At 54.6% G+C, this 57,671-nt stretch carries 53 protein-coding genes (2 of these 53 only partly in view); 23 read left to right on the top strand and 30 right to left on the bottom strand.

What is annotated here, in order from left to right:
- A protein-coding gene (gene serC / locus LQK91_RS09245; protein ID WP_003849345.1) for a 3-phosphoserine/phosphohydroxythreonine transaminase crosses the window boundary here: on the bottom strand, positions 1-521 show its 5' portion. The gene continues 565 nt to the left of window position 1, outside the view; only the first 521 of its 1,086 coding nucleotides appear in the window; the start codon lies at positions 519-521; the stop codon falls past the left edge of the window.
- Positions 522-834: 313 nt separating this feature from the next.
- Here serC and ycaO point away from each other — a divergent pair, with 313 nt between their 5' ends.
- The 4 genes from ycaO to pflA all read left to right on the top strand — a co-directional run bounded on the left by ycaO (position 835) and on the right by pflA (position 7,087).
- A complete protein-coding gene (ycaO, locus tag LQK91_RS09240; protein ID WP_105099346.1) occupies positions 835-2,598 on the top strand; it encodes a 30S ribosomal protein S12 methylthiotransferase accessory factor YcaO in 1,764 nt (587 codons plus the stop codon).
- Positions 2,599-2,967: 369 nt separating this feature from the next.
- Complete coding sequence (gene focA / locus LQK91_RS09235; RefSeq protein WP_003849342.1) at positions 2,968-3,828, top strand: formate transporter FocA; 861 nt, start codon at positions 2,968-2,970, stop codon at positions 3,826-3,828.
- Positions 3,829-3,898: 70 nt separating this feature from the next.
- On the top strand, positions 3,899-6,181 hold the full coding sequence (pflB, locus tag LQK91_RS09230) for a formate C-acetyltransferase (RefSeq protein WP_105099347.1): 2,283 nt from the start codon (positions 3,899-3,901) through the stop codon (positions 6,179-6,181).
- A gap of 165 nt (positions 6,182-6,346) precedes the next feature.
- Positions 6,347-7,087 (top strand): pyruvate formate lyase 1-activating protein, encoded by a 741-nt coding sequence (gene pflA / locus LQK91_RS09225; RefSeq protein WP_008925842.1) that lies wholly within the window; start codon positions 6,347-6,349, stop codon positions 7,085-7,087.
- Between the two features lie 51 nt (positions 7,088-7,138).
- Here the strand turns inward: pflA and LQK91_RS09220 are convergent, their stop codons facing one another.
- From LQK91_RS09220 to lrp, 6 genes are all read right to left on the bottom strand, one after another.
- Positions 7,139-8,290, bottom strand: coding sequence for an MFS transporter (locus LQK91_RS09220; protein ID WP_003849339.1), 1,152 nt, complete (start codon positions 8,288-8,290; stop codon positions 7,139-7,141).
- A gap of 318 nt (positions 8,291-8,608) precedes the next feature.
- On the bottom strand, positions 8,609-9,901 hold the full coding sequence (gene serS, locus LQK91_RS09215) for a serine--tRNA ligase (RefSeq protein ID WP_008925841.1): 1,293 nt from the start codon (positions 9,899-9,901) through the stop codon (positions 8,609-8,611).
- Positions 9,902-9,993: 92 nt separating this feature from the next.
- Positions 9,994-11,337: a replication-associated recombination protein A gene (locus LQK91_RS09210; protein ID WP_105099348.1), complete on the bottom strand. Its 1,344-nt coding sequence runs from the start codon at positions 11,335-11,337 to the stop codon at positions 9,994-9,996.
- A 7-nt stretch (positions 11,338-11,344) separates the two neighbouring features.
- Positions 11,345-11,956: an outer membrane lipoprotein chaperone LolA gene (lolA, locus tag LQK91_RS09205; RefSeq protein ID WP_003849334.1), complete on the bottom strand. Its 612-nt coding sequence runs from the start codon at positions 11,954-11,956 to the stop codon at positions 11,345-11,347.
- 178 nt (positions 11,957-12,134) lie between these two features.
- Positions 12,135-15,674: a DNA translocase FtsK 4TM domain-containing protein gene (locus tag LQK91_RS09200; protein ID WP_105099349.1), complete on the bottom strand. Its 3,540-nt coding sequence runs from the start codon at positions 15,672-15,674 to the stop codon at positions 12,135-12,137.
- A 118-nt stretch (positions 15,675-15,792) separates the two neighbouring features.
- Positions 15,793-16,287 carry a leucine-responsive transcriptional regulator Lrp gene (lrp, locus tag LQK91_RS09195; RefSeq protein WP_006118610.1) on the bottom strand — a complete coding sequence of 165 codons (495 nt, stop codon included), beginning with the start codon at positions 16,285-16,287 and terminating at the stop codon, positions 15,793-15,795.
- Between the two features lie 520 nt (positions 16,288-16,807).
- Between lrp and trxB the strand changes: the two genes are divergently transcribed.
- The 5 genes from trxB (at position 16,808) to infA (ending at position 22,709) form a co-directional block, all read left to right on the top strand.
- The gene (gene trxB, locus LQK91_RS09190; protein ID WP_003849329.1) at positions 16,808-17,776 is read left to right on the top strand and encodes a thioredoxin-disulfide reductase; all 969 of its coding nucleotides are present in this window, start codon (positions 16,808-16,810) and stop codon (positions 17,774-17,776) included.
- Between the two features lie 143 nt (positions 17,777-17,919).
- Positions 17,920-19,689, top strand: a complete 1,770-nt coding sequence (cydD, locus tag LQK91_RS09185) for a heme ABC transporter permease/ATP-binding protein CydD (RefSeq protein WP_105099350.1) — start codon at positions 17,920-17,922, stop codon at positions 19,687-19,689.
- Positions 19,689-21,419 (top strand): heme ABC transporter ATP-binding protein/permease CydC, encoded by a 1,731-nt coding sequence (gene cydC / locus LQK91_RS09180; protein WP_078804220.1) that lies wholly within the window; start codon positions 19,689-19,691, stop codon positions 21,417-21,419. Before cydD ends, cydC begins: the two co-directional genes overlap by 1 nt.
- A 33-nt stretch (positions 21,420-21,452) precedes the next feature.
- Positions 21,453-22,145 (top strand): leucyl/phenylalanyl-tRNA--protein transferase, encoded by a 693-nt coding sequence (gene aat, locus LQK91_RS09175; protein WP_003849322.1) that lies wholly within the window; start codon positions 21,453-21,455, stop codon positions 22,143-22,145.
- A 345-nt stretch (positions 22,146-22,490) separates the two neighbouring features.
- Positions 22,491-22,709 (top strand): translation initiation factor IF-1, encoded by a 219-nt coding sequence (infA, locus tag LQK91_RS09170; RefSeq protein WP_002211347.1) that lies wholly within the window; start codon positions 22,491-22,493, stop codon positions 22,707-22,709.
- 88 nt (positions 22,710-22,797) lie between these two features.
- Here infA and clpA read toward each other — a convergent pair whose 3' ends face one another.
- Together clpA and clpS are read right to left on the bottom strand one after the other, a co-directional pair.
- Entirely contained in the window at positions 22,798-25,074 is a 2,277-nt protein-coding gene (clpA, locus tag LQK91_RS09165; protein ID WP_003849320.1) for an ATP-dependent Clp protease ATP-binding subunit ClpA, read from the bottom strand.
- A 52-nt stretch (positions 25,075-25,126) separates the two neighbouring features.
- Positions 25,127-25,447, bottom strand: coding sequence for an ATP-dependent Clp protease adapter ClpS (gene clpS / locus LQK91_RS09160; protein ID WP_105099351.1), 321 nt, complete (start codon positions 25,445-25,447; stop codon positions 25,127-25,129).
- 316 nt (positions 25,448-25,763) lie between these two features.
- On the opposite strand from clpS, the gene cspD reads away from it, so the two are divergent.
- A complete protein-coding gene (gene cspD / locus LQK91_RS09155) occupies positions 25,764-25,988 on the top strand; it encodes a cold shock-like protein CspD (protein WP_003849316.1) in 225 nt (74 codons plus the stop codon).
- A gap of 87 nt (positions 25,989-26,075) precedes the next feature.
- Here the strand turns inward: cspD and LQK91_RS09150 are convergent, their stop codons facing one another.
- Positions 26,076-27,713 (bottom strand): ATP-dependent nuclease, encoded by a 1,638-nt coding sequence (locus tag LQK91_RS09150; protein WP_105099352.1) that lies wholly within the window; start codon positions 27,711-27,713, stop codon positions 26,076-26,078.
- A 128-nt stretch (positions 27,714-27,841) separates the two neighbouring features.
- Between LQK91_RS09150 and LQK91_RS09145 the strand changes: the two genes are divergently transcribed.
- From LQK91_RS09145 to ltaE, 3 genes are all read left to right on the top strand, one after another.
- Positions 27,842-28,741 (top strand): lysine exporter LysO family protein, encoded by a 900-nt coding sequence (locus LQK91_RS09145; protein WP_003849311.1) that lies wholly within the window; start codon positions 27,842-27,844, stop codon positions 28,739-28,741.
- A 130-nt stretch (positions 28,742-28,871) separates the two neighbouring features.
- Positions 28,872-30,593, top strand: a complete 1,722-nt coding sequence (gene poxB / locus LQK91_RS09140) for a ubiquinone-dependent pyruvate dehydrogenase (RefSeq protein ID WP_003849309.1) — start codon at positions 28,872-28,874, stop codon at positions 30,591-30,593.
- 71 nt (positions 30,594-30,664) lie between these two features.
- The gene (ltaE, locus tag LQK91_RS09135) at positions 30,665-31,666 is read left to right on the top strand and encodes a low-specificity L-threonine aldolase (protein ID WP_105099353.1); all 1,002 of its coding nucleotides are present in this window, start codon (positions 30,665-30,667) and stop codon (positions 31,664-31,666) included.
- Positions 31,667-31,669: 3 nt separating this feature from the next.
- On the opposite strand, the gene LQK91_RS09130 is transcribed toward ltaE, so the two are convergent.
- Together LQK91_RS09130 and LQK91_RS09125 are read right to left on the bottom strand one after the other, a co-directional pair.
- Positions 31,670-32,494, bottom strand: a complete 825-nt coding sequence (locus tag LQK91_RS09130) for an N-acetylmuramoyl-L-alanine amidase (RefSeq protein WP_105099354.1) — start codon at positions 32,492-32,494, stop codon at positions 31,670-31,672.
- Positions 32,491-32,811, bottom strand: a complete 321-nt coding sequence (locus LQK91_RS09125) for a heavy metal-binding domain-containing protein (protein ID WP_003849304.1) — start codon at positions 32,809-32,811, stop codon at positions 32,491-32,493. The genes LQK91_RS09130 and LQK91_RS09125 overlap by 4 nt, the downstream gene beginning before the upstream one ends.
- A 105-nt stretch (positions 32,812-32,916) precedes the next feature.
- Here LQK91_RS09125 and LQK91_RS09120 point away from each other — a divergent pair, with 105 nt between their 5' ends.
- From LQK91_RS09120 to artJ (LQK91_RS09095), 6 genes are all read left to right on the top strand, one after another.
- Positions 32,917-33,456, top strand: a complete 540-nt coding sequence (locus LQK91_RS09120; protein WP_003849298.1) for a lipoprotein — start codon at positions 32,917-32,919, stop codon at positions 33,454-33,456.
- Between the two features lie 223 nt (positions 33,457-33,679).
- Complete coding sequence (artP, locus tag LQK91_RS09115) at positions 33,680-34,408, top strand: arginine ABC transporter ATP-binding protein ArtP (protein WP_008925830.1); 729 nt, start codon at positions 33,680-33,682, stop codon at positions 34,406-34,408.
- Between the two features lie 15 nt (positions 34,409-34,423).
- Positions 34,424-35,155: an arginine ABC transporter substrate-binding protein gene (artJ, locus tag LQK91_RS09110; RefSeq protein ID WP_003849295.1), complete on the top strand. Its 732-nt coding sequence runs from the start codon at positions 34,424-34,426 to the stop codon at positions 35,153-35,155.
- Positions 35,156-35,161: 6 nt separating this feature from the next.
- The gene (artQ, locus tag LQK91_RS09105; protein WP_003849293.1) at positions 35,162-35,878 is read left to right on the top strand and encodes an arginine ABC transporter permease ArtQ; all 717 of its coding nucleotides are present in this window, start codon (positions 35,162-35,164) and stop codon (positions 35,876-35,878) included.
- Positions 35,878-36,546, top strand: a complete 669-nt coding sequence (gene artM / locus LQK91_RS09100) for an arginine ABC transporter permease ArtM (protein WP_003849291.1) — start codon at positions 35,878-35,880, stop codon at positions 36,544-36,546. Before artQ ends, artM begins: the two co-directional genes overlap by 1 nt.
- 115 nt (positions 36,547-36,661) lie before the next feature.
- Positions 36,662-37,393 (top strand): arginine ABC transporter substrate-binding protein, encoded by a 732-nt coding sequence (gene artJ, locus LQK91_RS09095; protein WP_105099355.1) that lies wholly within the window; start codon positions 36,662-36,664, stop codon positions 37,391-37,393.
- 20 nt (positions 37,394-37,413) lie between these two features.
- Here the strand turns inward: artJ (LQK91_RS09095) and rlmC are convergent, their stop codons facing one another.
- The 10 genes from rlmC to LQK91_RS09045 form a co-directional block, all read right to left on the bottom strand.
- A complete protein-coding gene (rlmC, locus tag LQK91_RS09090; RefSeq protein ID WP_105099356.1) occupies positions 37,414-38,544 on the bottom strand; it encodes a 23S rRNA (uracil(747)-C(5))-methyltransferase RlmC in 1,131 nt (376 codons plus the stop codon).
- Positions 38,545-38,585: 41 nt separating this feature from the next.
- Positions 38,586-39,053 carry a YbjO family protein gene (locus LQK91_RS09085; protein ID WP_039660870.1) on the bottom strand — a complete coding sequence of 156 codons (468 nt, stop codon included), beginning with the start codon at positions 39,051-39,053 and terminating at the stop codon, positions 38,586-38,588.
- Between the two features lie 75 nt (positions 39,054-39,128).
- The gene (gene potI, locus LQK91_RS09080) at positions 39,129-39,974 is read right to left on the bottom strand and encodes a putrescine ABC transporter permease PotI (RefSeq protein WP_078804216.1); all 846 of its coding nucleotides are present in this window, start codon (positions 39,972-39,974) and stop codon (positions 39,129-39,131) included.
- Entirely contained in the window at positions 39,971-40,933 is a 963-nt protein-coding gene (gene potH / locus LQK91_RS09075; RefSeq protein ID WP_003849283.1) for a putrescine ABC transporter permease PotH, read from the bottom strand. The genes potI and potH overlap by 4 nt, the downstream gene beginning before the upstream one ends.
- A gap of 9 nt (positions 40,934-40,942) precedes the next feature.
- On the bottom strand, positions 40,943-42,076 hold the full coding sequence (potG, locus tag LQK91_RS09070; RefSeq protein ID WP_003849280.1) for a putrescine ABC transporter ATP-binding subunit PotG: 1,134 nt from the start codon (positions 42,074-42,076) through the stop codon (positions 40,943-40,945).
- 123 nt (positions 42,077-42,199) lie between these two features.
- On the bottom strand, positions 42,200-43,309 hold the full coding sequence (gene potF / locus LQK91_RS09065; protein WP_008925826.1) for a spermidine/putrescine ABC transporter substrate-binding protein PotF: 1,110 nt from the start codon (positions 43,307-43,309) through the stop codon (positions 42,200-42,202).
- A 384-nt stretch (positions 43,310-43,693) separates the two neighbouring features.
- On the bottom strand, positions 43,694-44,173 hold the full coding sequence (locus tag LQK91_RS09060; protein WP_003849273.1) for a YbjN domain-containing protein: 480 nt from the start codon (positions 44,171-44,173) through the stop codon (positions 43,694-43,696).
- Positions 44,174-44,260: 87 nt separating this feature from the next.
- Entirely contained in the window at positions 44,261-45,163 is a 903-nt protein-coding gene (rimK, locus tag LQK91_RS09055) for a 30S ribosomal protein S6--L-glutamate ligase (RefSeq protein ID WP_003849271.1), read from the bottom strand.
- 20 nt (positions 45,164-45,183) lie between these two features.
- Positions 45,184-45,906 (bottom strand): oxygen-insensitive NADPH nitroreductase, encoded by a 723-nt coding sequence (nfsA, locus tag LQK91_RS09050; protein WP_003849269.1) that lies wholly within the window; start codon positions 45,904-45,906, stop codon positions 45,184-45,186.
- 16 nt (positions 45,907-45,922) lie between these two features.
- Positions 45,923-46,174, bottom strand: coding sequence for a DUF1418 family protein (locus tag LQK91_RS09045; protein WP_003849267.1), 252 nt, complete (start codon positions 46,172-46,174; stop codon positions 45,923-45,925).
- A 255-nt stretch (positions 46,175-46,429) separates the two neighbouring features.
- Here LQK91_RS09045 and LQK91_RS09040 point away from each other — a divergent pair, with 255 nt between their 5' ends.
- Positions 46,430-46,693, top strand: a complete 264-nt coding sequence (locus LQK91_RS09040; protein WP_003849263.1) for a GrxA family glutaredoxin — start codon at positions 46,430-46,432, stop codon at positions 46,691-46,693.
- Between the two features lie 88 nt (positions 46,694-46,781).
- Here LQK91_RS09040 and ybjM read toward each other — a convergent pair whose 3' ends face one another.
- Positions 46,782-47,147, bottom strand: coding sequence for an inner membrane protein YbjM (gene ybjM / locus LQK91_RS09035; RefSeq protein WP_003849260.1), 366 nt, complete (start codon positions 47,145-47,147; stop codon positions 46,782-46,784).
- A 258-nt stretch (positions 47,148-47,405) separates the two neighbouring features.
- Here ybjM and LQK91_RS09030 point away from each other — a divergent pair, with 258 nt between their 5' ends.
- Both LQK91_RS09030 and ybjG read left to right on the top strand, forming a co-directional pair.
- The gene (locus LQK91_RS09030) at positions 47,406-49,094 is read left to right on the top strand and encodes an aspartate:alanine antiporter (RefSeq protein ID WP_003849258.1); all 1,689 of its coding nucleotides are present in this window, start codon (positions 47,406-47,408) and stop codon (positions 49,092-49,094) included.
- Between the two features lie 303 nt (positions 49,095-49,397).
- Positions 49,398-50,003, top strand: coding sequence for an undecaprenyl-diphosphate phosphatase (gene ybjG / locus LQK91_RS09025; protein ID WP_003849253.1), 606 nt, complete (start codon positions 49,398-49,400; stop codon positions 50,001-50,003).
- Positions 50,004-50,421: 418 nt separating this feature from the next.
- On the opposite strand, the gene LQK91_RS09020 is transcribed toward ybjG, so the two are convergent.
- The gene (locus LQK91_RS09020; protein ID WP_039659304.1) at positions 50,422-51,624 is read right to left on the bottom strand and encodes a serine hydrolase; all 1,203 of its coding nucleotides are present in this window, start codon (positions 51,622-51,624) and stop codon (positions 50,422-50,424) included.
- Positions 51,625-51,896: 272 nt separating this feature from the next.
- Here LQK91_RS09020 and LQK91_RS09015 point away from each other — a divergent pair, with 272 nt between their 5' ends.
- The gene (locus LQK91_RS09015) at positions 51,897-52,553 is read left to right on the top strand and encodes an HAD family hydrolase (RefSeq protein WP_003852323.1); all 657 of its coding nucleotides are present in this window, start codon (positions 51,897-51,899) and stop codon (positions 52,551-52,553) included.
- A gap of 138 nt (positions 52,554-52,691) precedes the next feature.
- On the opposite strand, the gene LQK91_RS09010 is transcribed toward LQK91_RS09015, so the two are convergent.
- The 6 genes from LQK91_RS09010 to gsiB all read right to left on the bottom strand — a co-directional run.
- Positions 52,692-53,828: a PQQ-dependent sugar dehydrogenase gene (locus LQK91_RS09010; protein ID WP_105099358.1), complete on the bottom strand. Its 1,137-nt coding sequence runs from the start codon at positions 53,826-53,828 to the stop codon at positions 52,692-52,694.
- A gap of 118 nt (positions 53,829-53,946) precedes the next feature.
- Positions 53,947-54,582, bottom strand: coding sequence for a carbonic anhydrase (locus LQK91_RS09005; RefSeq protein WP_003852320.1), 636 nt, complete (start codon positions 54,580-54,582; stop codon positions 53,947-53,949).
- Between the two features lie 395 nt (positions 54,583-54,977).
- Positions 54,978-55,427, bottom strand: coding sequence for a DUF4385 domain-containing protein (locus LQK91_RS09000; protein ID WP_003852318.1), 450 nt, complete (start codon positions 55,425-55,427; stop codon positions 54,978-54,980).
- A complete protein-coding gene (gsiD, locus tag LQK91_RS08995) occupies positions 55,424-56,329 on the bottom strand; it encodes a glutathione ABC transporter permease GsiD (RefSeq protein WP_003852316.1) in 906 nt (301 codons plus the stop codon). The genes LQK91_RS09000 and gsiD overlap by 4 nt, the downstream gene beginning before the upstream one ends.
- Positions 56,326-57,255, bottom strand: coding sequence for a glutathione ABC transporter permease GsiC (gene gsiC / locus LQK91_RS08990; protein WP_003852314.1), 930 nt, complete (start codon positions 57,253-57,255; stop codon positions 56,326-56,328). Before gsiC ends, gsiD begins: the two co-directional genes overlap by 4 nt.
- 47 nt (positions 57,256-57,302) lie before the next feature.
- Positions 57,303-57,671, bottom strand: partial view of a glutathione ABC transporter substrate-binding protein GsiB gene (gsiB, locus tag LQK91_RS08985; RefSeq protein WP_105099359.1) — the end only. It continues 1,167 nt past the right edge of the window; 369 of the gene's 1,536 nt are visible here — the last part of the coding sequence; its start codon lies off the right edge, out of view; its stop codon occupies positions 57,303-57,305.

Here is a 57,671-nt window from a genome sequence, read left to right as displayed (position 1 = left end):
AAATCAGCAACAACGGTTTTACTGCCGAAGTCAGGCTGTTCATCAATGGCGATGCCATCAATGGTTTCATTCGGGCAAAAATGCAGGTAAGCGGATGCCTCACTTACCGCCCATTCGCTCATCGGCAGGATAGCGCGTTTACCGTCGCGGGTTGTTTTGACATCCAGCGTGCGTGGGGAACAATACTTTTCCGCTTCTTTTATTGCGCTATGCGCCCAGTAGCCGCCATCAACATAGTCAGCAGTTGTCGCCTGACCCAGCAGATTACCGGGTACAGCAGCAAACTGCGCGCGTGCGCCGCCATGACAGAATAAAACTTTGTAATTGGCCGGTATTTTTAGCAGATCACGGAAGTCCTGCTCTGCTTCTTCAGCTACCTGAATAAACTCTTTACTGCGGTGACTGATCTCCATTACAGAGGTACCCAGACCGCGCCAGTTCGTCAGTTCCTGTTCTGCACGACGAAGGACTTCAACCGGTAGCATCGCCGGGCCAGAGCTAAAATTATAAACTTGCGTCATTTCCCCTCACCACTGTCATATCGAACGGTTATGAATAACCATTCGGTTTTATCACTGCATACTGATAGCTGCAATCATAAATCAGGGCGCGGTCACATTTTCTGAATATGCCTCGCCGGAGGTTATGTTACCAATGCAAACCAGCGCGGAATTTTGTGAGGCTTCATCCAGCACCATTAATCCACGTTTGGCCTGAGAGCCGATGTGATAAAAACTAAGCCCGTAAAAATGTCCCGCCCTGATAGCGGTCTGTAAGCAAAATCCGTATCATTGCGCGCTTTACGCACCCCATGACAACAGAGAGAGCGGCACTATGACGCAAACATTTATCCCGGGCAAAGATGCCGCACTGGAAGACTCCATTGCGCGTTTCCAGAACAAGCTGCAGGATCTCGGCTTTAACATTGAAGAAGCTTCCTGGCTGAATCCTGTTCCCCATGTCTGGTCAGTGCATATCCGCGACCGCGATTGCCCGCTCTGCTTTACCAACGGCAAGGGCGCCAGTAAAAAAGCTGCGCTGGCCTCTGCACTGGGCGAATATTTTGAGCGTCTCTCAACTAACTACTTTTTTGCTGACTTCTGGCTGGGCAAAAAGATCGCGAACGGCGACTTTGTTCACTATCCCAATGAAAAATGGTTCGCGTTACCTGAGGATGATTCCTTACCTGAAGGCATTCTGGATGCGCGCCTGAACGCGTTTTACGATCCCGACAATGCTCTGACGGCTTCCGGCCTGATTGATCTGCAGTCTGGCAATGCTGAGCGCGGTATCTGCGCCCTGCCGTTTACCCGCCAGTCGGATCAGCAAACTGTTTACATCCCGATGAATATCATCGGCAACCTCTATGTCTCAAATGGCATGTCCGCAGGTAACACCGCGAATGAAGCACGTGTTCAGGGCCTGTCCGAAGTGTTTGAGCGCTACATCAAGAACCGCATCATCGCGGAAGCAATCAGCCTGCCTGCGATTCCTGATGAGGTGATGCAGCGTTATCCGGAGGTGATCGAAGCGATTGCCCGCCTTGAAGCGGAAGGTTTCCCGATTTTCGCTTATGACGCCTCGCTGGGCGGTAAATATCCGGTGATTTGTGTGGTGCTGTTTAACCCGATCAACGGAACCTGTTTTGCCTCCTTTGGTGCCCATCCCGATTTTGGTGTGGCACTGGAACGAACTGTCACGGAGCTGCTGCAGGGCCGAAGCCTGAAAGATCTTGATGTGTTCACGCCACCGACTTTTGATGATGAAGAAGTCGCTGAACATGCCAATCTGGAGACCCATTTCATTGATTCAAGCGGTCTGATCTCATGGGATCTGTTTAAAGAAACAGCGGACTATCCCTTTGTTGACTGGTCATTTGCAGGCAGCACCGAGCAGGAATTCTCCACACTGATGGCCATCTTTGCCTCGGAAGATCAGGAAGTCTATATTGCTGACTACGAGCATCTGGGTGTCTATGCCTGCCGCATCATCGTACCGGGGATGTCTGATATCTACCCTGCCGAAGATCTCTTCCTGGCGAATAACAGCATGGGCGCTGGCATTCGTGAAACCCTGCTGGCCCTGCCTGAAAGCAACTGGAATCCGGAAGAGTATCTGGATCTGATTGGACAGCTTGATGATGAAGGTTTTGACGACTTCACTCGCGTTCGCGAACTGCTGGGTCTGGCAACCGGTAAAGACAACGGCTGGTACACACTGCGTGTTGGCGAATTAAAAGCGATGCTGGCGCTGGCGGGTGGCGATCTGGATCAGGCACTGATATGGACAGAGTGGACAATGGAGTTTAACAGCTCCATCTTTACGCCAGAGCGGGCTAACTACTATCGTTGTCTGCAGACTCTGCTGTTACTGGCAATGGAAGATGAGCGTGATCCGCTGCAGTATCATCACGCCTTCCTGCGTATGTACGGTGAAAGCGCGATGGAAGCAGCCTCAGCCGCCATCAGTGGTGAACATCCATTTAACGGTCTGCAGGCCGTTGATGATGAACTGCAGGCATTCCCGGCTCATCAGTCCCTGCTTGCTGCTTACGAAAAACTGCAGGCGGCTAAGCGTCTCTACTGGAAAAATGCGTAAGTTATAACGCGACTGACCCAAAAAGAGGATTAACATGGCACCGGAGTTTTCTGGTGCCATAATTTTCTGCCTTCCTTGTGGAACATTAGCTGTATTAAAATACATTCAATTACATCAAATCATTTTAATTAACATATCAGCCATTAATTATTCATCAGGCAGGCCCTTCAAAAAGGTAAGTCGTTTTAAATTAAAAAAATTTTGCATTTTTAAAATTTATTTAACCAAATAATTTCAAACAGTTAGAGATTTATTTGGCTTTTCCTCTGCGATTTACAGGCTGCCACGTCGGCAAACATGATCCATATCAATTCCTGACCTATACTCCTTTGTTAGTATTTTTCCAGACAACTTCTGGAGTAAGTTAGTGTGAAAACTGACAACCCTTTTAATCTTTTATTACCAGCCGCAATGGCGAAAGTGGCCGAAGACGCCGGTATCTATAAAGCAACCAAACATCCCTTCACCACCTTCTTTCTGGCGATAAACGCTGGCGTATTTATCTCCATCGCATTCGTTTTTTATATTACAGCGACCACCGGCAGCGGCACGATGCCCTATGGCATAGCCAAACTGATTGGCGGTGTCTGTTTCTCACTCGGCCTGATGCTGGTCGTCGTGTGTGGCGCTGACCTCTTTACTTCTACTGTCTTAATCGTCGTCGCCAAAGCCAGTGGCCGCATCAGCTGGGGACAGCTGGCCCGCAACTGGATTAACGTTTACGCCGGTAACCTTGCAGGTGCCCTCTTCTTTGTCGCCCTGATGTGGTTTGCCGGACAGCATATGGTCGCGAATGGCGCCTGGGGATTGAATGTCCTGGAAACCGCCGATCACAAAATGCATCACACATTCATCGAAGCGGTTTGTCTGGGTACGCTGGCGAATTTGCTGGTCTGCCTCGCCGTCTGGATGAGTTACTCCGGCCGTACCCTGACCGATAAGCTGGTGGTAATGATTTTGCCTGTTGGCATGTTTGTCGCCAGCGGTTTCGAGCACAGCATCGCCAATATGTTTCTGATTCCTTATGCCATTGTCATTCGCGACTTCGCGGCACCTGAATTCTGGCAGGCTGCTGGCACCACGGCGGCACAGTTTCACTCGCTTACCGTGAGCAACTTTATTCTCGACAACCTGATTCCTGTGACCATTGGCAACATCATTGGCGGCGGCATTCTGGTTGGGTTGACCTACTGGGTTATCTATCTCCGTAAAGGTGACCAGGTCCATTAAACACATTTTGACGGCACAGGACGTTGACTGTGCCCGACCGTAAAGTCTCTTCATATAAGGCAGGTATATTATGACCGAACTTAATGCAAAACTGGCTTCAGCATGGGAAGGATTTGCTGAAGGCGAATGGCAGAATAGCGTCAATGTGCGCGACTTCATTCAGAAAAACTACACCCCTTATGAAGGTGATGAGTCGTTCCTGGCGGGCGCAACTGAAGCGACCACTAAACTGTGGGAAAGCGTGCTGGAAGGCATCAAAATTGAAAACCGCACCCACGCGCCAGTTGACTTCGACACCGACCTCGCCTCAACGATTACCTCGCACGACGCAGGCTACATCAATAAGTCGCTGGAAAAAATCGTTGGTCTGCAGACTGAGGCACCATTAAAACGCGCGCTGATTCCTTTTGGCGGCATCAAAATGGTCGAAGGTTCATGCAAAGTCTATGGCCGTGAACTCGATCCTTCACTGAAAAAAATCTTCACCGAATACCGTAAAACGCATAATCAGGGCGTGTTCGACGTTTACACCCCGGACATCATGCGCTGCCGTAAATCAGGTATCCTGACCGGTTTACCCGATGCCTATGGACGTGGCCGCATCATCGGTGACTATCGTCGCGTGGCTCTCTACGGCATCGATTTCCTGATGGCGGATAAATTCTCCCAGTTCGCCTCTCTGCAGAACGATTTAGAGAATGGCGTGAATCTGGAAGCGACCATTCGTCTGCGTGAAGAGATCTCGGATCAGCATCGTGCGCTGGCGCAGATTAAAGAGATGGCCGCAAAATATGGCCACGACATTTCGGGCCCGGCAACCAATGCCGTTGAAGCCGTACAGTGGACTTATTACGGCTACCTTGCTGCCGTTAAATCACAAAACGGTGCTGCCATGTCCTTTGGCCGCGTCTCAACCTTCCTGGATGTTTACATCGAGCGTGACCTTAAAGCCGGTAAACTGACTGAAGAACAGGCACAGGAACTGATTGACCATCTGGTCATGAAACTGCGTATGGTTCGCTTCCTGCGTACTCCTGAATATGATGAGCTGTTCTCAGGTGACCCAATCTGGGCAACCGAATCACTGGCAGGTATGGGCGTTGATGGCCGTACTCTGGTTTCAAAAAGTACCTTCCGCTTCCTGAATACCCTGTACACCATGGGTCCTTCACCTGAGCCGAACATGACCATTCTGTGGTCAGAAAAACTGCCAATTAATTTCAAAAAATATGCCGCTAAAGTCTCAATCGACACCTCATCTCTGCAGTATGAGAACGATGACCTGATGCGTCCTGATTTCGACAATGATGACTATGCCATCGCCTGCTGCGTCAGCCCGATGATTGTCGGCAAACAAATGCAGTTCTTTGGTGCACGTGCCAACCTGGCGAAAACCCTGCTCTACGCAATCAACGGCGGCGTGGATGAAAAACTGAAAATGCAGGTTGGACCGAAAGGCGACAAAATCAACGATGATGTGCTGGACTTCGACACCGTCATGGAGCGTATGGATCACTTCATGGACTGGCTGGCAAAACAGTATGTGACTTCGCTGAACATCATTCACTACATGCATGATAAGTACAGCTACGAAGCCGCGCTGATGGCCCTGCATGACCGTGACGTCTATCGCACCATGGCGTGTGGTATCGCTGGTCTCTCCGTTGCTGCGGATTCACTGTCTGCGATTAAATATGCCAAAGTGAAACCGATTCGTGATGAAGATGGTCTGGCGATCGACTTCGACATCGAAGGTGAATATCCTCAGTTCGGTAACAACGACTCCCGCGTTGATGACCTGGCCTGCGATCTGGTTGAACGCTTCATGAAGAAAATTCAGCAGCTGACCACCTATCGTAATGCCGTGCCGACACAGTCTGTTCTGACCATCACCTCAAACGTGGTGTATGGTAAGAAAACCGGTAACACACCGGATGGACGTCGTGCTGGTGCACCGTTTGGACCCGGTGCTAACCCAATGCATGGCCGTGACCAGAAAGGTGCGGTGGCTTCACTGACTTCCGTCGCGAAACTGCCGTTTGCCTATGCGAAAGATGGCATCTCTTATACCTTCTCAATCGTGCCAAACGCGCTGGGTAAAGATGATAATGTGCGTAAAACTAACCTTGCCGGTCTGATGGATGGTTACTTCCATCATGAAGCGAGCATCGAAGGCGGTCAGCACCTTAACGTCAATGTCATGAACCGTGAAATGCTGCTGGACGCGATGGAGCATCCAGAGAAGTATCCGCAGCTGACCATCCGCGTTTCCGGTTATGCTGTGCGCTTTAACTCACTGACCAAAGAGCAGCAGCAGGATGTGATTACCCGTACCTTCACACAGTCACTGTAATCACGGCTCAACGCGATATAAAAAGGCTCCTCGCGGAGCCTTTTCCTTAAAAGTCTGTTTTGTTGGTCATCTTTATCAAGGTTCCCACCAGAATCGATTTCCTGCCCTGAGCGCAACAGAGATTGCGCCGTCTGTCCCGGCAGACTCACTGGAGAACACATCGCAATGTCAGTTAACGGTCGTATCCACTCATTTGAATCCTGCGGCACCGTCGATGGTCCCGGCATCCGTTTTATCACCTTCTTTCAGGGCTGCCTGATGCGCTGCCTCTACTGCCACAACCGCGACACCTGGGATACCCACGGCGGCAAAGAGATCAGCGTTGAAGCGCTGATGGCGGATGTGCTTTCCTATCGCCATTTTATGAACGCCTCTGGCGGCGGTGTTACGGCCTCTGGTGGTGAAGCGATTCTTCAGGCTGAATTTGTGCGCGACTGGTTTCGCGCCTGTAAAGCGGAAGGCATTCATACCTGTCTCGACACGAACGGTTTCGTACGCCGCTATGATCCGGTGATCGATGAACTGCTTGATGTTACTGACTTAGTGATGCTCGACCTGAAACAGATGAATGACGATGTGCATCAGATTCTGGTGGGGGTCTCTAATCACCGTACCCTGGACTTTGCCCGTTATCTGCAGAAAAAAGGCAAGAGAACCTGGATCCGTTTCGTTGTCGTACCGGGCTATTCCGATGACGATGACACCGCGCATCGCCTGGGCGAATTCACCCGTGATATGCAGAACGTTGAGAAGATTGAATTGCTGCCCTATCACGAACTGGGTAAGCATAAATGGATTGCGATGGGTGAAGAGTACAAGCTGGATGGCGTAAAGCCGCCGGGTAAAGAGACGATGGAGCGCGTGAAAAACATTCTCGCCAGTTACGGCCACGAAGTGATGTACTAACAATCGGCCACAAAAAAGGGAGCTTAATGCTCCCTTTTGGCCAAATGGCGATCAGGCATGTGCCACTGGCGTAGCCTGATGATTCGTTTTGCGCAGCAGCATAACCAGATAAATCAGCGCCACAGCCGCGATCATCACGAACAATAGCTGGTCAGAATAATTCTGCATCAGAACAGAGGTCATTGCCGGTCCAGCCAGACTGCCTACGGTATAACTCATCAGCAACGCCTGGTTCATTGCAACCAGCTCATGGTGGGCGACCGTCTCACAAGCCCAGGACATCGCCACCGGATAGAGTGTGAAGCCTGCCAGGCCCAGCACAAACAGCGCAGGCGCCATCGCGGCATTGGTCAACATGGCCATCGCGCCCAGGATAACGACAAAAACCTGAACCCGTAGCACCAGCATGCGACCAAAACGATCGGCCAGGCGGCCAACGGGCCACTGCCCCACAATACCTGCGCTGACCAGCAACGCCATCCAGTAACCGACATTTGCGTCACTCATTCCCTGATGTGACAGGTAAAGCGGCATCAGGCCATAAAGCGAGCCCAGAAGGATGCCAGAGATGATGCAGCCATTAATACCCAGGCGGGAACTACGACGACGCAGCATCGGCCAGATGCGGGCCGGAGCCGCCTCTGTCGCTTCACCATTACTGGAAACGCGGGTAAAGACCAGCGGCAGCACGGCGCAGAAGACCAGCGAGGTTACCCACGGGATCACGCTGAGTAATTCCGTAGAGAGTTTGCTGACCAGTAACTGGCCGGTCACAGTACCGATGTAATAGACAACCATGTAGGCCGCCAGCAGTTGTCCGCGATTACGCACCGTGCCGCTGCACAGAAGTGCGCTCTCAACCACCACCCACATCAGCGCACAGCCGACACCCGCGATGAATCGCATTGAACTCCAGGCCCAGAAGCCCGACATCATCGCCAGGCACAGGGTCGCGACGGCAAACATCACGGTAGCCAGGTAATAGCTGCGATTGAAGCCGTACTGTCTGATTAACCAGCCAGCCAGCAGCGTGCCTGCGAGATTACCGGTGTAATAAGAAGAACTTACTATACCCACCTGCCAGGTTGTCAGTAAGTCATGCGTCAGCCACAGTGGAACGAGCGTATTCAGCACGGCAATTGCGACAGTCATTAACATCAGGCCGCAAAGCAGCAGTATCACGGGGCGTGACCAGGTTGACATAGGGGATAGAAACCAAAGCAAATGAAGGAAATTGCGCGCAGTTTGCCATTAGCTTTTTTAAAGTCAATGGAAGGAATTTAACGGCAGCACATTTTGCTGCCCGACAATTTAATTTACTAATCTTCAGTGGGTTACAATCGTCTTAAGCGACATAGGGCTAAATGCTATCTCTATGAAAAATTAGGTTTTTAAGCACTCCAGCACATCTGTTATCGATAACGTTTATTTGTGATTAAATCAGCGAGATATAAATCCTATTTTTCAGATGCAGGACATAAAAAAACCCGGCCATGGCCGGGTCTTCAGATACCTGATTGCTTAGCCGATAATTTCGACGCCCTTCATGTAAGGGCGTAAAACTTCCGGTACGGCGATACGACCATCTTCCTGCTGATAGTTTTCCAGCACTGCCACCAGGGTACGGCCGACGGCCAGACCTGAACCATTCAGGGTATGAACCAGACGCGGCTTCTTATCCTGTTTGTTACGGCAACGCGCCTGCATACGACGCGCCTGGAAATCACCCATGTTGGAACAGGATGAAATCTCGCGGTAGGTGTTCTGCGCCGGTAACCAGACTTCCAGATCGTAGGTTTTAGTCGCTCCGAAGCCCATATCGCCGGTACAGAGTAAAACCTTGCGGTATGGCAGGTTCAGCAGTTGCAGAACTTTTTCAGCGTGGCCGGTCAGCTCTTCAAGCGCCTCCATAGACTGTTCCGGGGTAACGATCTGCACCATCTCAACTTTGTCGAACTGGTGCATACGGATCAGACCGCGTGTGTCACGACCGTAAGAACCCGCTTCGGAACGGAAGCACGGTGTATGTGCGGTGAGTTTAACCGGCAGGGTATCCTCTTCGAGGATCTCGTCACGCACCAGGTTGGTCAGCGGCACTTCCGCGGTAGGAATCAGTGCATAGTTGCTGCTGTCTGACTCCTCTTCCAGCGGACGGGTGTGGAACAGGTCTTCGCCAAACTTAGGCAACTGTCCGGTACCGTAAAGGGTTGCGTGGTTAACCAGGTAAGGCACGGAGGTTTCAAGGTAGCCATGCTGCTCAGTGTGCAGGTCAATCATAAACTGACTCAGTGCACGGTGCAGGCGGGCAATCTGCCCCTGCATGACAACAAAGCGCGAACCGGTCAGTTTCACGGCAGCCGCAAAATCCAGGCCTTTAGCCGCTTCACCCAGCTCAACGTGATCTTTAACCTGGAAACTGAACTCGCGCGGCGTACCCCAGCGGCTCACTTCCTGGTTTTCGCTGTCATCTTTGCCCAGCGGCACTTCGTCTGCCGGAATGTTCGGCATTGCCAGCGCGAAGTCACGAATTTGATTCTGCAGTTCGTCCAGTTCTGCTTTAGCGGCATCCAGGCGTTCGCCCAGCGCATTCACTTCCTGGCGCAGCGGCTCGATGTCTTCCCCACGTGCTTTGGCCTGACCGATGGATTTGGATCGGGAGTTACGCTCTGCCTGCAAATTTTCTGTTTCCACCTGCAGTACTTTGCGACGCTCTTCAAGCGAACGCAACGTTTCCACATCCAGTTTGTATCCCCGGCGTGCCAGTTTTTCTGCGACTGCGTCTGGCTCGTTACGCAGCAGATTGGGATCGAGCATGCTTATCCTGTGTATAAAAAGTTGGTTGAAAGAAGGGACGCATTCCTGTGGAATGCGTTGAAAACATTGCCCACATTACCGTAAGGTCTGTTTCAGCGGTAGCGTTTTGTCGGGCTATTTTGATCCTGCTCAGCCAGCCAGCTTAGCTTTTCACCAATCTTACCCTCAAGCCCGCGCTGGGTTGGCGTGTAATAGCGCGTGCTGGCCATTTCCCTGGGAAAATAGACTTCACCGGCAGCATAGGCGTTGGTTTCATCATGAGCATAACGGTACTCTTTGCCCAGCCCCATCTCTTTCATCAGCTTAGTCGGCGCGTTGCGCAGATGTTCCGGCACATCGTAATCAGGATTATCACGCGCATCACGCATCGCGGCTTTAAAGGCGTTATAGACCGCGTTACTTTTCGGCGCACAGGCCAGATAAACAATGGCCTGAGCGATGGCGCGCTCCCCTTCTGCCGGACCCACGCGCGTGAAGCAATCCCAGGCTGCAATCGCCACCTGCATACCGCGTGGATCGGCATTGCCGACATCTTCGGAGGCGATAGCCAGCAGCCGGCGAGCCACATAGAGCGGATCGCCGCCTGCGGTGATGATGCGCGCATACCAGTAGAGCGCTGCATCTGGCGCGGAGCCGCGAACCGATTTGTGCAGCGCCGAAATCAGATCGTAAAAACGATCGCCTTTGTTATCAAAACGCGCGGATCGCTCACCCGAGACTTCGTTAAGCAACTGAGGCGTCAGTTCACGCTGACCTGAGGCGGTGGTTTCGGCCATATCTGCCATCATTTCCAGCGTATTCAATGCCCGGCGTGCATCACCATTAACCAGTTCAGCAATCATCCTGCGGGTATTATCCGGCAGCACGATGTCACTCTCGCCATAACCTCGCGCTTTATCCTGCATCGCCTGATCCAGCACCTGCTCAATATCTTCGAGCGTCAGTGATTTCAGCAGGTAAACGCGGGCGCGTGACAGCAATGCGGAGTTAAGTTCGAAAGAGGGATTTTCGGTGGTGGCACCAATAAAGGTGATGGTGCCATCTTCAATATGGGGCAGAAAAGCATCCTGCTGGCTCTTGTTGAACCGATGGACCTCGTCCACAAACAGAATAGTGCGCCGTCCGGCATGTTTGTTCTGTCGGGCACGCTCAATCGCTTCACGGATCTCTTTTACGCCGGAGGTCACTGCAGAGATACGCTCCACATCGGCATTACCGTAATGCGCGATGATCTCAGCCAGCGTGGTTTTGCCGGTCCCGGGCGGTCCCCATAAGATCATTGAATGCAGATGCCCGGCTTCAATCGCACGCGGCAGCGGTTTACCCGCGCCCAGCAGATGCTGCTGACCAATGTACTGTTTCAACGTTTCTGGCCGCATACGTGCGGCCAGAGGTTTGAAATTCTCGGTGGAAAAATCCAGGGACAGGTTACTCACCGTGACCTCACTGACGTTGGTCGTCCACCGTCACGCCTTTTGGCGGTGTGAACGTGAATTTATCCGGGCTGATCGCGCCATTCTGCTGGCTTTTCAGCTGGTAATCGCTGCGCTGACCATCCTGCTCAATCGCGCTGAAGCGGTTAATGGTGCCGCTGGACGTCACCTGAATAGTGAACTGTTTCAGGTTGCCGTCGCTGTTTTTCGGCGTCAGTTCGAAATTGTCACCCTGCTGTTTGATGTTGTATTGCTTCCAGTCGTTTGACTGGTTACGGGCAATCAGCATAAACGGCGTGTTGCTGGTGGCATTCTGCAGCAGGCTGACAGTAGCCTGTTCAACAAACGGGTTGTAGAACCAAAGCGATTTGCCGTCGGAGATGATGATACTTTCGTCCGGTGCGGTCATGTGCCAGTTAAACAGGCTGGGACGTTTAACCCACAACTCGCCTTCGCCGTCCTGCACATTGGCGCCGCTGCTGTCGGTCACTTTTTGCGTGAAGCTGGCGTGGAAGCTGCTGACCTTATTCAGGCGCTGCTGCAGATCACTGGAAGCATCAGCCAATACGCTGGCTGAAGAAAAGGTGGCCAACAGGCCCAGAGCGATTACGCGTAATTTCATCTGCTTCAATTCCTTATTTAAACGTTCCCATCGATAACTGCATTAAGCCTGGTCGCCGTTCCGCCATCAGAACAGAAGAAAAAACCGAAAGCTGATTCAGATATGGGGCTTAACCGTATAAAAAACAATGAGCCAGTCGGAACTGGCTCAGTGAGTAGTGTTTCAAAACATTTAACTGCTACATGTCGTGTGGGGGCGGAGACAGGACTTCACGGTTACCATTGTGGCCTGGTGCAGAGACAATGCCCTGCGCTTCCATCTGCTCAATGATACGTGCCGCACGGTTATAACCAATGCGGAACTGACGCTGAACGCCTGAAATCGATGCTCGACGTTTATCAACCACAAAGCCGACTGCCTGGTCGAACAGCGGATCGAGCTCTTCATCACTGTCGATGCCACCGGCACTTTCGCTCTCTTCGCCCGCGGTAATGCTGTCGATATATTGCGGACGTCCACGCGCTTTCCAGTCCTGAACCACGGCATGCACTTCCTGGTCACGAACAAAGGCACCGTGCACACGAATAGGCAGGGAGGAGTTTGGCGGCATATAGAGCATGTCACCCATCCCCAGCAGTGACTCCGCGCCGCCCTGATCGAGAATGGTACGTGAGTCAATCTTGCTCGACACGGTAAAGGCGATACGCGTCGGGATGTTCGCTTTGATCAGGCCAGTAATCACATCCACGGATGGGCGCTGTGTTGCCAGCACCAGGTGGATACCTGCGGCTCGGGCTTTCTGTGCCAGACGCGCAATCAACTCTTCAACTTTTTTACCCACTGCCATGATCAGGTCGGCAAACTCATCGACCATTACCACGATGTAAGGCAGTTTTTCCAGGACCGGCGGCGTCATATCCATACTGTCGCCCGGCTTCCAGAACGGATCGGGAATCGGACGGCCCATCGCTTCAGCCTGTTCCACTTTCTCGTTGTAACCTGCCAGATTACGCACGCCCAGCGCCGACATCAGCTTATAGCGACGCTCCATTTCGCCAACACTCCAGCGCAGCGCATTGGCGGCATCTTTCATGTCTGTGACGACTTCGGTCAGCAGGTGTGGGATGCCTTCGTAGACCGACAGCTCCAGCATTTTCGGGTCGATCATGATGAAGCGAACTTCTTCCGGCGTCGCCTTATAAAGCATGCTGATAATCATGGCGTTCACACCCACAGATTTACCGGAACCGGTGGTACCGGCTACCAGTAAGTGCGGCATTTTCGCCAGATCGGCGACGACAGGCTGACCCGCAATATCTTTACCCAGCACAACAGCCAGCGGTGACGGATTGTCGCGGAATTTAGGGCAATCCAGTACTTCACGCAGATAGACTGTCTGACGATGCTTGTTAGGCAGTTCCAGACCCACGTAAGGCTTGCCTGGAATCACTTCCACCACACGAACCGCAACCGTGGACAGCGAACGTGCTAAATCACGCGACAGGTTTGAAATACGCGCCGCTTTCACGCCAGGTGCCAGGTCGAGTTCAAAACGGGTAATAACCGGGCCAGGCGAGATGCCAACCACTTCCGCTTTCACACGATAATCACCCAGGCGAGACTCAACCAGACGGGCGGTCTGCTCCAGCGAAAACATGTCCACCGGCTCTTCTTCTTCAGGTGGCGCAGTCAGCAGATCCAGTGAAGGCAGTGGTGTAGACGGTTTCTCCAGAGGCTGTTCATGGCGCATCAGGAACGGATGAATCAGGCTGTCATGCAGCGAAGGTTTCGCTTCTTCAACCGGCAGAGCCGGCACGGCGGCTGGCGAACCATAAGCGGGAGCAGAATAAGCCGGAGCCTGAGAAGCCACTGGCGCACCATAAGCGGGCGCAGAGGGTGCTGCAGGCGCTGCATACACAGGCTCAGACGAGGCTGCTGGCGTACTGTAATCTGATTCTGCCGGGATAAAGCGGTCAGGTGCAGGAACCTGAGCCGGAGCCTGAGGTTGTGAAACCTCACTCACCTGCTGCCACGGTTCGTGTGAAACCGCAGGAGCTTCCGGTTCTGGCGTCGCGGCAATCGTAAACAGCGGTTCAGACGGGCCGTCATCCACCAGATCTTTCATCGGTGAAAAATCAAACGCAGAGGCGGTATCAATATTAAATACCGGCTCTTTTTTCACTTCAGGTTCATAGCGCTGTTGCTGCTGCTCGGCGAACTGACGTGCCAGTGCATCCTGATGCTGAGCATCCTGCTCATCTTCCTCGTCCTGCTGCCAGCTGGTGCCATAACGCTGCTGCTGTTCAGACTGGAAGGCCTGACGCAGTTCAGCCTGCTGCAGCGCCTCTTCAGCATCAGGTGCAGCAGAAACTGATCCAGCCGGGGCCGTTTCGCTCTCTTCCGTTTTTGCTTTCTCTTCAGCCATGCGCTGAGAAGGCAATTTAATGCCATAAGAGGCCAGCTCACGACGGGTTGGCAGTTTTACCGGGTTAGGACGCGGTAGCGCCGGTCCGATGCCCTGCTTAACCTGCGGGTTGGGATTGGTTTCAGGGGCTAAATCGAAAACAGGGGCAGTACGCGTGGTCGCCTGGGCCGCAGTGGCAGCGACGGCGGCCGCAGCTGCAGGAGCCGCAGGCATTGCTGGTGTGTCGCGCCAGTTCCCCATTTTAGGTTCATCGTCGTCGTAAGCACTGAACGACGGCGCAGCCGGGGCCTCGTCCGGCATTTCAAAGTGATAAAGCGGTGGTGAGGTCGCAGGTGCAGAAGCACTCTGCGCCGGAGTCGGAGCCGTTGCTGCACCATAGGATGCTGGCGCGCTCTGCACGGCCGCAGGCGCGGGTTGTGCCGTCGGCGATGCTGGCATAGCTGCAGGCGCAGATGCCGCCGCAGAAGACGCTGCAACAGCGGCAGGCGTTACCGGAGCGGCCGGCGCGAGCGTCACCTCTGCGGCTTCCGCCGTTGCCGCTACCGCCGCGCTGGTTGCTGCTGCCGCTTTAGCCAGCAGAGGATCCGGCTGTGACGCCGCAGGCTGGGCGGCTGCACGTGGAGCAGAAAGCAGCACATCTTCATCTTCATCCTGATCGGCAGCATGCAGTTCAGGCACATCCGCGTATTCATGCGCGTCCTGCTCGTCATCCTCTTCCTGCCAGGGTTCATCGTGACGTGAACGGTTGCTGGCAAACGTCAGCACACCCATCACCACGCCACCAATTCTTTCTGCGATGGTGAGCCATGACCAGCCGGTGTAAAGGGTAATGCCCGCCGCCCAGACGCAAAGCAGCATAAGCGTGCCACCCGCTGGACTGAACCAGGGGGCAATCGCATTACTCACCAGGCTACCAATCACGCCGCCTGAGGCGAAGTACCAGATATCATCGGCATTTAGCGCCGCCATACCACAGGTCGTCACCACCAGTGCCAGGACGCCAATTAAGCGCAGCCCGACAGCAAAGTAGTCAAAGTAGTCCTGGCTGTCGCGCTGACGGAAAGCAATCCAGCACAGACCCAGGATGACGGGCGGAATGGCGTACGCCATCACACCAAAGATGAAGAGTAAGGTGTCAGCCAGCCAGGCACCGACGCTGCCGCCGATATTGTGGATAGGTTCATGCCAGGCCGTTTGCGACCAGCTCGGGTCGGAAGGGTTAAAACTGACTAAAGAAACCATCAGGTAGATGGCAAACAACGCCACCAGAATAAGCAACGCTTCCAGCAGACGACGTCCACTGCTCAGCGATTGTAACGAAACGTCTTTATCTTCTGTATATTCCTGGCTCAAGAGGACTCTCCAGGTGCCTGTAAAGTAAGAAGCAACAGCGCCGGGCGAGCCCGACGCTGATCCTGTATGAATTCACAGGAGTGTACCGAAATCTAACAGGTTTTGCACCTGCCCCGCATCAGCGGGTTTTGATCACCAGTCGATTGCTCTGTTTGACCTCTTCCATCACCACGTAAGTTCGCGTGTCGTTTACGCCGGGCAGGCGCAACAGGGTTTCACCCAGCAACTTACGGTAGGCAGACATATCAGGTACGCGCGTTTTCAGCAGGTAGTCGAAATCGCCGGAAACGAGGTGACACTCTTGAGTTTCCTCAAGTTTTTGCACAGCGGCGTTAAATTGCTCAAACACATCCGGCGCACCACGATTCAGAGTAATCTCAACGAATACCAGTAGCGATGCATCAAGGTAGTGCGGGTTCAACTGCGCGGTATAGCCAAGAATAAATCCCTGACGTTCAAGACGACGCACGCGTTCAAGACATGGCGTAGGCGATAAGCCTACGCGTTTGGAAAGCTCTACGTTTGAAATGCGACCATCTTTCTGAAGTTCATTCAGAATGTTCCTGTCAATTCTGTCGAGATCTTTTCCGGGGCGTTTCTTATTGTCTACCATTATTATTGTCTCTCTTAATTCCTTCCCTTTACCTGCCACGCCCTGAAAACGCTCATTGTTCGGGGCATTTCTGAAGTGAGCTAACAGAGCCTGTGTTCTGAAATCTATCGACATGACGCATATTGTCTGTCCACATCATGCGTCATTATCCATATCAGGCTGCTTTTATTCGGCGTTAAGTGCAAAACAGGCGAGGAAAACCTGTTTTGTTCCGATAAATGTTATTCGCTTCTGATAATGTTTTCGCAAAAGCGCAGGCGATTGTCAAAGTAAAATCACCAAATTCAGGACAAGATGCCAGACAGTTAGCTGGGTATCTGTTTTTAAATGAGTATTTTTGCACTTTTGCACCCATTCAGCCCGAGTTTTGCCCCCTTTTGGCGCATTCGCCAGGCAAAACTGCCGTTCATCGTCTACGCCATTTGCAGCTATCGTTAACAAAATTGGCTAAGCCTTGTCATTGTCGCCGGATATTCCCTACAATCGCAGGCTATGTCAGCCGAATGAAACTGAGGAACGCATGAGTACGGCCAAACACAGTAAGTTACTCATTCTGGGCTCTGGCCCAGCGGGTTATACCGCAGCCGTTTATGCTGCACGCGCCAACCTGAACCCCGTATTGATCACGGGTCTGGAAAAAGGCGGACAGCTGACCACGACCACTGAAGTGGAAAACTGGCCGGGCGACCCGCACGATCTGACAGGTCCATCGCTGATGGAGCGCATGCACGAGCATGCCGAAAAATTCAATACTGAGATCATTTTTGATCACATCCACACGGTGGATCTGCAGAATCGTCCGTTCCGCCTCACTGGCGATAGCGGCGAATACACAGCAGATGCGCTTATCATCGCAACGGGTGCGTCGGCACGTTATCTGGGCCTGCCATCTGAAGAGGCGTTCAAAGGCAAAGGCGTTTCTGCCTGCGCAACCTGTGACGGCTTTTTCTATCGCAATCAGAAAGTCGCGGTGATTGGCGGTGGCAACACGGCCGTTGAAGAAGCACTTTATCTGGCTAACATTGCGGCTGAAGTGCACCTGATTCACCGTCGTGACAGCTTCCGCGCTGAGAAGATCCTGATTGACCGCCTGATGGAAAAAGTGCGTAACGGCAATATCGTGCTGCACACTCATCGCACGCTTGAAGAAGTGGTAGGCGATCAGATGGGCGTGACAGGTCTGACGCTGCGTTCTACCCAGAACAGTGATGAGACGGAAGCACTGGAAGTGGCGGGTCTGTTTGTTGCTATCGGGCACAGCCCGAATACGGCCATCTTTGAAGGTCAGCTGGCGCTGGAGAACGGGTACATTAAAGTTCAGTCCGGTTTACACGGCAACGCCACCCAGACCAGCATCCCTGGCGTTTTTGCAGCAGGTGATGTGATGGACCATATCTATCGTCAGGCGATTACCTCTGCGGGCACTGGCTGCATGGCTGCGTTAGACGCCGAGCGTTTTCTTGACGGGTTAGTTAAAAACGATCAGTAAGTTGTTAACCCTCTGATCTCAAATGTTCCAGGCGACGGTTTTTCCGTCGCCTTTTTTATTGCTCTCATGCTAGATTCTTGCGCCTGAAGAGATGGAAATGTCTTTCCATTTTCCCCCATCATCGACATTTATCATGGTCTCGCATGGACAAATCGCGGCAGCAGCATCTTACCCGCTGGCTTCGTCAGCAACGTCGTTTCGCCGGTCGCTGGTTGCGACTCAACACGCTGCTCGGCACGGCGAGTGCACTGCTGATCATTGTCCAGGCCGGTTTACTGGCCTCGCTGCTTCAGGCACTGATTATTGATCAACAGCCGCGCGAAACGCTGTCGGTCAGCATCCTGCTATTACTGCTCTGCTTTGTGCTCCGTGCCCTGATTAACTATGCCCGCGAACTGACCGGTTACCGTGCCGGGCAGGCTATCCGCCAGGCTTTACGACAGCAGGTTCTTGACCGGTTATCTGATCTCGGCCCGGCGTGGATTCAGGGAAGGCCAGCCGGTAGCTGGGCAACGCTGTTGCTGGAACAGATCGAAGAGATGCAGGAGTATTACGCCCGTTATCTGCCGCAGATGACACTGGCAGTCGTGATCCCCTGCTGCATTCTGCTGACCATTTTCCCGTTGAACTGGACGGCAGGTCTGATTCTTTTTGCCACCGCGCCGTTGATACCGCTGTTTATGGCGCTGGCTGGAATGGGTGCTGCCGAGGCCAACCGCCGAAACTTTCTGGTACTGGCTCGCCTGAGCGGGAATTTTCTGGACCGCCTGCGCGGCAGAGAGACGCTGCGACTGTTTCATCGTGGTGAAGCAGAACAGCAGGCCGTTGCCGCCGCCACCACCGATTTTCGCCAGCGCACCATGGAAGTGCTGCGCCTCGCCTTTCTCTCCTCCGCCGTACTGGAGTTTTTTGCCTCGTTAGCGATTGCCGTGGTGGCCGTCTATTTTGGTTTCTCCTATCTGGGCGAATTGCATTTCGGTGCGTATGGCCAGGGCGTGACGCTGTTTGCCGGCTTCCTGGTGCTGATCCTCGCTCCGGAGTTTTTCAAGCCACTGCGCGATCTCGGTGCGTTCTATCACGCCAAAGCGCAGGCGGTGGGCGGTGCCGATGCGCTTGAAGCCTTTATGCAGGCGACGCCCGACGCCGCCCCGCAGAGAGGCCAGCGCCCTTTCACTACCGATCGCGCAATCGCGCTAAGCGCTGACGATCTCTGTGTCTGCGCACCTGATGGCCAGGTGCTGTGTGGCCCTCTAACTTTTACCATTGCTGCGGGTGAGCAGATTGCGCTGGTCGGTCAAAGCGGGGCGGGTAAAACGGCACTGATGAACGCTCTGCTCGGGTTTCTGCCCTATCAGGGCTCGCTGAAAGTCAATAGCGTCGAACTGCGCGATATACGCCGGAGCGACTGGCATCAGCAACTGAGTTGGGTAGGACAGAATCCTCAATTACCGGCCAGCACATTGCGCGACAACATCCTGATGAATGCCGCCTGGGACAGCGAGCGCTTTGCAGCACTGCTGGAAGCGTGCGGCATCAATGAGTTCCTGCCGCGTCTGCCCTTAGGCATTGAGACCCCGCCTGGCGATGGCGGTCATCAGCTGTCGGTGGGCCAGGCGCAACGGGTCGCGGTTGCACGTGCACTCTATAAAACCTCACATTTTTTGCTGCTTGATGAACCGGCAGCCAGCCTGGATGCACTCAGCGAACGCCATGTGATGCTGGCGCTGAACGAGGCGGCAGATCGGCAGACCACACTGATGATTACTCATCAGATCGATACGCTAAGCCGCTGGCAGACCCTCTGGGTGATGGAAGCGGGTAAGCTGGTCCAGCAGGGTAACTGGCAGCAGCTGTCACAACAGCCAGGTGCCTTTAGCGAGATGCTGAAGCATCGCCAACAGGAGATCCGCTGATGTCCGCCTTGCGTCCTTTTCTTCGTCTCTGGCTGCGCCACCCTTTTCGCCTGACGCTGGGCATCGTGCTGGCGATTGTTACCCTGCTGGCCAGCATTGGCCTGCTGACGCTCTCTGGCTGGTTTCTGGCCGCCTCCTCAGTGGCCGGTGTCGCGGGTCTCTATACCTTTAACTACATGCTGCCTGCGGCGGGCGTCCGTGGCGCAGCCATCATTCGCACCGCCGCACGCTATGCTGAACGGCTGGTCAGCCACGATGCAACGTTCAGGGTGCTTCAGCACCTGCGTGTCCACACGTTCAGCCGCCTGATGGCCCTTTCCCCTGGCCAGCTCTCGCGATTCCGGCAGGCGGACCTGCTCAACCGCTTTGTGGCTGATGTCGATACGCTGGATCATCTCTATCTGCGCGTCATCTCGCCACTGCTTGGCGCTTTTATCGTGAGTGTCGTGGTGACCTTCGGGATGAGTTTTATCAATTTTCATCTGGCACTGACGCTGGGCGGCATCATGTTGAGTACGCTGGTACTGATGCCAGCCCTGTTTTATCGTCTGGGATCGCCGGCAGGTGTTGCCATTGCCCAGGGTCGTGCCCACTGGCGCTTACAACTGATGCAGTGGCTGGCGGCCCAGGCTGAACTGACATTGTACGGTGCCTCGCAGGGATGGCGACAGCAGCTCGATGAAGATGAACAGCGCTGGCAGCAGGCACAAAGTCAACAACAACGCTTACAGGCCGCCGCACAGTGTCTGCTGCTGCTGATCAGCGGTGTAACGGTCACACTGCTGCTCTGGCTGAGTGCCGCCACCATCAGCGAACAGCAGTTACCCGGTTCGCTGATTGCGCTGGTAGTGTTTTGCGCCCTGGCCGCCTTTGAAGCGCTGGCACCGGTAGCAGGCGCCTTCCTGCCTATGTCACAGGTGATAAACGCCGCTCAGAGAGTCAATGACATTATCGACCAGTCTCCTGCGATCACTTTCCCGGCACATTCCGAGGCCCGACCGGGACCTCTTTCGATCGGGATCGATCAGCTCGACTTCAGCTATCCCGACCGTCCGGATAAGGTGCTAAACCGTTGTACTCTCTCGGTAGCAGCCGGTGAGCATATTGCGCTGCTGGGGCCGACCGGCTGCGGAAAATCAACATTGCTGGCGCTGTTAACCCGTGGCTGGGAGAGCCAGCACGGCGTTATCCGTTTAAATGATCGGCCCATTCGCGAATGGTCAGAACCCGCGTTGCGCCAGCGCATCAGCGTGGTAACGCAGCGGGTTCACCTCTTCAGCCAGAGCCTGCGCGATAATTTACTGCTGGCTTGCCCTGATGCCAGTGATGAGCAGTTAACTCGCGCACTCAACGACGTCGGCCTGCAGCGCCTGCTTGAAAATCAGGAAGGCCTGAACGCCTGGATGGGGGAAGGCGGTCGCCCGCTGTCAGGCGGCGAACTGCGCCGGCTGGCGCTGGCGCGCGCATTATTACACGATGGCGATCTCTGGCTGCTGGATGAACCTACTGAAGGGCTGGATGCCACTACCGAGCAGCATATTCTGACGCTGCTCCAGCAGTTGACCGCCGGGAAGACGATGATCATGGTCACGCATCGTCTCAGCGGCCTGGAGCTGATGGATCGCATCTGCGTAATGGATAATGGTGCCATTGTTGAACAGGGTAGCCATGCGGAATTAATCTCAAAAGCGGGCCGCTACTGGCGTTTCCGGCAGCGGATTGCGTTATAGTCATAGCGAAATGCTGATGAGTAACGCAACGCGATGAGACTGGTACAACTGTCACGGGAATCTCTGCAATTTCCCCCACCTGAAATGGCACTTCGTGAGCCAAATGGCTTACTGGCTATGGGTGGGGATCTCTCCCCTGCCCGGCTGCTAAATGCTTATCAGTGCGGCATTTTTCCATGGTTTTCCCCCGGCGATCCCATCCTCTGGTGGTCACCCGATCCCCGAGCAGTCCTGTTGCCCGAGCAGTTTCACCTGAGTCGTAGCATGAAACGCTTTCACAGCCGTTCACCTTATCGGGTAACGATGAACGAGTCATTCGACGAGGTGATCGAGGGCTGCGCTACCGGTCGCGAAGAAGGCACCTGGATTACTTTTGAAATGAAGCGCGCCTGGTTGCGATTGTATGAGCTGGGCCATGCCCACTCCATTGAAGTGTGGGATGAACATCAGCTGGTGGGTGGCATGTACGGGCTGGCGATGGGGCAAATCTTCTGCGGCGAATCGATGTTCAGCCGTCAGCAGAATGCCTCTAAAACCGCACTTTGGGTATTTTGTCAGCATTTTATCCGACATCAGGGCCGTCTGGTGGATTGCCAGGTGCTTAATCCCCACACCGCGTCATTAGGCGCGCAGGAAATCCCGCGCGCTGATTATCTGCAATATGTACAAAGCCTTGCCAGTCAGCCGGTCAGCGATGGATGCTGGCAGACACAAACGCTTTTTTAGTGCTACTGAGATGTTTTGCACACATAAAGGCGCATAAGTGGTATAATAGTCGAGTTTGGTATGTCGTCCGCGCTTCGCAATAACGAGCCGGAATTGCCAGGCTGGGAATCTCAACGCACTCTCGGAACTGTTTTCAATCGTGCGCGTGTTACCGGTTGATACAGATTCTTAGCCCGCTAATCCCCTGCAGACGCCACCATAAACACCCTAATTTTACCGGATGCACGTAACTGACGTGCACCCCGGCAAAGCGTTGGCAAAATCGCCGACGGTTCTTTACATAAATCGTTGAATTGGGCATTATCTTGCCGGTTCAACTGAAAGGTAGTACACCCAGAGGATTCGATGGCCAAAGAAGACAATATTGAAATGCAAGGTACCGTACTGGATACGTTACCTAACACCATGTTCCGCGTAGAACTTGAGAACGGACACGTGGTCACTGCTCACATCTCCGGTAAAATGCGCAAAAACTACATCCGCATCCTGACGGGTGACAAAGTGACCGTTGAGTTGACCCCGTACGACCTGAGCAAAGGCCGCATTGTCTTCCGTAGTCGCTAATTTGCAGTAACTTCATCGCTCTGCATGTTGAAGCGATAAAAAAGGCCGGATATCAATATCCGGCCTTTTTCACATCTGCAGCAAGTGATTAGTGCACAGTGCCTTCGGTTTTGCGTTTCTCAGCACTCAGGAAGTGATAGGTCAGTTCACCTTTCTCACGATCCAGCGCAACAGATACCGAGCCACCATCCACCAGCGAACCAAACAGCAGTTCATTGGCTAACGGTTTCTTCAGGCTGTCCTGCACGGTGCGCGCCATCGGACGTGCGCCCATCGCTTTGTCATAGCCCTTCTCAGCCAGCCAGTCGCGCGCTTCATCACTGACTTCCAGCGACACACCTTTCGCATCCAGCTGCGCCTGCAACTCGACAATAAATTTGTCGACCACCTGATGGATCACCGCTGGTGACAGGTGACTGAACCAGATGATGTTGTCGAGACGGTTACGGAACTCTGGCGTAAAGATCTTTTTGATCTCTTCCATCGCATCGGTGCTGTTGTCCTGATGAATCAGGCCAATCGACTTACGTTCCGTCTCACGCACACCGGCGTTGGTGGTCATCACCAGCACCACGTTGCGGAAGTCCGCTTTGCGACCGTTGTTATCTGTCAGCATGCCGTTATCCATCACCTGCAGCAGCAGGTTGAAGACATCCGGGTGCGCTTTCTCGATCTCATCCAGTAACACCACCGCATGTGGATGCTTGATCACCGCATCCGTCAGCAGCCCGCCCTGATCAAAACCGACGTACCCCGGAGGTGCACCAATCAGACGACTGACGGTGTGACGCTCCATGTACTCGGACATGTCAAAACGCAGCAGCTCAATACCCAGCGCTTTCGCCAGCTGCACAGTCACTTCCGTTTTACCCACACCGGTTGGCCCGGCAAACAGGAAGGAACCAACTGGCTTGCGATCCTGACCCAGACCGGCGCGGCTCATTTTGATCGCTTCCGTCAGCACCTCAATGGCTTTGTCCTGTCCAAACACCAGCATCTTGAGCCGTTCGCCCAGATTTCTCAGTGTATCGCGATCGGTTGCTGACACACTTTGTTCAGGAATACGGGCAATGCGGGCCACCACAGTTTCAATGTCAGAAACATTGATGGTTTTCTTACGTTTGCTGGCAGGCATCAGGCGCGCACGCGCACCCGCTTCATCAATCACGTCAATCGCCTTGTCAGGCAGATGACGGTCGTTGATATATTTCACTGCCAGTTCCACCGCTGCACGCACCGCTTTCGCGGTATACCGCACATCATGGTGGGCTTCATACTTGGTCTTCAGGCCGCTCAGGATCTGCACGGTTTCTTCAACAGAAGGCTCAGTGATATCGATCTTCTGGAAACGACGCGCCAGAGCACGATCTTTTTCGAAGATGTTGCTGAATTCCTGATACGTGGTAGACCCCATTACCCGAATCTTACCGCCAGAAAGTAACGGTTTAATCAGGTTCGCTGCGTCTACCTGGCCACCTGATGCCGCACCCGCACCAATGATGGTATGGATCTCATCAATAAACAGAATGCTGTGTTCGTCCTGCTCCAGCTGTTTCAGTAGCGCTTTGAAGCGTTTCTCAAAGTCACCACGATATTTGGTGCCTGCCAGCAGTGAACCAATATCCAGCGAGTAGATAGTGCAATCTTTCATCACTTCCGGTACATCGCCCTGCTCGATACGCCAGGCGAGACCTTCTGCGATAGCCGTTTTACCGACACCGGATTCCCCCACCAGCAGCGGGTTGTTTTTACGGCGACGGCACAGCACCTGAATAGTACGTTCCAGCTCTCTGTCGCGACCAATCAGTGGATCAATCCCACCGACGCGAGCAAGCTGATTAAGATTGGTGGTGAAGTTTTCCATACGATCCTCCCCGCCTGCTTGCTCTTCGTTAACCGGGTTTTCAGCGCCTGGCGCCTGGCCCGGTTCGTCTTTGCGCGTACCGTGAGAGATGAAATTCACCACATCAAGGCGGCTGACTTCATGTTTGCGTAACAGATAGGCCGCTTGCGACTCCTGCTCGCTGAAGATGGCGACCAGCACATTCGCCCCGGTGACTTCACTGCGACCGGATGACTGGACATGGAAAACCGCGCGCTGCAGAACGCGCTGGAAGCTGAGCGTTGGTTGAGTATCACGCTCCTCCTCACTGGCAGGCAGCACCGGTGTGGTTTGTTCGATGAAGGCTTCGAGTTCCTGCCGCAGAGCCACCATGTCCACCGTACAGGCTTCCAGTGCCTCTCTGGCCGACGGGTTACTGAGCAATGCCAGTAACAGATGCTCGACGGTCATAAACTCATGACGGTGCTCACGCGCTCTGGCGAAAGCCATATTTAAACTGAGTTCCAGTTCTTGATTGAGCATTAGGCACCTCCCCCAATTATCGCCCTTACCTGTTTCCTATATGGAGACGGGCTCAGGCTTTTTCCAGCGTACACAGCAACGGATGATGGTTTTCCCGCGCATAATTGTTCACCTGGGCCGCTTTTGTTTCGGCGACTTCTGCAGTAAATACACCACAGATCGCCTTGCCGTGATAGTGAACTTTCAACATCAGCTGCGTTGCACGTTCAACATCATAAGAAAAGAACTTTTGCACGACGTCAATAACAAATTCCATAGGTGTATAATCGTCATTATTCAGAATGACTTTATACATAGAAGGCGGCTTTAACCCTTCACGTACTTTGTCTTCGGCCCGATGTTCAAAGTTAAGCCAGTCGTTTGTGTTTGCCATAGTGTTCCGTTGAGATTTTGCTTTTAGCCTTTAAGTGGCTACATGTTGAGAGTTTAACATGCCTGTCAAGCTGCGGGCCGCTGCTGAAAATTTATTCAGAAATAACCTTGCGCGACCTGCATCACAAAATTTGCAATAGCGTTAACTGCCTCAAATTTTGATGATTTTTTCCCCATCCGGCCCGGTGGTTTGCTTGACGCCAGCGGCGCTTTCTCTACATTCTACCTGCACAGGCTGATTGAGTTTTAATCAAATCCGACTCACAGCTTCAAAGACCTCACCTACTTATAAAATGTCTTGCGAGGGAAGTAAAAGCATGGAGACGGGCACCGTTAAATGGTTCAATAATTCCAAAGGCTTTGGCTTTATCTGTCCGGTTGGTGGTGGCGAAGATATTTTTGCGCACTACTCCACCATTCAGATGGAAGGCTACCGAACGCTAAAGGCAGGCCAGCAGGTTCAGTTCGATGTGCATGAAGGTCCGAAAGGCAATCACGCCAGCCTCATCGTGCCGGTTGTTGAGGTACAGGCCGTGGCCTGATACTGAACCCACCTCTGTACAGAGCCCTAAAAATGCCAGCCAGTGCCGCTGGCATTTTTCATTTTTGACAGGCCATGTTTGACAGGCTTAGTCCGCCTGACCCTGCGCCAGCCCAATCACCCGGGCAAACATCTGCCGCATTAACGGCGGGATGGCTTCCGGCCCGCGTTCCGCCGCCGATGTCGCCACTGCGATCGCCAGTTCCGGCTTGGAGCTCTGGTGAATCGCTTTGGTAATAATACGCCTGGAACTCATCGGCGCGTTTAACGGCAGGTGCGCCATTTGATGATAAACATCCTGAAACCCCTGGTGATAGAGAAAGTTTTCCATATCCAGCGCGGGTAACTGCGTCAGAAAACGCGGCTCAGGATCACCCGGCTGTAACTGCGTGCGCGCCGTGCTGGCATATTTATTACCCGCCTGATCGCCATCTGTCAGCACGTGCCAGGCGATCCCCATGCGTCGGGCAAATTTCAGCAGCGGCTTCAGGCCCGATTGCGCAAACTCAATCACTTTCACCCCTTCCGCCGCGAAGTTGTAACCACACTGCTGCGCCAGCTCATTCATAATCCAGACCTCGGTTTCACCTTCGACCAGCAGCCAGCAACGGGCAAACAGGGCCGCTGGTCGATTGACGCGAATATGAAAGCCGATACGCCGACTCTCTTCGGCACTCAGACCTTCCGGACCGATGCGCCAGGCTACTACGCGTGAGGACTGACGCACCAGACGGCAGACGTTTTCTACCGGCACCTGCGACAGCAGTTCAGCTGAATTGGTCGTGACGATTTTCTGTAGCGGCAGCAGCTTCAGCAGGTTCCAGGCCACGGACAGCATAATCGGATGCAGGCGGGTTTCCGGATCTTCAATCAGCAGCAGCGGCCGCGCACCGGCAGCTAGCGGAACGTCGCCTCGTGCTTCGATCAACAGGGTAAACATCTGCAGCAAAATCAGCTGACGGCTGCGGGAGTCAGTTCCGGCAATCAGCTGATTCAGATGATCCAGCGCCCGCCATCCCTGCACCCCATCGCGCATCTGCGGATCCCGTGACCGGGCCTCACTGCCTGCGCCAGGCGGTTGCACCAGAAAATAGTGCTGCATCAATTGCTGCATCGTCTTGAGGCCCTGTCTCAGCACCTCATCGCTGAGTTGCTGAGGATGTTGCTCCAGATCGCGCGCCAGCGTCTCCATGCCCGCCAGCAGCTCAGGATGGGGACCGGTCACGGGCGCACGGTTCCGCGTTCGCTTGCTGAAACGCGCGTCGCGCAACCGCAATACCGGATAACGCGTCAGCAACAGGTCGATTGCGTCCGCACAGTTCTGCTCAGGCAACAGCTGGGCATTTACGTCAACGAAACGGCGACGGGTGTCGATGCCGCCGTCACGCCAGGTGGCGCTGACGCTGTAATAAAGCCGACGCTGGCCCTGCGCATCACGCTGCCAGAAGGTCGAGAGCACCGCGTCCGGATCGCTTCCGTCATCCCGAAAGTGGAACACCACTGAAATACGGCGCATCGGATCGGTCACATCACCCGGTGTAAAATGGAAATCCGCCTCAGTAAAAACATAGGCCGGTTCATGAGGAGAGAGCAGCAGGCTCATGACATCCAGCAGGCTGGATTTACCCCAGGCATTCTCACCAATCAGCAGAGTGGTGTGCGTTAAAGGCAGTGAGAGCTTATTGATACCGCGGAAGCCGCGAATGTCGATATGTTCCAGAATCATAGGCGTCCATCCTCAGTTTATAGACAGCATGGTTGTCGCCCGCGCGCCGGTCAAGCCGCTTTATCAGGGTTTACTCCGTTACGCTTTTTCGCTAGCGTGTGACCTCTTCTTCCAGGGATGGCAATGATATGTACTCCGGACTTCTGATTATTCTGCTGCCGCTAATCGCAGGCTGGCTGTTACCCTTCCGTAAAACCGCCACCCTGCGTCGGGTAAATCAACTGCTGGGCTGGATGGTTTACGTCATTCTGTTCTTTATGGGCATCAGCCTGGCCTTTCTCGACAACCTGAGCAGCAATCTGCTGGCCGTTTTTCATACGGCTCTGGTGGCGGCGTTCTGCATTCTGCTGTGCAATGTACTGGCGTTGCGCGGGCTGGAGAAATATGCACCGTGGCAGCATGCGCACCGGCAGGAGAAGCTTCCCTCGCGGCTGCATATGGCACTGGACTCGCTGAAGCTATGTGGCGTGGTTGTCATCGGTTTTCTGCTAGGTCTGACCCAGTGGTCACTGCTGCACCACGCCTCCACGGCCAGTGAATATGCGCTGATCTTCCTGCTGTTCCTCGTGGGGATTCAGCTGCGCGGCAGTGGAATGACTCTGCGTCAGATTATCCTGAACCGTCGCGGTCTGCTGGTTGCCAGTGTGGTGCTGGTCAGCGCGCTGGCAGGTGGCATGATCGCGGCATTACTGCTGGGTGTTCCGCTAAAAACCGGTCTGGCGCTAGCCAGCGGCTTTGGCTGGTACTCTCTCTCTGGCATATTGATGACCGAAGCTTTTGGCCCGGTCATTGGCAGCGCCGCCTTCTTCAACGATCTGGTGCGTGAACTGGTCGCAATCATGCTGATCCCCGCGCTGATTGGCCGTCATCGTTCCAGCGCGCTGGGGCTGTGCGGTGCCACCTCAATGGACTTTACCCTGCCGGTACTGCAGCGGGCGGGCGGCAACGAGATTGTCCCTGCCGCTATTGTGCACGGTTTTGTGATGAGCCTGCTGGCCCCGATTCTGATCGCCCTCTTCTCTGCCTGAATTCGGTCTGAGATGTGCTGAGCTCTGCCAGCGCATTTTTTCACGCCTGCTTTTCTGCCGTGTCGTCTACGCTTCTTTTTTCGATTCTGGTCACGTCACTCTTCATGGCGGGCCGACAAAGGAGAAGATCATGAAACAAACCGTGGCGGCGCTGGTCGCCAAAACGCTGGAAAGCGCGGGCGTAAAACGCATCTGGGGCGTCACCGGAGATTCCCTTAACGGCCTGAGCGATAGCCTGAATCGCATGGGCACTATTGAATGGATGCCGACACGCCATGAAGAGGTCGCCGCCTTTGCGGCGGGTGCGGAAGCGCACATCAGCGGCGAACTGGCGGTCTGCGCCGGCTCCTGCGGACCAGGCAACTTACACCTCATCAACGGCTTGTTCGACTGCCATCGTAACCGCGTCCCGGTGCTGGCGATTGCGGCACACATTCCCTCCAGCGAAATCGGCAGCGGTTATTTCCAGGAAACTCATCCCCAGGAGCTGTTCCGCGAATGCAGCCACTACTGTGAGCTGGTCTCGAATCCTGAGCAGTTACCGCAGGTGCTGGGCATTGCGATGCGCAAAGCCATTCTCAATCGCGGTGTCTCAGTCGTGGTGCTGCCGGGTGATATCGCCCTGAAACTGGCGCCAGAAAGCGCCCGCACTGAGTGGTATCCACCGCAGTTGCCGCAGGTCCTGCCTCAGCCAGCCGAACTGACCCGGCTGGCACAGACGCTCAACGACGCCTCTGACATCACGCTGCTGTGCGGCAGTGGCTGTGCCGGTGCGCATCAGGAGGTGGTGGCGCTGGCAGAAGCGCTTAAAGCGCCAATTGTTCATGCGCTGCGTGGCAAAGAACACATCGAATATGACAACCCTTATGATGTTGGCATGACCGGTCTGATCGGTTTCTCATCCGGCTTCCACGCCATGATGAATGCCGGGACGCTGATATTGCTGGGCACCCAGTTCCCCTATCGCGCATTCTATCCGGAAAACGCGAAGATCATTCAGATTGACATCAACCCGGGCAGCCTGGGATCGCATTGTCATGTCGATGAAGCGTATGTCGGCGATGTGAAAAGCACGCTGCAGGCGCTGCTACCGCAACTGACGACCAAAAGCGATCGCAAACATCTCGACAGTGCGGTTAAACACTATGGCGAGGCGCGCAAAAGTCTCGACGAACTGGCGCAGCCCAACGACAAACAGCCAATTCATCCGCAATATCTGGCACAGCAGATCAGTCACTACGCCAGCGATGACGCTATTTTTACCTGCGATGTCGGCACCCCAACCGTGTGGGCGGCGCGTTATCTGAAGATGAACGGCCGACGTCGCCTGCTGGGTTCGTTTAACCACGGCTCAATGGCGAACGCGATGCCACAGGCGCTGGGTGCGCAGTCGATCGATCGCAATCGTCAGGTTGTCGCGCTGTGCGGCGACGGCGGCTTCAGCATGCTGATGGGTGATTTTATCTCGCTGGCGCAGCTGAAAATGCCGGTGAAACTGGTGATTTTCAACAACAGCGTGCTGGGCTTTGTGGCGATGGAGATGAAAGCGGGCGGCTATCTTACCGACGGCACCGAGCTGGAAAATCCTGACTTTGCCGCTATCGCCCAGGCCTGTGGCATCCGGGGTATCCGGGTGGAAAAGGCCTCAGAACTCAATGGTGCGCTGGAGCAGGCATTTGCCCACGATGGCCCGGTTCTGGTGGATGTGATTACCGCCAAAGAGGAGCTGGCAATGCCGCCGCAGATCAAAATGGAGCAGGCCAAAGGCTTCAGTCTCTACATGCTGCGCGCCATCATGAATGGTCGTGGTGACGAGGTGGTAGAACTGGCGAAAACCAACTGGCTACGGTAAAACAGAGGTTCCATCCAGGCGGGCGCGATGCCCGCCTTTTTTTTCTCTTCCGCCACATCCAGGAGCATAAGGTGATCGATTTACGCAGTGATACCGTGACCCGGCCCAGCGCCGCCATGCTAAACGCGATGATGTCTGCCGAAACAGGCGATGATGTCTACCGTGACGATCCCACCGTCAATGCGCTGGAAGCAGAAGCCGCACGATTAAGCGGCAAAGCAGCAGCGCTGTTTTTCCCTACCGGCACTCAGGCAAATCTGGTGGCATTGCTCAGCCACTGCGAACGCGGCGATGAATATATCGTCGGTCAGCAGGCGCATAACTACAAGTATGAAGCAGGTGGCGCGGCTGTGCTGGGGAGCATTCAGCCGCAACCAGTGCTGGCCGCCGACGATGGCACTCTGCCGCTCGACGTGGTGGCGGCTGCCATCAAGCCGGATGATATTCACTTTGCCCGCACCCGCCTGCTGAGTCTGGAAAACACCCATCATGGTAAAGTCCTGCCGCTGGCGTATCTGGAACAGGCGTGGACTTTTACCCGTGAGCATAAGCTGGCGCTGCACATTGATGGCGCACGTATTTTCAATGCGGTGGTGGCGCAAAAAACCACGCTGGCTGCGATGGCCCGCTATTGCGACACCCTGACCATCTGTCTCTCAAAAGGCCTGGGCACGCCGGTGGGTTCACTGCTGTGTGGCGATACAGCGCTGATTGAGCGCGCCCGTCGCTGGCGTAAAATGACCGGTGGCGGCATGCGTCAGGCCGGTATTCTCGCGGCGGCGGGTCTCTACGCATTGGAACACAACGTGACGCGACTCCAGGAGGATCATGACAATGCTGCCTGGCTGGGACAGCAGCTGCATGAGCTGGGCGTCAGCGTTATCGATCAACAGACCAACATGCTGTTTGTGGCGGTGCCGGAAGCTCAGGTCAAACCATTAGGTGAGTGGATGAAAGCGCGCGGCGTGTTAATCAGCGTGGGGACACGTACCCGGCTGGTCACCCATCTGGATGCTGATCGTGCGGCACTGGAGCAGGTTGTCGCCCACTGGAAAGCGTTTCTGCAACAGTAATCGCTATTCCGCCGCGCCATACTTCTCCAGTAGCGCGGCCGCTATCGCGGCGGTTTCGGCATCGGGCTGACCGCGATAATCCGCAGGCCGGAAGTGCATCTGAAACGCGGCAATCACTTTCTGCTGCTCACGCGCACTCATCTCCGCCGTCGCCGCATAACCGAAGCGCTGCAGGTTTTCCATGAGTGGCTGCACCGGCACCTGTGCGTGTGGATCCTGACCCGCTAAATAAAACTGCACCCGTCCGGCATCAGGCCATGCGCCCAGTCCGCGCTGCGCCAGCTGTTGCCACGGAAAAAGTGGACCCGGATCCTGCTTGCGCTGCGGCGCGATATCGCTGTGACCGACAATGTTTTCCGGTGGGATGCCGTAGCGCTGTGCAATATCACGCACCAGGGCCTCCAGCGTGATGATCTGCGCGGCGGTAAAGGGCTGCCATTCAAGACCGGTCAGGGTGCGGCGATATCCCCGGTTCACCAGCTCAATGCCAATCGAGGTGTCGTTGATGCGACTGGCTCCGCGCCAGAAACTGGGCCCGGCATGCCAGGCAAGTTGCTGCTCCGGCACCAGCTGCCAGACAATGCCTTTGCCGGCGCGCTGAGGCGGCTGACGGGGGATCAGATAATGGACGCTGACCTCCCGATCGGTGAGGGTCGCCAGCGACGAAGAAAAATCTTCGGCGGTATAGTGGATGACAATCACCTTAACCCGCGGTCGCGCCCCCTGAGCGGGATGCCGCAGATCGGCCCAGTAGCCGTCACGGGATTCTATCCCGGAGTGGCAGCCCGCCAGCAGCAGTGCCAGTATCAGCAACAGCCCGCGTTTCAACGAATAATCACTGCCGTGCCGCTGACGCTGACCATCAGCATACTGCCATCTTTGCCGACCGTTTCGTAATCGATATCAATACCGACCACCGCGTTGGCACCCAGCGCTTTTGCCTGTTCTTCCAGCTCTTCAAACGCAATCTCGCGTGCTTTACGCAGCTCTTTCTCATACGCGCCGGAACGGCCGCCGACCACATCACGGATGCCCGCAAAAAAATCACGGAAAATGTTCGCACCAAGAATCGCTTCGCCAGTGACCACACCACAATATTCACTGATGCTGTGGCCTTCCAGCGTCGGGGTTGTTGAAAATTTCATCGCATTCTCCTTGTTGAAATCAGGCTAAGGCTCTTTCGACTAAAAAGCACAGCTATACTCTATGCTAAAAAGGGCACCTTGCCAGAGAACCATAAGGAAATCGAGATGAGAAACAACGCGTTTGCGCTAATGATCCCGGCGGCCCTGCTGCTTAGCGCCTGTACCACCGTTGAGCCAGTCATTAAGGATAATGGCCCGCGAACCGCCCCCTGCATTGAAGGCGGTCCTGATCAGGTTGCCCAACAGTTTTATGACCTGCGTGTTGAACAGCCCACGCAGGGTCTGCCTGACAGCAACACACTGGCAAAATATCGCCCTTACCTGAGTGATGCGCTTTACCACTCCCTGCAGGCGGCCAGCGGCAGCAATGCCGGCGCACAGTGGCGGAACGGTGATCTTTTCTCCAGCCTGTCACAGGGCCCGACAGCCGCCAGCGTCGCTGATGCATCCACTATTCCAAACCGTGATGCACGCAACATCCCGCTACGGGTAAAACTGAGCCGCGACGGAAAGGAGTGGCAGGATGAAGTGCTGATGATTCATCAGGGCACTTGCTGGGTCGTTGACGACGTGCGCTACATGGCTAACCCTGTGCATGCCGAGGGTGGAAGCCTGAGCCAGATGCTTGAAAAGTCAAAAAAATAACCTGATATTTTAGCGGTATGAAAAGCGCAGCCACCTCAGGTGACTGCGCTTTTTTATTGCCGCAGCCTGCCCCACGGCATCGGGCTGGCACCAGACACTGCATGATATTGTGCTAAGCTTTTGCTGTTTACCTGTTGTTTTACAAATTTTAACCCACCTTATTTGCATAACTATTCTGGTGACGTTAAAATCCGCGACACTAATAGCTATTCAAATCTGGCGCATGAGTATTCAACTAAACGCAATAAACTGCTTCTACGGTGCTCATCAGGCGCTGTTCGACATCAACCTTGAGTGTCCGCAAGGCGAAACCCTGGTACTGCTTGGCCCAAGCGGTGCGGGCAAGAGTTCGCTGCTGCGGGTACTTAACCTGCTGGAGCAGCCTCGTTCAGGTCAGTTGCAGATTGCCGGCAATCAGTTCGACTTCACTCAGAAACCCTCTGACGCCGCGATTCGCGAACTGCGTCAGAACGTCGGTATGGTGTTCCAGCAATATAATCTCTGGCCGCATCTCACCGTGCTGCAGAATCTGATTGAAGCGCCCTGCCGGGTGCTGGGCCTCAGCAAAAGTGAAGCGCGTGCCCGCGCCGACAAGCTGCTTGATCGTCTGCGCCTCACGCCTTACAGCGATCGCTTCCCGCTGCACCTCTCTGGTGGTCAGCAGCAGCGTGTGGCGATTGCCCGCGCCCTGATGATGGAACCGCAGGTGCTGCTGTTCGATGAGCCGACGGCCGCGCTGGACCCTGAAATTACCGCACAGATTGTCAGTATCATTCGCGAACTGGCGCAGACCCGCATTACCCAGGTGATTGTGACCCATGAAGTGGAAGTGGCACGTAAAACGGCCAGCCGCGTTGTTTACATGGAGAACGGTCGCATTGTGGAACAGGGCGACGCCAGCCGCTTTACACAGCCGCAAACCGACGCGTTTGCTCACTATCTTTCGCACTAAGTCAGGATGCTAAAAATGAAAAAAATGGTACTTGCTGCACTGCTTGCCGGTTTTAGCCTGAGCGCTACCGCGGCACAGACAATTCGTTTTGCGACCGAAGCCTCTTATCCTCCTTTTGAGTATGTGGATGCAGATAACAAGATTCAGGGCTTTGATGTTGATCTGGCTAACGCACTGTGTAAAGAGATCGACGCGACCTGCACCTTCACTAACCAGGCGTTCGACAGCCTGATCCCAAGCCTGAAATTCCGTCGCTTTGATGCGGTGATGGCGGGCATGGATATCACGCCGGATCGTGAAAAGCAGGTCCTGTTCACCAAGCCTTACTACGACAACTCGGCGCTGTTTGTGGCCCAGAAAGGTAAAGTCGCCAGTGTTGAAGCGCTAAAAGGCAAGCGCGTTGGCGTCCAGAACGGCACCACACATCAGAAATACCTGACGGATAAACACAGCGACATCACCATCGTTCCTTACGACAGCTATCAGAACGCGGTACTGGATCTGAAAAATGGCCGCATTGATGCCGTATTTGGTGACACCGCCGTGGTTAACGAGTGGCTGAAGCAGAATGCTGCGCTGGCTGCTGTCGGCGATAAAGTTACAGATAAAGCCTACTTTGGTACTGGCCTGGGTATTGCGGTTCGCACCGGTAACACCGAGCTGCAGACCAAATTCAATGGCGCGCTGGATAAAATCAAAGCGGATGGTACCTACAAGACCATCTACAGCAAATGGTTCCAGCAGTAATCTCCGATGAATGAAATGATGACCCTCGCAAGCGCCGCCGGGATGACCGTCGGCCTTGCTGTTTGTGCTCTCATCGCTGGCCTGGTGCTGGCGATGATTTTCGCTGGCTGGGAGTCACTGCGCCTGAGACCACTGGCGTGGATTGGCACCGGCCTGGTGACGCTGATCCGTGGCCTGCCGGAAATTCTGGTGGTGCTGTTTATCTATTTTGGCGCATCACAGCTGCTGCTCACTCTCTCTGATGGTTTCACGCTGAACTTCGGACTGTTTACGCTGCCGGTTCAGATGCAGATTGAGAACTTTGATGTCAGTCCTTTCCTGTGTGGTGTGATTGCGCTGGCGATGCTCTATGCCGCCTACGCCTCACAGACGCTGCGCGGCGCACTTAAAGCGGTGCCTGTCGGTCAGTGGGAATCGGGACAGGCGCTGGGCATGAAAAAATCGGCCATATTTTTGCGGCTGATTATGCCCCAGATGTGGCGTCACGCCCTGCCCGGTCTGGGCAATCAGTGGCTGGTGCTGCTAAAAGATACCGCACTGGTCTCGCTGATCAGCGTCAACGATCTGATGCTGCAAACCAAAAGTATTGCTACCCGAACGCAGGAGCCCTTTACCTGGTTCCTGGTGGCGGCCGCGATCTACCTGGTGATTACGCTGTTCAGCCAGGCGGTGTTACGCCGCATTGAACTGCGCACGACCCGCTTTGAACGGGGGAACAGCTGATGCTGGCCTATCTGCCTGAACTTCTGAAAGGGCTGCACACCAGCCTGACGCTGACGGCGGCCTCGCTGGTGGTGGCGCTGCTGCTTGCACTGATCTTCACCGTGGTGCTGTCGCTGAAAACGCCGGTGTTTAATCCGCTGGTGAAGGGCTTTATCACACTGTTTACCGGCACGCCGCTGCTGGTACAGATCTTCCTGATCTACTACGGTCCGGGACAGTTTCCGTCGATCCAGCAGATCCCCTGGCTGTGGCATCTCCTGTCGCAGCCGTGGCTGTGCGCGATGCTGGCGCTGTCGCTGAACAGCGCGGCTTACACCACGCAACTGTTTTACGGTGCGGTCCGGGCGATTCCTTCCGGACAGTGGCAATCGTGCGCGGCACTTGGCATGGGTCGCAAAGACACCCTGCGCATCCTGCTGCCCTATGCATTTAAACGCGCCCTCTCCTCTTACTCCAATGAAGTGGTACTGGTGTTTAAAGGCACCTCGCTGGCCTACACCATCACTCTGATGGAAGTCATGGGCCACGGCCAGTTGCTCTATGGCCGTACCTATGACATCACAGTCTATGCCGCGGCAGGTCTGATTTATCTCTGCGTTAACGGTTTACTGACGCTGATGATGCGACTGATCGAAAGACGCGCGCTGGCATTTGAGCGGCGTAACTGAATTCCGGGCGAGGCCTCTCGCCCTTTCCGCCTGAAAAATCACCATAATTGCATAAAAATTCATTTTATGGCAGGGTATTGCCCTCTCTGGCTGACCACATCACAGGAATCATAAAATGAAAAAATGGATTATTGCCGCTGCGCTGGCAACGCTTACGATCAACGCGCAGGCCGCGGAAAAGATCCGCTTCGCCGCCTCAGCAACCTATCCACCGTTTGAAACGCTGGATCGGGAAAATAATCTGGTGGGGTTTGATATCGATCTGGCCAAAGCGCTGTGTCAGCAGATGAAAGCAGAGTGCACTTTTACCAACAACGCCTTCGACAGCCTGATTCCGTCACTGAAGTTTCGCCGCTATGACGCGGTCATTTCCGGCATGGATATCACCGCTGAACGTAGCAAGCAGGTCGATTTTACCCAGCCTTATTACGCTAACTCCGCCATTGTGATCGCGCAGAAGGGCAAGTTCAGTAGCTTCAGCGATCTGAAAGACAAACGCATCGGCGTTGAAAACGGCACCACCCACCAGAAGTTCCTGCAGGATAAGCATCCGGAAGTGAAAGTAGTCGCGTATGACAGCTATCAGAATGCGATTCTGGATATGAAGAATGGCCGACTGGATGGCGTGTTTGGCGACAGCGCGGTGGTGAATCAGTGGCTGAAAACCAATCCCGATCTCGCTACGGTCGGTGAACATGTGACGGATGCAGACTACTTTGGCACCGGCCTCGGCATTGCGGTGCGGAAAGGCAATACCGCGCTGCGCGATCAGTTCAATCAGGCGCTGACCGAACTGAAAGCCAACGGCAGCTGGCAGCAGCTTAATCAGAAGTGGTTCCCGGAGTAACTCCGGGAATTTCACCGGACTCAGTGGTGACGGCGGGTTAACAGCGTCAGCACTTCAAAATGGGCGGTGTGAGGGAACATATCGAACAGCTGAACCTTCGTGACCTCATACGCGCTCAGCCGGGCAATGTCCTGCGCCATGGTCTGCGGATTACAGCTTGAATAGAGCAGATAATCCGGGGCCATCTGGCTGAGATAATCACACAACGCCTCTCCAATCCCACGACGCGGCGGATTCACCAGCACCAGCTGCGGTACGGCATCGCGTCCGGTCGCAAACGACGTAGAGTCCAGCGCCGCAAACTGCACTTTCTCCAGCCCCAGCATCTCAGCGGAACGTTGGGCGCATTTAATCGCCTCAGCGCTAATCTCAATGCCGGTCAGTTCCATCTCTGGTGTCGCGCAATGCAGGCCAAAACCGCCTACGCCACAGAAGAGATCCCACATACTGTTAACCGGCAGCGCACGCACCCAGTCGCGTGCGGTGGCATAGAGTGCACTGGCAACCTGCGGATTGGTCTGGAAGAAGCTCTGCGGGCGGATCCACAGCGGCACGCCGTTGAAGTTCTCTGCCAGCGACTGCGCGGGCGTCAGCGCAATCTCCTCATCCCCTTCCAGAATCGCCATATGCACCGGCTGAATATTGGCAGAGATCACCGCCAGCTGCGGCAACTGCTGTTGCAGCCAGGGCAATGCCGCACGCAGCTGTTCCAGTTTAGCGGTTGAGCGCAGGACAAAACGGAGCATGATGCCGCCCTGCTGACTTTCGGTTATCAGCAGGAATTTCAGTTCGCCGCGTTTACGTGCCACGTTATAAGGCGTCAGGCCGGCACGGGCAATAAAGGGTTTTAGCGCCGTAAACACCGGCTGGAAGCTGGCGGGATAGAGCGAACAGTCGCACAGATCGACAGCCTCGCCATCACGATGGATAAGACCCAGCACCGGACGCTCAACACTGCCGCTGACCACCATTTTGGCTTTGTTACGGAATGCCTGTTGTGGTGAGGTTACCGGCGGCAGCCAGGCTGTAACCGGCTGCTCAGCCAGTAACTGCTCAAGCATCGACTGCTTGTCGCTCAGCTGAATGGGATAGGGTTTTTCCAGCCACTGACAGGAGCGGCAACGATTAGCGTCATAAAGCGCGCAGTGCATGGTAAAGCCTTAACGATGGGGTCGGGCGGAGCGCGATTGTATCATCGCTTCCTGAAAAAAGCGCGGCTGCTGGCAGGCAGAAACAGCAGCATCAACACCAGCAGGTCGGGAATTTTCTGCGACAGCGTATGGTGGATTATCTGGACATTATTGTCGCCATCAATGCTGAAAATTTCCGGGTAGATTCCCCCCAGCGAAGCGAACAGCATATAGATCAGCACAACCCCCTGTGTCGCCACATAGCCCCAGCGTCCACGGTTACTGCCGCGCATCAGAATAAAGGCGCAGCGCAGTTCGAACAGGAAGATCAGCTGGCTGGCGATAAAGATGAGTGTCGAGTCCCAGGACTGGGCGCTGCGGTGCACAAAGTTGGCGAGTTCGCTGTAACCCAGCTCGTTTGCCAGCATCAGAACGCTCAGGCAGCGGGTCGCGATAATAGCAATGCCCGCAACCGTCACCGGAACCGGTGCGCCTGAGAGCGTAGCGCTGCTTTTGAAGATGTCTGACATAGTCCGTGACTCCACCTGATCGAAAAACGGGCCGGTTAAACCGGCCCGTTTATATAGTGGCAAAACTCAGGGATTTCAGCCACGTTTAGCTTTCTGAATATCGCTTAAACGCTGTTTTTCTTCGTGCGCCATAAATCGCCAAGCGATAAAACCGACTAAACCGACCACAAACAGGATCAATGAAGCCAGCGCATTGATTTCCGGGTTAACGCCGCGTCGTACGGTGGCGAAAATCGCCATCGGCAATGTCGTCGCGCCCGGTCCGGTCACGAAGCTGGCAATCACCAGATCGTCGAGCGACAGGGTAAACGCCAGCAGCCAGCCGGTGACAATCGCCGGCGCAATCATTGGCACGGTAATCACGAAAAAGACCTTCAGTGGCGTGGCACCTAAATCCATCGCAGCCTCTTCAATTGAGCGGTCCAGCTCACGCAGACGCGAGTTAATCACCACCGCCACATAGGCGGTACAGAAGGTGACGTGTGCCAGCCAGATGGTCAGCATGCCGCGTTCGCTCGGCCAGCCAAACGCGTTACCCATTGCGACGAACAGCAGCAGCAGTGACAGCCCGGTGATCACATCGGGCATCACCAGCGGCGCGGTCAGCATAAACGCAAAACCGTTGTGTCCCCGGAAGCGACCAAAGCGAACGATAATCACTGCAGCCAGCGTGCCCAACACCACCGCCATCGTGGCAGAAAGTCCGGCGATGCTCAGACTCAGCACCACTGCGTCGATCATCGCGCTGTCCTGGAACAGCACCCTGTACCAGTGGAACGAAAAGCTCTCCCATACCGTCACGAGCGGGGAGCGGTTGAAGGAGTAAACCACCAGCAGCAGCATCGGCGCATAAAGGAACAGGAAGCAGCAGGCCAGAATAGCGGTACGCCATGGCGAGCGAATAGTTGGCAAATTATTCATGCCTTCTCTCCCATTTCACGGTTTTGATGCTTATGGAACCAGATGATCGGCAGAATCAGGATCAGCAGAATGATCACCGCCAGCGCGGAAGCCACCGGCCAGTCACGGTTGTTAAAGAACTCCTGCCACAGGATACGGCCAATCATGATGCTGTCCGGGCCACCCAGCAGTTCAGGAATCACGTACTCCCCTACCGCCGGGATAAAGACCAGCATCGATCCGGCGATGATGCCGCCTTTAGTCAGCGGCACAATCACGCTGAAAAAGGTCTTCAGCGGACGCGCGCCCAGGTCCAGTGAGGCTTCCACCAGCGAGTAGTCGATACGGGTCAGCGCGGTGTAGATTGGCAGCACCATAAACGGCAGATAGCAGTAGACGATACCGATATAGACCGCGGTATTGGTGTAGAGGATCACCAGCGGATGATCGATTACGCCCAGCCACAGCAGGAAGCGGTTCAGAATGCCGTTGTTGTTCAGCAAGCCCATCCAGGCGTAGACGCGAACCAGAAACGAAGTCCACGACGGCAGAATGACCAGCAGCAACAGAATGGTGCGCATCGACGGCTTACTGTGCGCCACGGCCCAGGCGAGTGGATAGCCAATCAGCAGACAGATGACCGTGGAGATCGCCGCTACTTTCAATGACTGCAGATAGGCGTCGATGTAGAGCGGATCGTCAGTCAGCGTCAGATAGTTGCCGAAATTGAGCACAATGCTGAACTGGTCATCTGCCCAGCTCACCAGCTCAGTGTAAGGGGGAATCGCTCGCGCTATGTCTGCGAAGCTAATCTTCAGCACCGTCAGAAACGGCAGCAGGAATAACAGCACCAGCCAGACATAAGGCAGTGCGATCACCAGCTTGCGGCCATGCTGCATTTTTACCCGCGTGGCCCAGCGTTGCAGCGGCGTGCCGACCAGTCGTGCAGGCGCTTTGGCGCGTTGGAAAATCTGGCTCATAGCCGCTCCTTAAACCGTCAACACCACGCAGCTGTCGCTTTCCCAGCAGAGGCGGACTTCATCGCCCCAGGTTGGCAACCCTTTGCGGTAGCGATGCGCGTTTTGCAACTGTGCGCTAATCATCTGTCCACTGTGCAGACGGACATGGAAAATAGAGAGGTCGCCGAGATAAGCGATGTGAACCACTTCTCCCACCGCAAAGTTATAGCCATCGGCGGGTACTTCATCGCACAGCATGACTTTTTCAGGACGCAGCGCCACATGCACCGGCACGTTATCGACCACCGAGACATCGGAATCGACTTTCAGCGGATGCATCAGGCCGGGACTGTCGATCACCAGGCCATCCGCCTGACGTTCACGCAGTAACCCTTCGAAGACGTTAACCGAACCGATAAACTCCGCGCTGTAACGGCTGGTCGGATGCTCATAGATCTCTTCCGGCTCGCCAATCTGCACGAATTTACCGCGATTCATAATCGCAATGCGCCCCGCCATGGTCATCGCCTCTTCCTGGTCGTGCGTCACCATCACGCAGGTCGCGCCAACGCGCTCCAGAATATCAACCACTTCCAGCTGCATTCTGTCGCGCAGTTTCTTGTCCAGAGCGCCCATTGGCTCATCCAGCAGCAGCAGTTTTGGGCGTTTCGCCAGGCTGCGGGCCAGTGCCACGCGCTGACGCTGACCACCGGAGAGCTGATGCGGTTTGCGTTTCGCAAACTCCTGCATGTGCACCAGCGCCAGCATTTCGGCCACCCGACTGTTTATCTCCCCTTTCGGCAGCCGGTCCTGCTTCAGACCAAAGGCAATATTCTGCTCCACCGTCATGTGCGGAAACAGCGCGTAGGACTGGAACATCATGTTAATCGGGCGCTGATAGGGAGCAACGTGCGACAGATCCTGTCCATCCAGCACAATCTGGCCGCTGGTGGGCGGCTCGAAACCGGCCAGCATGCGCAGCAGCGTGGATTTGCCACAGCCCGATGCACCCAGCAGGGCAAAGATCTCACCTTTATAGATAGTCAGGCTGACATCATCCACGGCGTGCTGGCCGTCAAAGGATTTGGTCAGATTGCGAATTTCCAGCAGCGGCGTTAACGCTTTTGCGGTTTTATTTTGAGGACGGGGAATGGCATCGTTCACAAAGGGTTCTCTCCGGAGCCAGGCGGAACATTGCGGCAAAATTTGCCGCTAAAAATGGCACAACAGAGGCCGGTATTGCGCCTCTGTTGCTGATGCGTGACAGGTCAATCCGTTAAGGACGAACTACTTACCACTTTTTACTTTAGTCCATGCACGCGTACGCACACGATCCAGTTTCGGATCCTGGACTTTCAGCACGAACAATTTCGACATCGCTTCAGGTGTCGGGAAGATACCTGGATTGTTACGGACATCAGCATTGATCAGCGGCAGCGACGCTTTGTTGCCGTTGGCGTAGTTCATTTTGTTAGAGACATCGGCGATCACTTTCGGATCCATGATGTAGTTCAGCCAGGCGTAAGCACCGTCGAGGTTTTTCGCATCTTTCGGGATCGCCATCATATCGAAGAAGGCCAGTGCGCCCTCTTTCGGTACGCTGTAGCCCAGGTGCACCCCGTTTTTCGCGGCATCAGCACGGTTTTTCGCCTGCAGAATATCGCCCGACCAGCCGATGGCGACACAGATGTTACCGTTAGCCAGATCGTTGATGTACTGCGACGAGTGGAAGTAGCGGATATTCGGACGCAGTTTCAGCAGCAGGTCAGTGGCCGCGCCGGAATAGTCTTTAGCATCAGAGGAGTTCGGATCTTTGCCCAGATAGTTCAGTACCGTGGCGAAAATCTCTTCCGGTGCATCCAGGAAGGAAACGCCACAGCTTTTCAGTTTCTCCAGGTTTTCTGGCTTCAGCACCAGATCCCAGCTGTTGACTGGCGCATCGGCGCCCAGTGCGGCTTTAACTTTATCGATGTTATAGCCAATACCCGTGGTGCCCCACAGATATGGAATGGCATATTTGTTACCGGGATCGTGTTGCGCCACTTTTTCCATCAGTGCCGGATCGAGGTTTTTATAGTTAGGCAGTTTGCTCTTATCCAGCGGCTGGAATACCCCGGACTGCAGCTGACGCGCCAGGAAACTGGAAGATGGCACCACAACATCGTAGCCGGTACTGCCCGCCATCAGTTTGCCTTCCAGCACTTCGTTGGAGTCAAACACATCGTAGACCACTTTGATGCCGGACTGCTTTTCAAAGTTCGGCACGGTATCTGGCGAAATATAATCGGACCAGTTGTAGACGTGCAGCGTTTTATCTTCCGCCATGCTGCTGGCCGACGCGGCCATCAGCGCAGCAGCTACCACAGCTGACAGCCATTTCTGACGTGAGTTGAACATATTTTTCCATCCTCCTGAGCGGGTCATTACAACGCTGCAAATCAGAGATCCCTGCATTGCGTTCCGGACAAAACGTCAGTGACACAATGAATCATTATTCAGCGGGAGTTTAATAGCAAAAACCTATAGCTGAGACGCAGTTACGCGCCTGTTACAGCCCCGCAAGCATAGCCCCACCCGTCATGCTGTACCAGACCTCAGCGTAAAAAACGCCTAAAACCGATATTTTATGCATGTTTAAGCTATGAGGTTCGGCTTTGATGGCATAAACCACGACAAATATCTGGCGTTAAAGGGCAAAGTGCAGAATAAAAAAAGGCGGCGGCGGATAGCGGGCATAAAAAAGCCGTCTCAGGGACGGCTTAGTGGGCGACCCTGTCGGGCTTAGTGCAGCACAGAATGGACGCTGGTCACCGGAACGTGCTCTTCTTCTTCGCCCACAATCAGCAAATTGTTGGCAAAGGCTTCCAGAATGACCATGGAGATCTGCTCTTCACTCTGCTTCATAAAGTGTGAGAACTGACCAAACGTTAATCCTGCCGTGGTGGTCATTGACTGACAGACAATGAGCTTCGGCAGATTATCATCCTGAATGTCGATAAATGCTTTCACCGTCAGTGAACTGGCATTGATTTGCGACAAATCGCCGACCAGCGGAATCAGCGCCGTTGGCTTCACTTCAGCCAGCGCCGAAAACAGAATGACGTTGTCGACCAGATCGATTTTGGCGTCAAACACCCCATCAAAGTTTTGCATGTGAGGCAGATGAAGTGCCTGACAGGCATCGCATTCGAACCAGGTGATATTTTGCTGATCCAGCCAGCGACGCAGCAGGTCGATATCCGGAACGACAAGAGAATCCATCGTAAAATCCCAGTGGGGTGATAAACAGGCGACTTAGCTTACGGAAAAATGCGCGGCGATGCCACGAAAACTGCTGAAAAGCGCGCGTCAGCCAGCGGTTTTAGGACGGAGCCCGGGGATAGCCTGCTGCTCGATCCGCTGGATCATTAACGCGGCGATGTTAAGGTCGCTGCTGGTTTCGATGCCCTCCAGACCTGGCGAGGCGTTAACTTCCATCACCAGTGGGCCACGATGAGCGCGCAGAATATCGACGCCCGCCACTTCCAGTCCCAGTGTGGCTGCCGCTTTCACGGCCATCTGCCGCTCCTGTGAGGTGATCTCGACGGGATACGCTTTGCCACCACGATGCAGGTTGGAACGAAAATCGCCCTCCTTCGCGACACGCTCAATCGCGGCCACGACCTGATTGCCGATCACCAGACAGCGAATGTCACGTCCCTGCGCTTCTTTAATAAACTCCTGCACCAGAATATGGGCATTCAGGCCGCGAAAGGCATCAATAACACTCTCTGCCGCCTGACGTGTTTCGGCCAGCACGACACCAATGCCCTGGGTTCCTTCTACCAGCTTGACCACCAGCGGTGCGCCGCCCACCATGGCAATCAAATCATCGGTATCATCGGGCGAAGAGGCAAAGCCGGTCACCGGCATATCGATGCCTTCTCGTGCCAGCAGCTGCAGCGAGCGCAATTTGTCACGGGTGCGGGTAATGGCGGCGGACTCATTCAGCGGATAGCTGCCACACATTTCAAACTGCCGCAGTACCGCCGCGCCATAAAAAGTGATGGCGTTACCAATGCGCGGGATAACGGCATCGAAATGACCCAGCGGTTCACCACAATAGTGAACCGCTGGCGAGGCAGGATTGATATTCATATAGCAGGAGAGCGGATCGATGACCTGTACTTCGTGGTCGCGCGCAGCGGCCTCATCACGCAATCGTCGGCTGGAATAGAGCGTTTCGTCACGTGACAGGATGGCTATCTTCATCGCTGCTCTCCCTTTCTGAATTAACGCGTGGCCCAGCCCTGTTGATGCAGATAATCGAGCATAAACGGACGCGTCTCTTTAATGATCAGCCGCTGGATTAGCTCGCTCCAGGTTTCACTACGCTGGTTACTGTCGCGCTGCTGATAATAGAGTTCTGTGCGGCTATCGTATTCTGCCAGCACCGCCGGATCCAGTGGCTGATAGCGATTCTCATGTACCAGCATCGCATGTGGCATACGCGGTTTAACGTCCGGCTTCGATTCCGGATGACCCAGGCAGAAACCAAACAGCGGCAGCACAAACTTCGGCAGGCCAAGCAGTTCAGTTACTTCTGCAATACTGTTACGAATCCCGCCGATAAAGACGCCGCCCAGATCCAGCGATTCCGCTGCGACCATGGCATTCTGTCCCATCAGCGCGGTGTCGACGCAGCCCAGCAGCAACTGCTCGGCACGGCCCAGTTGTGCATCCGGGCAAATCTGCAGGTGGCGATTAAAGTCCGCGCAGAAAATCCAGAACTCAGGCGCATCTGCGACCCACGTCTGCCCGCCGGTCAGCGTTACCAGCTTGTCACGCAGCGCTTTGTCGGTGATACGGATAATAGAGGAGCACTGTAAAAAGCTGGATGTGGACGCCGATTGCGCCGAATTAATAATCGCTTCACGCTGCTCTTCGCTGACCGGCTGGTCAGTAAAGGCGCGGATCGAACGGTGGCTGCACAGTAAATCAATGGTCGGTGTCATAAAGTCTCCAGCAAAATTATCTTTTTTTATCAATCTGATTGAACAGCTGTGGTGCTATCGCTTTCGCGGTGCGCCACATTAACAGCCAGGCAGCAGGCAGCATCAGAACCACGCCAGCGATGAACAGCACAGTGGCCAGCGTTTTAACGTCAGCCATGTCTGGCAGCGGAAGCCAGTGGTTGATCAGCAGCAGCGCGCCTAAAATCAACAGGCCACCTGCCGCCTCCATCACCACCACAAACCGGGGCAATCTGGCTACACTCTGCATCACATCCTCCTGCCTTAGCGGCTTACTGAGCGTCAATTATGGTCAACAACCCAAAAATTGCGCGGGATATAGAGGCCGCTGCTGCGAAAAAGCCCCTGTTTCAGATGCTTCCTGAACGCGCGGCAATAGCGTGCGGGCATCAGACTAACAGGCAAATCCTGCTTTCCTTAAGCGATACGAGCGGGCATGATGGTGCCCATTCTCTGTTTCGTTATGTGACATACATCACATAATAGTCGCTGCAAGGAGTTCTTTATGATTGCTGTTATTTTTGGTCGTCCGGGCTGTCCTTACTGTGTGCGTGCCCACGAACTGGCCGATAAACTGACCGCTGAGCGCGATGATTTTAGCTACCAGTACGTTGATATTAACGCAGAAGGCATTACAAAAGCCGATCTGGAAGCCAGCGCCGGTAAACCGGTCAGCACCGTCCCACAGATTTTCGTGGACGAAAAACATATCGGTGGCTACACCGAGTTCGCTGCATGGACTAAAGAGAATCTGGGATTTGTCGCGTAAGCGCAAAGGGCCGGAATGAAAAAGGCGAGGCAGAAAATTCTGTCTCGCCTTTTTTGCTCTCTGGCTGTGGGAAATCAAACGGCACCCTTCAGTTGAGTGACGCCATGACAATCTGCATCAATCGCACCAGCAATGCCCCGCAACCTGCCCAGAACAGGGCGCTCAGGCTCCAGGCCACTAAAAAGAATCCGCTACTGTGAATAAACAGGCTGTTGTTTAACAGCAGTGCTGCCAGTAACGTTCCCCAGAGTCCCATCAGCAGCGTGCTTTTTAGCGGGCTTTCCACCTGCATCAACGCCATCACAATACCGGGCAACATAAAGAGCAGTAATTCGGGCTGACCACGAAGCGGGCCGGGACCGACTTGCCAGAAACGACAGGTAAAAACAAACACCAGACTATACAACACCACGCCGCACAGGCGGGTTGTCCAGAGATAAGAGCGCTGCGGCATACTACCCCACTGATTAAAAATAACCCCGACAATAACCTGCTGATATCCCTGATGCGTTCAGATGGAAATAAAAAGAAACAGTTCGTTGTGGCAACGAATGAAAACAGCCAATGGCTGAGAAAGATAATTGTGATTAGAATAGCGCCGCGGTAAAGGTTCCATTTACAGCATTGATACAACAGAACCTCAACGGCCTGCTCACGATAACGAAAAACAGGCTACTCTTCAATAGCTTACATGTAAACAAGAAGTTAAACAGTGAATATTAACGTCGCAGGATTGTTAAGCGGAAATGACATTTTGTTATTATTTGTCGTTTTAGCGCTTGGCCTTTGTCTGGGTAAGTTGCGTCTTGGCTCCGTTCAGCTGGGAAATTCGATTGGCGTATTAGTCGTTTCGCTCTTATTAGGCCAGCAACACTTCACGATCAATACCGATGCATTGAGCCTGGGCTTTATGCTGTTTATTTTTTGTGTCGGCGTTGAAGCCGGTCCCAACTTTTTTTCCATTTTCTTCCGCGACGGCAAAAATTATTTCATGCTCGCCATCGTCATGGTGGTCAGCGCACTGCTGCTGGCGCTGGGGCTGGGCAAACTCTTTGGCTGGGATATTGGCCTCACCGCTGGCATGCTGGCCGGTTCGATGACCTCAACGCCGGTACTGGTCGGCGCGGGTGATACCCTGCGACAAAGCATCACCGATCCAAAGCAGCTCGCACTCATGCAGGATCAGCTGAGCCTCGGCTATGCCGTAACCTATCTGATTGGCCTGGTGAGTCTGATTTTTGGCGCACGCTACCTGCCCCGTCTGCAACATCAGGATCTGCCCACCTGTGCCCAGCAAATTGCCCGGGAACGCGGTCTGGATGCGGACAGCCAGCGCAAAGTCTTTCTTCCCGTCATTCGCGCCTATCGCGTGGGCGCGGAACTGGTGGCGTGGAGCGGGGGCAAAAACCTGCGTGAACTGGGCATCTATCGTCAGACCGGTTGCTACATTGAGCGTATTCGCCGCAACGGTATTCTCGCCAGTCCCGATGGGGATGCGGTACTGCAGCTGGGTGATGATATCTCGCTGGTCGGCTATCCCGACGCACATGCCCGGCTCGACCCCAGCTTTCGTAATGGTAAAGAGGTGTTTGACCGCGATCTGCTGGATATGCGCATCGTAACCGAAGAGATCGTGGTGAAGAACCATAATGCGGTAAACAAGCGCCTGAGCAAGTTAAACCTCACCGATCACGGCTGCTTCCTGAACCGGGTGATACGCAGTCAGATTGAGATGCCGATCGATGACAGCATCATACTGAACAAAGGTGATGTGCTGCAGGTCAGCGGTGAGGCACGACGGGTCAAAAGTGTGGCCGATCGCATTGGTTTCATCGCGATTCACAGTCAGATGACCGATCTTTTAGCTTTCTGCGCCTTCTTTATCGTGGGTCTGATGATTGGCCTGATTACTTTCCAGTTCAGCAATTTCAGTTTTGGTATTGGTAACGCAGCGGGTCTGCTGTTCGCCGGTATCATGCTCGGCTTCCTCCGTGCCAACCATCCGACCTTTGGGTATATTCCGCAGGGCGCGCTGACGATGGTGAAAGAGTTCGGGCTGATGGTGTTTATGGCGGGAGTAGGATTAAGCGCTGGCAGCGGCATTAATCACGGCCTGAGCAGTGACGGTGCCCTGATGCTACTTTGCGGCCTGCTGGTGAGCCTGATTCCGGTGATCATCTGCTATCTGTTTGGTGCCTATGTGTTGCGGATGAACCGCGCCCTGCTGTTTGGTGCCATCATGGGTGCGCGAACCTGTGCACCGGCCATGGAGATTATCAGTGATACCGCACGCAGCAATATTCCGGCGCTGGGGTATGCCGGAACCTATGCCATTGCCAACGTATTGCTCACGCTGGCGGGGACACTGATTGTGATCATCTGGCCAATTTTGCCTTTATAAAATTTTTTTGCCTGCGTCCAGAACTTTATAGTTAAGCGATAGTCATAATAAGTGCCACTGCTTTTCTTTGAAATCCCCAAATTGTGGAGCCCGCTGGTCTTTTTCCTGGCGGGTTTTTTTATGCCCTTTTTTCCTCCCTGCGCCACTCACCAGCACCACAAACTGACCCGAAACGGTCATAAAACTTAAACAGTTGTGCAACTCATTATCAGATTCGGAGCCTTTCCGTAGACGAATTGCGTCTTAAAAAGCAGGATGGTGCGCTGTTAAGTTAGCTATTTGTGCTGAGGAATGTATCCCGAAATGGAAGAGCTGAACCACTCACTGTTTACTGCCATCAATGCCACTCCGGCGTCACCCGCCTGGTTAATACACCTCGCGACCTTTATTGCCAAAGACCTGATTGCCATTGTGCCGCTGTTAATTGTGGCGATGTGGCTCTGGGGACCGCGCGATCAGGTTTCTTCACAACGGGCGCTGGTTCTGAAAACCGGTATGGCGCTGATTTATGCGCTGGCAATCTCCTGGTGTGTCGGCCATCTGCTGCCGCATCCCCGCCCTTTTGCCATTGGTTACGGCTATCAGTTCCTGCACCACGCCGCCGATGACTCCTATCCCAGCGATCACGGCACCACGATTTTCACCTTTGCGCTGGCCTTTATCTTCTGGCATCGCCTCTGGTCGGGCGTAGTGCTGATGATAGGGGGTTGCGCTATCGCCTGGTCGCGGGTCTACCTGGGCGTTCACTGGCCAATGGATATGCTGGGTGGGTTCCTGGTGGGTCTGCTGAGTTGTCTGGCGTCGCATCTGGCGTGGCAGTTCTATGGCGAGCGGATGCTGGCAGTGATCAACCCGCTCTATCGGGCGCTGTTTGCCGTACCGATTCGTAAAGGCTGGACGCAGGATTAAAAAGGGACATGTTAGCGTTCCTGAGATTGCTGACAAAGTCTGGACTGGTTGCTGTAAGACTGAGCCTGCACAGGAAACACGCTCGGATCGGAAAGACGCAAAAACTGCCATCCATGGCTCGCTCCGCCCGCGCGATTACGCCCCTCATCCCTGAGGGGCGCCCGTAAAGGGGCCAACGCGTTGCGTTGTTCAAAAACGCTCCCGGCGTTTTTAGTACGCCCCTCATCCCTGAGGGGCGCCCGTAAAGGGGCCAACGCGTTGCGTTGTTCAAAAACGCTCCCGGCGTTTTTGTCCATGGCGCGGGACGCTTGCCTCCTTTGACCGTGTTCCCTGCACGTTAAGCTAATTCATTGCTGCCAGATGCATCCTGATTTGGGTTTGCCAGCAGTCAGCAGGGACGCCTCAGCGTCCCTCAGACTTATGAAAACCACTTCCCGAACCAGCCGTTGAACTTCATCATCACGAAATCAATCATCCGGCTGAAGAAGCCGCCTTCCGGCACGTCCTGCAGCACCACCAGCGGACGCTGCTCAATCGTTTTGCCATCCAGCTGGAAGTCGATGGTGCCGACCACCTGATTCTTCTTCAGCGGCGCTTCAAGCTGCGGCGCATTGAGTTTGAAACTCGCCTTCAGGTTCTTCATCTGCCCTTTTGGAATGGTCAGTGCGGCATCTTTCGCCACGCCCAGATTCACCTGACTCTTGTCACCAAACCAGACCCGCTGCTGCGCAAACGGCGCATCCGCTTTTATCGGTGTTACTGTTTCAAAGAAACGGAAGCCCCACGTCAGCAGCTTTTCACTTTCACGAAAACGAATCGCATCGCTGGCGGTGCCGAGCACTACAGAGATCAGACGCATATCGCCCTCGGTCGCCGAAGCCACCAGGTTATTACCGGCACCAGAGGTATGGCCGGTTTTAACGCCATCCACTTTGAGGTTAGTGCTCCACAACAGACGGTTGCGGTTGATCTGGCGAATATTGTTAAAGGTGAACTCTTTCTCTTTATTCAGGGCGTACTCTTCAGGCACATCGCGGATCAGCGCCTGAGCAATCAGCGCCATATCCCGCGCAGTGCTGTACTGCCCTTCTGCATCCAGACCATGCACCGTCATAAAGTGGGTGTTCTGCAGTCCCAGCGCCTTCACGTAGTTATTCATCAGGCCGATGAACGAATCCTGACTGCCTGCCACATAATCCGCCAGCGCGATACAGGCATCATTACCGGACTGAATCACAATTCCTTTATTCAGCTCATGCACCGGAATGCGGTCGCCAGGCTTGAGGAACATCAGCGAAGAGCCGCGCAGCTTAGGATTGCCAGTCGCCCAGGCATCCTGTCCGACGGTGACCAGATCATCCGGTTTGATTTTGCCTGCTTTAATTGCCTGACCCACTACGTAGCTCGTCATCATCTTAGTCAGACTGGCGGGATCGAGACGCTGATCGGCACTGGATTCAGTCAGCACTTTACCGCTGGCGTAGTCGATCAGAATCCACGCTTTAGCATCAATGCCGGGCGCGGCGGGAGCCTGCTCAGCAAAAACGCTGATGGGGGCAAGAATCAGTAATGAGGTGGCAGCAAAGTGCCGCAGGCGAGATGAGAAGCGAGTGTTTGTCATGAGCTTGGCCGGATTGTCCTTGTTAAATCGAAATTCCAGGGGCAGAAAATTCTCACTCAAACGCTACCCCCTGACGGCAGTGAAAAAAACCGTCGAATCGTAAAGTTTTTTAGAGTTTAGTAGAGTAACCCTGGCATAAACGCCGCGCGCGTGCCCCTTTTTTCCGATTCTGTCGCCACCAAAACTGCGTGAAATTCCGATTTTTCGCAGAAGAGTTAAGCCCGTCACAAATATCAGCTAACCTGAACGCCAGTCAGCCGAGGAGACCGACCATGGACTTAGCCCTTTTTGATCTTGATGAAACACTCATTTGTGAAGACAGCACCAGCCTGTGGCTGCGCTGGCTGGTATCACAGGGATTTGCTCCCAGCGAACTGATTGATCAGGAACAGGCATTAATGAATCAGTATTATGCCGGTACGCTGTCGATTGAAGAGTATATGAATAAGACGCTCTCACCGCTGGCGGGCATGGCGACGCTGACCGTTGAAGGCTGGGTGCGTCGCTTCATTCAGCGCGACATCCTGCCTCGTGTCTATCCGGCCGCCCGCGAGCGGATCGAATGGCATCGGGCGCGCGGCGACCGGGTGATGATCATCTCTGCCAGCGGCGAGCATCTGGTGGTGCCGATTGCTGAGAAACTCGGAGCCTGCGGCGCGCTGGCGATTGGTGTTGAAATCGTGGACGAGCGTTACAGCGGCAACACCTACGGCACCATGACCTATAAAGAGGGCAAAGTGACCCGACTGGGTGACTGGAAAGCGCTGCAGCAGCAGGAGCACTTTGAGCGCACCTGGGCCTACAGTGATTCAATGAACGACCTGCCGCTCCTGGAGCAGGCCGATCATGCCCATGTCATCAACCCGGATGCGCAGCTACACCAGGAAGCGTTAAACCGTGGATGGCAGGTTTATCACTGGGCTCGCTGATTCAGCGTCGTGTCCATCGGGCGTAATTTTTGCAGACAGCCTGGGCGCCGAACAATCGGAACGCACATGGAGTACGCGAGGGTTGCGAGCAGAGCCAGGTGCAGACTGAAAAATTAACTCACCTGATGGACAAGGTTTTTAGCCGCGGGATGCGCCAGCGTCCTGCGCTAATCCCACTCTCAACAGCTTGCCATTGGCCTCATCGGTCAGCACATAGAGATAGCCATCCGGCCCCTGTCGCACATCACGAATCCGCACATTCTGATCCCCCAGCAGCCGCTGCTCCTCCACCACTTTTTCGCCGTTAATACTCAGACGAATCAGGTTTTTCTCTTTCAGTGCACCGATGAATAGCGAGTTTTTCCACTGGGGAAAACGGGCGCTGTTATAAAACGCCATGCCGCTGATAGCCGGAGAAACTTTCCAGTGATACAGCGGCTGTTCGGTGCCCGCGACATGAGTGCCTTTTGACTCCGGCACGTTGTCGCCATTGTAGTCAATGCCGTACGTCGCCAGCGGCCAGCCGTAATTCTTGCCCCGGGCCATGATATTCACTTCATCGCCGCCTCGCGGGCCATGCTCGTTTTCCCATATCATGCCGGTCCAGGGGTTAAGCGCCAGTCCCTGCGGATTACGCAGACCATAGGCCCAGATTTCTGGCCGTGCGCCGGCCTTTTTCACAAACGGGTTATCGTCAGGCACGCTGCCATCAGCATTCAGCCGCAGCAGCTTGCCCTGAAGCTTATCGAGATCCTGCGCCGCACTGCTGACAAAATTATCGCCGAATGCAATCCAGAGATAACCCTGGGTATCAAAGGCCAGCCGGGTGCCGATATTGTTGCCGCTGGAGAGCATCGGCGTCTGCCGAATCACCTCACGAAAATCGCTGAGCTGCCGGTTATCCTGGCTCAGCGTCCCGACGCCCACTACCGCGCCCGCTTTGCCGCTGCTGTTCGCCTCGGTGTAGCTCAGCCAGACGCGACGGCTGGTCGCAAAATCGGGTGCCAGCACCACGTCCAGCAAACCACTCTGCCGTTGTGCCCAGACTGTCGGCACCCCTTTGATTGGCTGCGACAGACCGCTCTCCGGGCTCCAGCTGCGCAACTGTCCGCTACGTTCGGTAATCAGCAGGGTTTTGTTGTCGGGCAGAAAGGCAACGGACCATGGATGTTGTAACTTATCCTGTAATACCTCAACTTTCACGTCAGCGGCAAACAGCGGCGAAGCGCAGAATAGCGCGCTACTCAGCAGCAGAGCGGTCGAAAAACGGGACATAGGGATCTCCTGACAGGATGGCTTGACCTTAAGCGTAGTCATCCGTCGCGGGGTGAACCTGAGGATTTACAAAAGATTAAACAGGAAACCCGCTGCAGGACGCAGCGGGTGAAAGGCATTACTCGAAACAGGTATCCGGATTATCCGACAGGGTGATGAACTGCTTGCCACCCTGGGTCAGCGCCATAATGGTGCCGCTTTCGATATCGTAGACCCAGCCGTGCAGACGCAGCTTGCCATTACGCAGGGCAACGGAGACCGACGGATGGGTTTTCATGTTGTTGAGCTGGGCGATAACGTTCTCTTTGACCATTTCGTTCAGCTTCTTCTCTGGCGAGTCATACTGACGCTGCTCAACCACCGCTTTTGCCGCATCGGCATAACGCAGCCAGTGCTCAACCGCTGGCATGGTATCCATGCAGGCGCAGGAGGCGATGGCATTCATGGCACCACAGTTAGAGTGACCACAGATGATGATGTCGGAGACACCCAGTGCGACAACCGCATATTCGATAGTGGCAGAGACACCGCCTGGCTCCGGGCCGAATGAGGGAACGATGTTGCCCGCATTGCGGATAACGAACAGCTCTCCTGGCTCCTGCTGTGTTACCAGTTCAGGCACCAGACGGCTGTCTGAACAGGAGATGAACAGCGCTTTCGGATTTTGATTTGACGCCAGGCTTTTGAAAAGATCCTTCCTTTCAGGAAACACATTCTGCTGGAAATTCAGAAATCCGTTGATGATCTCTTTCATTATTTAGCTCTCACATTATCCATTTCATTACCTGAGGAGCATAGCCTCCTCAGTGGGGTTTGCTGGTTTATTATTAATGAAAACAAGTGAATATCAACCCGAGTTTTGCAGTCAGCCCTGGACCATCGCCACTGTCAGCGTTTCGCTTATCGGTCAGCCAGAAGCATCCTGGTTGATTTCTTTTTATAGCACGGGAAGTTACTGGAAAAGGTAACGTTTGATCCGTCTGCTTTTTTTACCTGAGATCGCGCTCCGCTTTTACGCGTTTTTTCACTACTTTACGCACGACATAGCAGGTGGACGTACTTTCACTTTTACGTCAGCGGATGTGGCACACGCTGGAGGGCCGCCTGAACCGCAATGCTGCGCGACAGGCCGCCGGGGGGAATCAGCACTCAGCCATACTGTTGCTGATGCGCTTTTTTACGTTTCAGATAGTCCTCATCTTCCCGAAGTTTATCCCAGTACGCTTTGAAAATGGCCGCCGCTGCGGCTTTCTCTTCGTTGACGCCGCGCGGCAGCTCTTTGCCGTCTGCGTCATACTTGCGTCCGCCTTTATGATTGCTGTAGCGACGCGCTCGGGTATACCCCATCTGGATAAATTTGCGCGCCATATCCATACCGACAAAATCATCCTGACGCCGGTAATCCTCAAACAGCGCCATGATTTTCTCAGCCGACTCTTCAGCAATGGGGACAGTGCGAAAACGCCAGTGCGGCAGAATTTCGCTCTTATAAGGCTCGACCATCAGCACACCCTGCTCGCCTCGCCCGACCTGATAACGCTCGGGATGCTGGCGGAAATCAATCGTGCTGAAGTCCTGATCATAATCGAAAGGTTTCATCTCTTTAGTTTAGGATCAAGTGCGTCACGCAGCCCGTCTCCCAGTAAATTAAATGCCAGAACCGTGAAGAAAATGGCCAGACTGGGGAAAATCGCTACATGAGGCGCAATCACCATGTCGGCCCGCGCCTCATTCAGCATCGCGCCCCACTCCGGTGTGGGCGGTTGTGCACCCAGCCCCAGAAACGACAGGCTGGCAGCGGTGATGATCGAAGTGCCGACCCGCATGGTGAAATAGACCACAATCGGCGATACCGTACCGGGCAGGATATGCCGCATCAGAATGGTCCAGTCAGACGCGCCAATACTGCGTGCTGACTCAATATAGGTCTGATGCTTCAGCACCAGCGTATTGCCGCGCACCAGGCGGGCAAAGGCGGGAATACTGAAGATAGCCACCGCCACAATCACGTTGCTCATGCCGCTGCCCATGATCGCCACCACCGCAATTGCCAGCAGGATGCCGGGAAACGCGAACAGCACGTCACAGATGCGCATGGTAATGCGGTCCCACCAGCCTTCGTAATACCCGGCAAGCAGCCCAAACAGCGTGCCAATCAATGCGCCGATCACCACCGAAAAGAAACCGGCAATCAGGGAAATACGCGTCCCGACCAGCACCCGGCTGAAAATATCACGACCCAGCGAATCGACACCAAACAGGTGAATCAGGGACGGGCCCTCATTGAGCCGGTCATAATCGAAGTAGTTCTCTGCGTCGAACGGCGCAATCCACGGAGCGATAACCGCCAGCACAATCAGCAGCAGTACAAACGCGCCGGCCAGCAGCGCCACCGGCTGCTGCCGGAAGCGCCGCCAGAACTCTCGCCATGGCGTACGAACCCGGTTCTCCGCAATCAGCGGCATTGTTTTCAGGGCCGCTTCACGTCGCCAGTTTTTCATCGCGACTCCTTAAAGCGAATAGCGGGATTGATCACCGCATAGAGCATGTCGACAAACAGATTGATCAGAATAAACTCCAGTGAAAACAGCAGCACCTCTGCCTGAATAACCGGATAGTCGCGCATCGCCACCGAGTCGACCAGCAGACGGCCCAGTCCCGGCCAGTTAAACACCACTTCGACGACGATCGATCCCCCCAGCAGAAAACCAAACTGCAGCCCCATCATCGTCACCACCGGGATCATCGCGTTGCGAAGGCCGTGTTTCACCACCACCAGCGACTCGCGTACCCCTTTAGCCCTGGCGGTGCGCATGTAATCTTCCTGCATCACCTCCACGAACGACGCGCGGGTAAAGCGTGCCATTACCGCCGCCACCGCCGCACCTAAGGTGATCGAGGGCAGAATGTAATGTTTCCAGCTGTCAGCACCGACGGTTGGCAGCCAGCCCAGCTCCACTGAGAAGACCTGCATCAGCAGCATGCCCAGCGCAAAGGCGGGAAACGAGATGCCCGATACCGCCAGCGTCATCCCCAGCCTGTCAGGCCAGCGGTTGCGCCAGACAGCCGAAACAATGCCGATGGTCATGCCAAAAATCACCGCCCAGATCATGCTGGCCAGCGTCAGCCACAGGGTCGGCATAAAGCGCGAGGCGATCTCATCCGCAACCGGCCGCTTTGAGACCATCGACTGGCCGAAATCACCCTGCAGCGCATTCAGCATAAAGTGCCAGAACTGTTGCGGCAGCGGCTGATCCAACCCCAGTTCCTGACGCACCAGCGCCACCACGGAGGCATCAGCTTCCGGCCCGGCAATCAGGCGTGCCGGATCGCCCGGCAGCATATGAACAAACAGGAACACCAGCACTGCCACTATCAGCAGCGTTGGAATCAGCCCCAACAGTCGTTTAAGAAAATAGTTAAACATGCAACATCCTGCAGCTGCGGCCAGCCACGCAGGCTTGGCCGGCTCCGTTACTTCAGAGTGGCCTCATCAAAATTGAATGAGGTATCGGGCATCACATAAAAACCGCTGAGGTTTTTGCTGTTGGCAGAAACCAGCTGCTCCACCACCAGCGGGATCCACGGATGGTCCTGCCAGATGGTGTCCTGCGCATCTTTATACAAGCGCGCTTTCTCTGCACGGTCAGTGGTTTTCAGCGCATCGGCCAGATCTTTATCCACCTTAGGATTGCTGTAAAACGCCGTGTTAAAGATCGCCGGTGGCCAGGCTGCGGTAGCAAACAGTGGCGTCAGCGCCCAGTCTGCTTCGCCCGTTGAAGCGGACCAGCCGGTGTAGAACATCCGCACGCCGCTCTCTTTCTGGCCCTTGCCTTCCACTTC

This window comes from Pantoea sp. MHSD4, assembly GCF_021043305.1.
GTDB lineage: Bacteria > Pseudomonadota > Gammaproteobacteria > Enterobacterales > Enterobacteriaceae > Pantoea > Pantoea eucalypti.
Note: the sequence above shows the minus strand (reverse complement) of the source record. Positions and strands in the feature narration are given on the sequence as shown.

What these genes read in the sequence shown, in the direction of transcription:
- ycaO (WP_105099346.1), top strand. Translation starts at nt 835, where the DNA reads ATGACGCAAACATTTATCCCGGGCAAAGATGCCGCACTGGAAGACTCC.
- pflB (WP_105099347.1), top strand. Translation starts at nt 3,899, where the DNA reads ATGACCGAACTTAATGCAAAACTGGCTTCAGCATGGGAAGGATTTGCT.
- pflA (WP_008925842.1), top strand. Translation starts at nt 6,347, where the DNA reads ATGTCAGTTAACGGTCGTATCCACTCATTTGAATCCTGCGGCACCGTC.
- LQK91_RS09220 (WP_003849339.1), bottom strand. Translation starts at nt 8,290, where the DNA reads ATGTCAACCTGGTCACGCCCCGTGATACTGCTGCTTTGCGGCCTGATG.
- serS (WP_008925841.1), bottom strand. Translation starts at nt 9,901, where the DNA reads ATGCTCGATCCCAATCTGCTGCGTAACGAGCCAGACGCAGTCGCAGAA.
- lolA (WP_003849334.1), bottom strand. Translation starts at nt 11,956, where the DNA reads ATGAAATTACGCGTAATCGCTCTGGGCCTGTTGGCCACCTTTTCTTCA.
- lrp (WP_006118610.1), bottom strand. Translation starts at nt 16,287, where the DNA reads ATGGTAGACAATAAGAAACGCCCCGGAAAAGATCTCGACAGAATTGAC.
- trxB (WP_003849329.1), top strand. Translation starts at nt 16,808, where the DNA reads ATGAGTACGGCCAAACACAGTAAGTTACTCATTCTGGGCTCTGGCCCA.
- cydD (WP_105099350.1), top strand. Translation starts at nt 17,920, where the DNA reads ATGGACAAATCGCGGCAGCAGCATCTTACCCGCTGGCTTCGTCAGCAA.
- cydC (WP_078804220.1), top strand. Translation starts at nt 19,689, where the DNA reads ATGTCCGCCTTGCGTCCTTTTCTTCGTCTCTGGCTGCGCCACCCTTTT.
- aat (WP_003849322.1), top strand. Translation starts at nt 21,453, where the DNA reads ATGAGACTGGTACAACTGTCACGGGAATCTCTGCAATTTCCCCCACCT.
- infA (WP_002211347.1), top strand. Translation starts at nt 22,491, where the DNA reads ATGGCCAAAGAAGACAATATTGAAATGCAAGGTACCGTACTGGATACG.
- clpA (WP_003849320.1), bottom strand. Translation starts at nt 25,074, where the DNA reads ATGCTCAATCAAGAACTGGAACTCAGTTTAAATATGGCTTTCGCCAGA.
- clpS (WP_105099351.1), bottom strand. Translation starts at nt 25,447, where the DNA reads ATGGCAAACACAAACGACTGGCTTAACTTTGAACATCGGGCCGAAGAC.
- cspD (WP_003849316.1), top strand. Translation starts at nt 25,764, where the DNA reads ATGGAGACGGGCACCGTTAAATGGTTCAATAATTCCAAAGGCTTTGGC.
- LQK91_RS09150 (WP_105099352.1), bottom strand. Translation starts at nt 27,713, where the DNA reads ATGATTCTGGAACATATCGACATTCGCGGCTTCCGCGGTATCAATAAG.
- LQK91_RS09145 (WP_003849311.1), top strand. Translation starts at nt 27,842, where the DNA reads ATGTACTCCGGACTTCTGATTATTCTGCTGCCGCTAATCGCAGGCTGG.
- poxB (WP_003849309.1), top strand. Translation starts at nt 28,872, where the DNA reads ATGAAACAAACCGTGGCGGCGCTGGTCGCCAAAACGCTGGAAAGCGCG.
- LQK91_RS09125 (WP_003849304.1), bottom strand. Translation starts at nt 32,811, where the DNA reads ATGAAATTTTCAACAACCCCGACGCTGGAAGGCCACAGCATCAGTGAA.
- LQK91_RS09120 (WP_003849298.1), top strand. Translation starts at nt 32,917, where the DNA reads ATGAGAAACAACGCGTTTGCGCTAATGATCCCGGCGGCCCTGCTGCTT.
- artP (WP_008925830.1), top strand. Translation starts at nt 33,680, where the DNA reads ATGAGTATTCAACTAAACGCAATAAACTGCTTCTACGGTGCTCATCAG.
- artJ (WP_003849295.1), top strand. Translation starts at nt 34,424, where the DNA reads ATGAAAAAAATGGTACTTGCTGCACTGCTTGCCGGTTTTAGCCTGAGC.
- artQ (WP_003849293.1), top strand. Translation starts at nt 35,162, where the DNA reads ATGAATGAAATGATGACCCTCGCAAGCGCCGCCGGGATGACCGTCGGC.
- artM (WP_003849291.1), top strand. Translation starts at nt 35,878, where the DNA reads ATGCTGGCCTATCTGCCTGAACTTCTGAAAGGGCTGCACACCAGCCTG.
- artJ (WP_105099355.1), top strand. Translation starts at nt 36,662, where the DNA reads ATGAAAAAATGGATTATTGCCGCTGCGCTGGCAACGCTTACGATCAAC.
- rlmC (WP_105099356.1), bottom strand. Translation starts at nt 38,544, where the DNA reads ATGCACTGCGCGCTTTATGACGCTAATCGTTGCCGCTCCTGTCAGTGG.
- LQK91_RS09085 (WP_039660870.1), bottom strand. Translation starts at nt 39,053, where the DNA reads ATGTCAGACATCTTCAAAAGCAGCGCTACGCTCTCAGGCGCACCGGTT.
- potI (WP_078804216.1), bottom strand. Translation starts at nt 39,974, where the DNA reads ATGAATAATTTGCCAACTATTCGCTCGCCATGGCGTACCGCTATTCTG.
- potH (WP_003849283.1), bottom strand. Translation starts at nt 40,933, where the DNA reads ATGAGCCAGATTTTCCAACGCGCCAAAGCGCCTGCACGACTGGTCGGC.
- potF (WP_008925826.1), bottom strand. Translation starts at nt 43,309, where the DNA reads ATGTTCAACTCACGTCAGAAATGGCTGTCAGCTGTGGTAGCTGCTGCG.
- LQK91_RS09060 (WP_003849273.1), bottom strand. Translation starts at nt 44,173, where the DNA reads ATGGATTCTCTTGTCGTTCCGGATATCGACCTGCTGCGTCGCTGGCTG.
- rimK (WP_003849271.1), bottom strand. Translation starts at nt 45,163, where the DNA reads ATGAAGATAGCCATCCTGTCACGTGACGAAACGCTCTATTCCAGCCGA.
- nfsA (WP_003849269.1), bottom strand. Translation starts at nt 45,906, where the DNA reads ATGACACCGACCATTGATTTACTGTGCAGCCACCGTTCGATCCGCGCC.
- LQK91_RS09045 (WP_003849267.1), bottom strand. Translation starts at nt 46,174, where the DNA reads ATGCAGAGTGTAGCCAGATTGCCCCGGTTTGTGGTGGTGATGGAGGCG.
- LQK91_RS09040 (WP_003849263.1), top strand. Translation starts at nt 46,430, where the DNA reads ATGATTGCTGTTATTTTTGGTCGTCCGGGCTGTCCTTACTGTGTGCGT.
- ybjM (WP_003849260.1), bottom strand. Translation starts at nt 47,147, where the DNA reads ATGCCGCAGCGCTCTTATCTCTGGACAACCCGCCTGTGCGGCGTGGTG.
- ybjG (WP_003849253.1), top strand. Translation starts at nt 49,398, where the DNA reads ATGGAAGAGCTGAACCACTCACTGTTTACTGCCATCAATGCCACTCCG.
- LQK91_RS09020 (WP_039659304.1), bottom strand. Translation starts at nt 51,624, where the DNA reads ATGACAAACACTCGCTTCTCATCTCGCCTGCGGCACTTTGCTGCCACC.
- LQK91_RS09015 (WP_003852323.1), top strand. Translation starts at nt 51,897, where the DNA reads ATGGACTTAGCCCTTTTTGATCTTGATGAAACACTCATTTGTGAAGAC.
- LQK91_RS09010 (WP_105099358.1), bottom strand. Translation starts at nt 53,828, where the DNA reads ATGTCCCGTTTTTCGACCGCTCTGCTGCTGAGTAGCGCGCTATTCTGC.
- LQK91_RS09005 (WP_003852320.1), bottom strand. Translation starts at nt 54,582, where the DNA reads ATGAAAGAGATCATCAACGGATTTCTGAATTTCCAGCAGAATGTGTTT.
- LQK91_RS09000 (WP_003852318.1), bottom strand. Translation starts at nt 55,427, where the DNA reads ATGAAACCTTTCGATTATGATCAGGACTTCAGCACGATTGATTTCCGC.
- gsiD (WP_003852316.1), bottom strand. Translation starts at nt 56,329, where the DNA reads ATGAAAAACTGGCGACGTGAAGCGGCCCTGAAAACAATGCCGCTGATT.
- gsiC (WP_003852314.1), bottom strand. Translation starts at nt 57,255, where the DNA reads ATGTTTAACTATTTTCTTAAACGACTGTTGGGGCTGATTCCAACGCTG.